The organism is Streptomyces sp. NPDC107538, assembly GCF_055657445.1.
The window spans coordinates 1,255,378-1,313,048 of sequence record NZ_JBVKAY010000001.1; the positions used below are offsets into that span (position 1 = coordinate 1,255,378).

Sequence of the window (57,671 nt, forward strand, 5' to 3'; positions counted from 1 at the left end):
GGACCAGGCCCCCACGACCGTCGACGCCGACGCACGCCGGATCGCCTTCCAGGGCGTCATGGGCAACGGCCTCAAGCACGCCTGCACCGTCCAAGTCGTCGACACCGACGGCGACTTCAGCCTCGACGGCGACGGCGACGGCGACGGCGACGGCGGTGGCGAGGGCAGCGGTGGCACGACGCTCCGGTTCCGCGACTGCACGACCCTCACCCTGCTCCTCGACGCCCGCACCGACTACAAGCTCGACGCCGCCGCCGGATGGCGCGGAGCCGACCCGGGACCGGTCATCGCCAGAACCCTCGCCAAGGCGGCCCGCCGCCCCTACGCCAAGCTCCGCGCCCAGCACACCGCCGAGACACGGGCCCTCATGAACCGGGTCTCCGTCACCTGGGGCACCTCCGACCCCGCCGTCGTCGCCCTGCCGACCGACGCCCGGCTGGCCCGCTACGCCGCCGGCGGCGAGGACCCCACCCTCGAACAGAGCATGTTCGACTACGGCCGCTACCTGCTGATCGGTTCCTCCCGCCCGAACGGCCTGCCCGCCAACCTCCAGGGCCTGTGGAACGACAGCAACCAGCCCGCCTGGGCATCCGACTACCACACCAACATCAATGTCCAGATGAACTACTGGGGCGCCGAGACGACGAACCTGCCGGAGTGCCACGAGGCGCTCGTCGGCTTCATCGAACAGGTCGCGGTGCCCAGCCGCGTGGCGACCCGCAACGCGTTCGGCGCCGACACCCGCGGCTGGACCGCCCGCACCAGCCAGAGCGTCTTCGGCGGCAACGCCTGGGAATGGAACACCGTCGCCAGCGCCTGGTACGCACAACACCTGTACGAACACTGGGCGTTCACCCAGGACCTGGAGTACCTCCGTACCCTTGCCCTCCCGATGATCAAGGAGATCTGCGAGTTCTGGGAGGACCATCTCAAGGAACGCGAGGACGGACTCCTCGTCGCCCCGAACGGCTGGTCACCCGAGCACGGGCCGCGCGAGGACGGCGTGATGTACGACCAGCAGATCATCTGGGACCTGTTCCAGAACTACCTCGACTGCGAGGCGGTGCTCGACGCGGACCCCGCCTACCGGGCCAAGGTCGCGGACATGCAGGCCCGCCTCGCTCCGAACAAGATCGGCAGCTGGGGCCAACTCCAGGAATGGCAGGAGGACATCGACAGCCCCACCGACATCCACCGCCACACCTCCCACCTCTTCGCGGTCTACCCGGGCCGCCAGATCACCCCGGGGACAGCCGAGTTCGCGGCCGCCGCCCTCGTCTCGCTCAAGGCGCGGTGCGGCGAGAAGGAGGGCGTCCCGTTCACCGCCGCGACGGTCTCGGGCGACAGCCGCCGCTCCTGGACCTGGCCCTGGCGAGCCGCGCTCTTCGCCCGCCTCGGTGACGGCCACCGCGCCCAGATCATGCTGCGCGGCCTCCTCACCTACAACACACTCCCCAACCTGTTCTGCAACCATCCGCCCTTCCAGATGGACGGCAACTTCGGCATCACGGGCGCGGTGGCGGAGATGCTCCTGCAGAGCCACGACGGTGTCATCCACCTGCTGCCCGCTCTCCCGGACGCCTGGAAGGCCAAGGGCTCCTTCACCGGCCTCCGCGCCCGCGGCGGCTACGAGGTCGGCTGCGAGTGGCGCGACGGCAAGGTCACGTCGTACGAGATCGTGGCCGACCGGGCCCGCCATCGGAAGCCCGTCACCGTACGGGTGAACGGCACCGACAAGAAGGTGAGGCCGACCGGGGTCTGACGGCGGCTCACGGCGTACGGAAGCCACGAAAGGTCACCTGGCTGCGGCTCTCGAAGCCGAGCCGTTCGTACAGGGCGATCGCGGCGGTGTTCGTCTCGGCGACGTGCAGGAAGGGGCGTTCGTCGCGGGCCAGGACGCGGGCGGTGACCGCGTTCACCAGGCGGACGGCGTGGCCCTGTCCGCGTGCCTCGGGTGCCGTGCAGACGGCGGACATCTCGCTCCATCCGGGAGGGCGCAGGCGCTCGCCCGCCATGGCGACGAGCCGGCCGTCTGCGCGGATGCCCAGGTAGGTGCCGAGTTCGTGGGTGCGCGGCCAGAACGGTCCCGGCCGGGTCCGCGCGACGAGGTCGAGCATCTCGGGCACATCGGCCGGGCCCAGTTCGACCACGTCGCCGGTGCCCGCCCGGGCCGGTCGGTCCCGGTCGCCGGTCCAGATCATCTGCCGGCCTTCGAGGACGAAGACCGGCTCCCACGTCGGCGGTGGGGTCGCCGGACAGCTGAACATGTCGGCGAAGGCGTCCCGGCCGAGCAGTCCGGCGAGATCGTCCCAGTCCGCCGGGTCCGCGGCCGGAGGCACTGCCGAGAAGGTCGCGACGTCCGGTACGTACGTGGCGGCCCGGCCCAGTCGACGGCCGAGGCCCGCGTGCCGCCCGCGCAGCGACTCACCCACCGGATCGTCGAGTACGGAGGTGTCCACGCTCGTCATGCCGCCGTGCCTTTCTCGGACCGTTCCGGTGCCGGAACGACGAAGTCATGAGCATGGTCCCAGACGGCCACGTAAGCGATCTCCACGGGGCCCCGGCCCCGACGAGGGAGCGGAAACCGCCGTGCTCCCGGGCTCGACCCTGCCGCCGCCGCGCCCTCCACCGGGCGCGAGTCCGAGCCCGTACCCGCCGGCCGGTGGCGTCAGGTGTCCCCGTGGGCCGGGACCCGCAGACTCACTCGAAGCGGGGCGGGTTCCCGCCGCGTGGGGGAGTCACCGTCGGGCCCCCCACCCGGCAGGGGGCGGACCCGCCGGGTGGCGGGGGAGGACCCGACGGTCGCCGGATACCGCGCGCCGGAGCCGCTCGCCAGCCTGGAGTCATGACCCAGCAGCACATAGCCGACACGGCGCTCACGGGGCAGGCCACCGCCGCACCCGGGGCCGTGCGGAACGAACCCCCGATGGCTCCCGAAGCCGGACGAGTCCCGGTGGGACGCCTCATCGGAGTGGACCTCGCCCGGGGACTGGCCGTCTTCGGCATGTTCGCGGCCCATGTCGGTCCCGACCCCTCCGTGGGCGGCACGACGGGCTTCCTGATGGAGCTGGCGCACGGGCGGGCGTCCGCGCTGTTCGCCTTCCTGGCCGGTTTCTCCATCATGCTGATCACCGGCCGGCGCACCCCCAGGACCGGCCGGGCGGGCCGGCAGGCGGTCGCCAAGGTGGTGATCCGCGCGGTGATCCTGCTGGCGCTGGGCACCGCGCTCACCCTGACCGGCACCTCGGTGGAGGTGATCCTCGCCTTCTACGGCCTGTACTTCCTCCTCGTCCTGCCGCTCCACCGGCTCGGCGCTCTGCCCCTGGCGATCATCTCCGTGACCGGTGCCCTGGTGCTGCCCCAGGTGCTGTACGGCGTCCAGCACCTGCTGCCCGAGGACGGCGTCACCGGCGTCTGGGCGTGGCCCGCCGACGCCGACGGCATCGTCTCCCTGCTCTTCACGGGCAGTTATCCGGCGCTGACCTGGATCCCGTTCGTCGTCGCCGGTATGGCGCTGGCCCGGCTGGACCTGGCCTCGGCCGTCATCCGGACCCGGCTGGCCGTCACGGGCGTCGGCCTCGCGATCCTCGGCTACGGCGGTTCCTGGCTCGCCCTGCACCTGACGCCCGGCGCGCTCTCCGCACTCACCGACAGCAGTTGGAGCGGCTCGGCCACGTCGGCCTGGTGGTCGGACACCTGGGGCTACCCGGACGGCAGCTCCCCGGCCGGGCTGCTGGTCGCCTCGCCGCACAGTGAGACGACCCTGTCGATCGTCGCCAACACCGGTGTCGCGATCGCCGTCCTGATCGGCTGTCTCGCCGCCGTCGACGCCTTCCCCCGCTTCCACCGTCTCGCCCGCCCGGTGATCGCGGTCGGTTCGATGTCCCTGACCGCGTACGTCCTCCACATCGTCGGTATCGGGTTCCTAGGCATCGACGAGCTGCCCAGCCCGGCCGTACACGTCCTGCTCGGCTTCATCGTCGCCGTCACCGTGTTCGCCGCGCTCTGGTCGCGCCACTTCCGGCGCGGACCCCTGGAATGGCTCCTCGGCAAGGCCACCAAGCCCGCCGAACTGATCCGCTGACCCCTCACCCGAAGCGAACCGACCACCCTGCCGTTCAACCCGCCGCCCCCGGCCGACCGGCACCGGAACCGGCGCCCCCTCCGCCTCTCCAGAACCCTGGCGGCCGTCTTCGTCTACTGGTCGTCGACTACAGCAAGTACCAGGGCGCCCGTATAGCCGACCAACTCGCCACGGACACCCTCGTCCTCGACGTCGTCCAGCGGCAGACCCACCAGGACTTCGAACGCTGGAAGCGGCGGTCTGGCAGTACGAGAACGCCGGCCTCGACGGATTCCCCGCCTTCATGCGGGACCGCGCCGCCGCCGAACGGCTCCGCCGGCGGATGACGCTGTTCCTCGGCGAGGTCAACGACGACGAACAGAAGATGCCGACCCGCGCACCGCTTGACCGTCCCCGGTGGCCGGATTAACGTAGCGAGCATTCCAATTGTAGTGATCGCTACATCAGTGAGCCGACGCAGGACAGTGAGGTGGCCCGGTGAGCCGGATCAGAGCCAGGGGCGGAGCCGGATCAGACCTCGGGGAGGGAGACGAGACCGACGCGTATGACGTGGCGGTGATCGGCTACGGGCCGACGGGGGTGACCGCGGCGAACCTGCTGGGCGCGCTGGGTCTCAGGGTCGTCGTGCTGGAGCGTGACGCCGAGGTCTTCTCCCGCGCCCGGGCCATCTCCACCGACGAGGAGGTGATGCGCGTCTGGCAACGCGTCGGTCTCGCCGACCGGCTGAAGCAGGACATGCTGGCCGAGCGCCGGCTCGACTTCGTCGACGCGAAGGGCCGGGCCTTCCTCAGCGCGCACCCCACCCCGCGCGGCCACGGCCATCCGCCGCAGATGTTCATCTACCAGCCGGCGCTCGAACAGGTCCTCCGCGACGGCGTCGACCGCTATCCGAACGTGGAGATCCTGCTTCACCACGAGTGCCTCAGGCTGCGCCAGGACGACGACGGTGTCGAGCTGACCGTGGTGGGCACCGCCGACGACTCCGTGCACCGGCTGCGCGCCAGATACGTGATCGCGGCCGACGGCGGCTCCAGCCTCACCCGGGGCCAGCTGAACATCGGCTACGAGGGCCGGACGTACGAGGACCGCTGGGTCGTCATCGACACCAGGATGCTCAAGCCGTGGCCGGACCACGACCGGCTGCGCTTCCGCTGCGACCCCGAGCGCCCGGCGGTCGACTGTCCGACCCCGCTCGACCACCACCGGTGGGAGTTCCCGATCCTGCCCGACGACGACGAGAAGCACCTGACCAGCCACGACGCGATCCACTCGATGGTGGCCAGGTACGGCATCGGCCGGGACCAGATCGAGATCCTGCGGGCCACCGTCTACAGCCACCACGTGCGCTTCGCGGCCCGCTTCCGTATGGGCAGGGTCTTCCTCGCCGGTGACGCCGCCCACGCCATGCCGCCGTGGATCGGCCAGGGCATGGCCGCCGGCGTGCGCGACGCGGCCAACCTGTGCTGGAAACTCGCGGCCGTGCTGCGGGGCGAACTGCCCGAGTCGGTCCTCGACTCCTACGAGACGGAACGCAAACCGCACGTCAAGGAGGTCACCAGGCGGGCCGTGTTCGTCGGGCGGATCATCACCGAACGCCGCAGGGCGATCACCCGGCCCCGCGACGCCCTGGCCCCGGTGCTGTCCCGCCTGCCGGGCTTCACCGACTGGCTGCAGGACTCCAACTGGATACCCGTCGCCCGCTACGCCGAAGGCTTCCAGGCCCGCCCCCGCCACAGGGCCACCGGCTCGCAGATCCCCCAGCCCTGGGTCACCGGCCCCGACGGCGAGCGCGTACGCCTCGACGATGTGCTCGCCGGCCGCTGGCTGCTGCTGCACACCGCCTCCGCCACGCCCCAGCCCGCCTGGGACCGCCTGGGCGTGCCCTCGCTCACCGTCACCCCCGCCGGGACCCGGCCCGCCGAGGACACGGTCGTCGACACCGACGGAGTACTGCGGTCCTGGCTGACCCGGCACCGCGCGGCGACCCTCGCCCTGCGCCCCGACGCGTACGTCTACGCCGCCGCCAACAAGGGCGGCCAACTCCCGCCGCCCCCAACCGGATTCGCCCCCACGGCCGTATCCATCGCCACCCCCGTCCAGTGAGGAACGCCATGCCCACGCACACCGAACTGCCCTCGATGCGGGAGCGCCTCGTCGACGTCGGCGGCCGGCAGATCTTCGTCGCGGAGGCGGGCGACCCCGACGCGGCGCCCGTCCTGCTGCTGCACGGCGGCGGCCCCGGCGCCTCCGGAGTCGCCAACTACGCCCGCAACATCGGGCAGTTGGCGAAGGAGTACCGCGTCGTCGTCCCCGACCTGCCCGGCTACGGCCGCAGCACCAAGGGCATCGACGCCTCCGACCCGTTCGGTCACCTCGCCGAAGACGTCCGCGGCCTGCTCGACGAACTCGGCCTGCCCAAGGCCCACTTCGTCGGCAACTCCTACGGCGGTGCCTGCGCCCTGCGGCTCGCCCTGGACACCCCCGACCGCGTCGACCGCATGGTCCTGATGGGCCCCGGCGGCATCGGCACCACCCGCGCCCTGCCCACACCGGGCCTCAACAGCCTGCTCAACTACTACTCCGGCGACGGCCCTTCCCGGCTGAAGCTGGAGAAGTTCATCCGCACCTACCTGGTCTTCAACGCCGCCGACGTGCCGGAGACGGTCATCGACGCCCGCTACCGGGACAGCATCGACCCCGAGGTCGTCGCGAGCCCGCCGCTGCGCCGCCCTTCCGGTCCGGGCGCGCTGAAGACCCTGTGGAGGATGGACTTCACCCGCGACGAGCGACTGTCCCGGCTGCCCGTGCCCACGCTGGTGCTGTGGGGCGCGGCGGACAAGGTCAACCGGCCCTCCGGCGGCCGGATGCTGGCCGAGCGGATGCCCAACTGCGATCTGTACCTGGTCGCCAACACCGGACACTGGGTGCAGTTCGAGCGCGCCGAGCTGTTCAACGCGCTGTGCGCCGACTTCCTGGCGGGCCGCCGATGAACGTCCACGTGCACGAGGCGCCCTCCGTCTTCGGTTCGGTCCACCTCGGTTACCTCGTCATCGAGACCAGCCGTTTCACCGACTGGCGGCGCTTCGGCGTCGAGGCCATCGGCCTGCACCACGACGCCCTGGACAAGAACCACATGCGGTTCCGTCTGGACGACCACGAGTGCCGCTTCCTGCTCCGGCGAGGCCCCGCCGAGGACGTCGTCGTCACCGGCTGGCACCTCGACGACCACACCACGTTCGAGCGGATCGAGGCCAGGGTGCGCGCCCACGGCGTCCCCGTCGTCCGGGGCACCGACGACGAGGCGGCCCTGCGCGGGGTCGAGCGGCTGCTGCGGTTCCCCGGCCCCAAGGGCATCACCCAGGAGATCTACACGACTCCGGTGAAGTCGGCGGAACCGCTGTCCATGCTCAACTCGGCGTTCGTCACCGGCGCCTCGGGCATGGGCCACGTGGCGATCACCTCGACCAAACCGGCCCAGCTGCGCGGCTACTTCAACACGGTCTTCGACGCCCGGCTCACGGACTACATCGACGAGACCATCAGCGGCGTGAAACTCAAGATCCGCTTCCTGCGGGTCAACGAACGCCACCACTCCCTCGCCATCGCCGCGGTCCGGGGCCTGCCGATCGACCCGGTCCGCACCCGCGTCCAGCACCTCAACACCGAGGTCGCCACCCTCGACGACCTCGCCCGCAGCTACGAACGCGTCCACGAACTCGGCTTCGACATGGCCCTGTCGGTAGGCCAGCACACCAACGACAAGGAACTCTCCTACTACGCCCGCACACCGTCGGGCTTCGAATGGGAGGTCGGCTGGAACCCGATCGTCATCGACGAGACCACCTGGGAACCCACCACCCACCAGGGCATCAGCGTCTGGGGACACCGGCCGGTCGGCCAGACCATCGTCGACAAGCTCGACCAGTTCCGGCTGGGGGCTCGCTCCCTGGCCCGACCCGAGGTCACCGTCCGCGCGCTGAGCGGCGCCGGAATCCCCGACGACTGACCGGCTCCCACCGGGGCCGGGTCAGTCGTCGGGTGACTCCGTCGTCCTGGCGCACGCTAGGCTGTATACAGCGTGGTGTGCGGCAGGGCGACAAGGAGTTCCATGGCCCGGGTGACTGGCAAGAGCGAAGCGGTCTACGAGCGGCTGAAGGGCGACATCGAGTCGTTGCGGCTGCGGCCGGGCGCCAAGCTGGGCGAGGTGCAGCTGGGCGAGGAGCTGGGGGCCTCGCGGACGCCGGTGCGGGAGGCCATCCGGCGGCTCGCGACGGAGGGCCTGGTCGACTTCGTGCCCGGTGAGGTGGCCCGGGTCGCCGCGATCTCGCTGGGCGGGGTCCGGGCGCTCTTCGAGTTCCGGATGCTGCTGGAGCCCCGGGCGGCGGCGTCGGTCGCGACAGCGGGGGCGGCCGACGAACGATCGCTGGGGCCGTTCCGTGAACTGCTGGCCCGCCTGGAGGAGTTCGACGAGTCCTTCCGCGCGCTGGACGCCACCGCGCAGGCCGGGTCGTACCACGACTTCTACGAGGTCACCGAGGGCTTCGACCAGGCGGTCATCGCCGGGTGCCCCAACCCCTACCTCGCCCGCACGATCCGTGATCTGCGCAGTCAGACCGTACGGCTGCGCCACATCTCGCACAGCGGGCCGCGCCGGATGCTGACCTCGCTGGAGGAGCATCGCGCGATGCTGAAGGCGATCACCAAGGGCGACGCACCCGCCGCGGAAGCGGCCTCCCGCCATCACCTCGCACAGACCCTGCAGGCCCTCATCGACGGCCTGACCAGCCAGGACCCGCACTTCGGAGCGGGTGTCCAGGTGGATATCACCGGCTGAGCACCGGCCACGGGATTCCGGAGGAGCCTCGATTTCACCTCGGCGCTGCTGTCGCCTGCTGCAATCTCATGCTGTATACAGAAGTGAATACATCATCAGTGAACATCATCGCTCGACCCGAGAGGCGACCCATGCCGCACACCGTCGGTGCCGCCGATCTGCTGGACTTCGCCGCCGCCGCCACCGAGGCGCGCGGCGTCCCTCCGCTGGACGCCAGGCTGCTCGCGGACACCCTGGTGACCGCCGAGCTGTGGGGGCACCCCTCGCACGGCATGCTGCGGCTGCCCTGGTACCTCGACCGGCTCGCGAGCGGGGCGACCACCGCCGTCGCCGCGCCGGAGATCGTGACCGACAACGGCGCCGTGCTGGTGGTCGACGGCCGCGACGGACTCGGTCAGGTGCTCACCGATCGTGCGGTGACCTGGGGCGTGGAGCGGGCGCGGGCGCACGGGATCAGCGCGGTGGCCGTGCGCAACTCCGGGCACTTCGGGACCGCCGCGTACTTCACGCGCCGGGCCGCCGAACAGGGCTGTGTCGCCCTGCTGGCCACCAACGCGAGCCCGGCGATGGCCCCTTGGGGCGGCCGGGAGAAGCGGATCGGCACCAACCCCTGGTCGATCGCCGCCCCCGGCGGCCGGCACGGCGTCGTCGTCATGGACATCGCCAACACGGCGGTCGCGCGGGGCAAGATCTACCACGCGAAGGAGCGGGGCGAGCCGATCCCCGAAGGCTGGGCGGCCGACGCGGACGGCGTGCCGACCACCGACCCCCGCCGGGCCGTGGAGGGTCTGATCCTGCCCATGGCCGGCCACAAGGGCTACGCCATCTCGTTCATGTTCGACGTCCTCGCGGGCGTCCTCACCGGCAGCGCCTTCGGCACGGGCGTGGTCGGCCCGTACGTCCCCGAGGGCCGCAGCGGCGTCGGCCATCTCCTCCTCTGTATCGACATCGCGGCCATGGCCGACCCGGCCGAGTTCGCACGGCGGACGGAGGCGTTGATCGAGGAGACGAAGTCGACGCCCGTCGCCTCCGGCACGGCGGAGATCTTCGTGCCCGGTGAGCCGGAGACCCGTACCGCCGAACGGCTGCGCACCGAGGGCGTCACGGTCGTCGACGACACCTGGGCCGCCCTCGCCCGGATCGCCGAGGCCACCAGCGTCCCCCTGCCCGTCCCCCTCTCTTCACAGGAGCTGCCCGCATGATCGCCCTGACCGTATCCCTCCAGGTCGTCCCCGGTTGCCGGGACGACTTCCTGAAGGCCATCGAGGAGAACGCCGAGCGGTCCTTCACGGACGAGCCCGGCTGCCGCTCCTTCGACGTCGTCTGCGACCTGGCCGACGACCACCACTTCGTCTTCCACGAGATCTACGACGACGAGGCGGCCGTCGACGCCCACCGCGCCGCACCGCACTTCAAGGTCTGGCGAGAGGCGGCGGCCAAGTACGTCGTCCCCGGCAGCCAGGTCAACACGCTCTCCCGCCGCCTGTTCCACCACTCCTGAACACCCGCAAGGAGCCTCACATGTGCACCAAACCCGCCGAGCCCAACCTGCTCATCCACCCCGACGAGGTCGAACGCTTCGACCGCGGCGGGGGAGTGGCCACGCTCCCCTACGTGGGCAAGTGGAACTCCGAGCAGGCTGTGATCACCACCGGCCAGACCGTGTTCCAGCCCGGTACCGGACTGCCCCTGCACAGCCACAACGTCGAGGAGTCCGTCCTGATCCTCGACGGCGAGGCGACGGCGGAGATAGACGGTGAATTCTTCGACCTGGAGCCCGGTCAGGCCACATGGGTCCCGGCGGGCGTCCCGCACCGGTTCTTCAACCGGGGCGAGGGCGTCATGCGGATCTACTGGGTCTACGGCGGCCGGGACGTCACCCGCACCATCACCGCCACCGGCGAGACCTTCGCGCACCTCTCCGAGCACGACAAGGGAGGAGCGGCCACCTCATGACCACCGGCATCGACACCCCCTCCACTCCTGCCACCTCCGCCACCCCCTCCCCGACCGTCGTGCGGACCCTCGACCCCGCCACCGGCCGGCCCCTGGCGGCCTACGACGCCTGGGACGCCGTACGCGTCGAGGCCGCCGTCGAGCGCGCCCATGCCGCCGCCCGCGCCTGGGCCCGGGTGCCGGTCGCCGAACGGGCCGCCCGCGGCGCGCGGCTGGCCCACGTCCTGCGCGAGCACAAGGACCACCTCGCCCGCCTGGCCACCACCGAGATGGGCAAGCCGATCGGGGAGGCGGCGGGCGAGGTGGAGAAGTCGGCGGTCACGGCCGAGTACTACGCCACGCACGGCCCCGGCATCCTGGCCGACGAACAGGTCGACGTGGGAGGCGACGCGCGGGCCTGGGTGGCGTACGAGCCCGTCGGGCTGGTCCTGGCCGTCATGCCGTGGAACTTCCCCGTCTGGCAGGTCATGCGCTGCGCGATCCCGTCCCTCGTGGCGGGCAACGGCGTTCTGCTCAAGCACGCCTCCAACGTCACCGGCGGCGCGCTCGCCCTCCAGGACCTCTTCGTCGAGGCGGGCTTCCCCGAGCACCTCGTGACCGCTCTGGTGATCGCCGACCCGGAGGTGCCCGAGGTGACCGCCCGGCTCGTCGAGGACGACCGGATCGCCGCCGTCACCCTCACCGGCAGCAACCGGGCGGGCGCGGCCGTCGGCGCGGCGGCCGGGCGCGCGGCGAAGAAGTCCGTGCTGGAGCTGGGCGGTTCGGACGCCTTCGTGGTCCTCGACGACGCCGATGTGGAGCGGGCGGCCGCGGCGGCGGTGAAGGCCCGCTTCACCAACTCCGGCCAGAGCTGTGTGTGCGCCAAGCGGTTCATCGTGGCCGAGGCGGTCGCGGACGCCTTCACGACGGCGTTCGTGGCCGGTGTCGAGGCATTGCGGATCGGTGACCCGGCCGACCGGTCCACCCAGGTGGGCCCGCTCGCCCGCGACGACCTGCGCACGGCGATCGCCCGCCAGGTGGAGGAGTCGGTCGCGGCGGGCGCGCGACTGCTCACCGGCGGCAAGCCGATCCCCGGAGACGGGTACTTCTTCCAGCCCACGGTTCTGGCGGACACCGGCCCCGGCATGCCCGCCTTCGACGAGGAGACCTTCGGCCCGCTGGCCGCCCTCACCGTCGCCCGCGACGACGACGATGCCGTACGGCTCGCCGACGCCACCGTCTACGGCCTGGGCCTGAGCGTCTGGACCGCCGACCCCGCACGGGGCGTCGCCCTGGCCCGCCGCGTCACCAGCGGCGCGGCCTTCGTCAACGCCGTCGTTGCCTCGGACCCCCGCCTGCCCTTCGGCGGCACCAAGCGAAGCGGCCACGGCCGCGAACTCGCCGCCGCCGGCCTCCGCGAGTTCACCAACACCCGCACGTACTGGGTCGCCGCCTGACGTGAGCGCGCGGCGCGCGGAAGCGCCCCGGGCCGGGGTCGGCCCGGGGCACTTCGGGATCGGGCGCCGGTGCCGTGAGTGCCTCGTCGCGTCCCTGTTTCGGGTGGGGGCCGAGGGGTAACCGGGGACCGGCGTCGGAAGCCGTCGGCGTGGGCTGGAGAGCGAACATGGACAGGACGCCCGAGCGGATCGTCCGGCCGTGGGGCAGCCGTACACCGTACGGCCGGCACGAGCGCTGGCCCGTGCGGGTCGACACCGAGCTGGAGACGGGCGTCGTACCGAGCCGTGTGCAGCGGTGGGTGCGGTCCGCGTCGCTGCTGCACTCCGACGGGGACGCCATGGACATCGCGGTCCTGGACGGCCGCATCGTCGGCGTGCGCGGGCGGGCCGACGACCGCGTCAACCATGGCCGGCTGGAACCCAAGGACCTCTTCGGCTGGCAGGCGAACCACTCGCCCGACCGGCTGACCCGCCCCCTGGTCCGCGAGCGCGGACGCCTGGTGGAGAGCGACTGGGACACCGCGATGGACCGGATCGCCGACCGCTCTAGGGCCCTGCTCGCCGAACGCGGTCCGGGAGCGATCGGCTTCTACACCAGCGGGCAGCTGTTCCTGGAGGAGTACTACACCCTCGCGGTGCTGGCGCGCGCCGGTGTCGGCACCCACCATCTCGACGGCAACACCCGCCTGTGCACGGCCACCGCGGCCGAGGCGCTGAAGGAGTCCTTCGGCTGCGACGGGCAGCCCGGCACCTACGACGACATCGACCACGCCGATGTGATCGCCCTGTTCGGGCACAACATGGCCGAGACGCAGCCCGTGCAGTGGATGCGCGTACTCGACCGGCTGGAGGGCGCCGACCCGCCCCGCGTGCTCTGCGTCGACCCCCGCCCCACGCGGGTGGCCCGCCGGGCGGCCGTACACCTCGCTCCACGCATCGGCACCAACGTGGCGCTGCTCGACGCGCTGCTGCACGAGATCATCCGTACCGACCGGGTCGACCACGACTACATCGCCGCGCACACGGTCGGCTTCGAGGAACTGACCGCCCAGGTGGCGGAGTGCACCCCGCGCTGGGCGGCCGGGATCTGCGACGTCCCGGCGGCACGGATCGGCGAGGCCGCCGAACTCCTCGGCACCGCCGACCGGTTGCTGTCCACGGTCCTGCAAGGCGTCTACCAGTCTCACCAGGCCACCGCCGCGGCCGTGCAGATCAACAACCTGCACCTGATCCGCGGCATGCTCGGACGGCCGGGCGCCGGGGTGCTCCAGATGAACGGTCAGCCCAGCGCCCAGAACACCCGTGAGTGCGGAGCCGACGGCGACCTGCCCGGCTTCCGCAACTGGCAGAACGACGGCCATGTCGCCGACCTCGCGAAGGTCTGGAACGTGGACCCGGCGGACATCCCGCACCACGCCCCGCCCACCCACGCGATGCAGATGTTCCGCTATGCCGAGCAGGGCTCGATCCGCATGTTGTGGATCAGCGGCACCAACCCGGCGGTGTCGCTGCCCGAACTCTCCCGCATCCGCGCGATTTTGGGGCAGGACCGCCTCTTCGTGGTCGTGCAGGATTTGTTCCTCACCGAGACCGCCCAGTTGGCCGATGTCGTCCTGCCCGCCGCGACCTGGGGCGAGAAGACCGGCACGCTCACCAACGCCGACCGCACGGTGCACCTGTCGGAGAAGGCCGTCGAACCGCCCGGCGAGGCCCGGCCCGACCTGCACATCTTCCTCGACTACGCGGACCGCATGGACTTCCGGGACAAGGACGGCGGCCCGCTGATCACCTGGCACGACCCGGAGGCCGCGTTCGAGGCGTGGAAACGGTGCAGTGCCGGCAGGCCCTGCGACTACACCGGCCTCACCTACGACCGGCTGCGCGGCGGGAGCGGCATCCAGTGGCCCTGCGACGACCGGGCCCCGGACGGCACCCAGCGCCTCTACACCGACGGGATCACCTGGGCCCGTCCCGACCTGTGCGAGAGCTACGGAAAGGATCTCGTGACCGGCGCCCCGGACGAGGAGGCCGAGTACAACTCCCTGAATCCGGACGGCAAGGCGGTCATCAAGGCGGCCGGCTACCTCCCGCCGCACGAGACGCCCGACGAGAAGTATCCGTTCCAGCTGACCACGGGCCGCACCCTGTACCACTTCCACACCCGGACCAAGACCGGACGGGCACGACAGCTGAACGCCGCCGCGCCGGAGGTGTGGGTGGAGGCGTCCGCCGGCGACGCGGCGGCCCTCGGCCTCGACGAGGGCGACCTCGTCGACGTCGTCACCCGCCGGGGCGCCCTGCGAGGGCGGCTCCGGGTGACCGGCATCCGCCCCGGACTGCTGTTCGTGCCCTTCCACTACGGCTACTGGGACACCGAGGGAGGCCACGCCCCGTACGGCGACGCGCCCGGCCGGGCCGCCAACGAGGCGACGGTCACCGACTGGGACCCCGTCTCCAAACAGCCCCTGTTCAAGACGGCCACCGCCGCACTGCGCGGCGCGGCTCACCCCGGCCCTGCCCCGGCGCCCGACGAGGAGACCGCCCGATGAACGGCGTCGAACTCGTCCTGGGCGCCCTCCACCGGGGCGAGAACACCCTCGCCGACCGGCTGACGACGGCCGCCGGACGCCACCGCGCCGAGCACGAGGTCCGTCACACGGCCATGGATCTCGCCACCTGGTCCCGGGAACACGCACGGCTCCTGACCGAGACCGCCCACGAGCGCGGCCTCGACCTCGACCAGGCTCCCGAGGCAGCCCCGGCGGTGGAGCCACTGAACCCTGACCCCGATCCCGCCCTGCGGCTCCTGTCCGATCTGAGCGCCCTGCACCTCACCGCCGCGGCGAACTCCTTGAACTGGGAGATGCTCGCCCAGGTCGCGCAGGCGACCAAGGACGAGGACCTGCTCGCCGTCGTCACCCGCTGCCATGCGCGGACCCTGCGACAGATGCGCTGGACCAACACCATGATCAAGAACCTCGCCCCACAGATCCTGACCAGCCGCTGACCAGCCGGGGACCGGTTGTCGGCGTACGGCTCAGTGCACGGTGCCGGTGGTGGCGGGCTGGTCCGATGTGGTGGGGGGCGAGGCGGGGGAGCGGCGCAGGGGGATCTTCCGGGCGAGTAGGTCGCCCTCTACGTCGAGGTCGGGCAGGACGCGGTCCAGCCAGGCGGGGAGCCACCAGGCCTTCTCGCCGGCGAGCGCCATGGCGGCCGGGACGAGGGTCATGCGGATGACGAAGGCGTCGATGAAGATGCCCGCGGCGAGTGCGAAGCCGGCCTGCTTGATCATGGGCTCGGCGTTGAAGACGAACCCGGCGAAGACGGAGACCATGATGCCCGCCGCGGCCACGACGACGGAACTCGCACGGGCGAACCCGGTGACGGTGGCGCTCACGGCGCCGGCCCCGTGGACGTGCGCTTCGCGCATGGAGGTCACCAGGAACATCTGGTAGTCCATGGCGAGTCCGTAGAGCACGCCGGTGATGATGATGGGCAGCAGGCTGACGACGGGCGCGGTGGCGTCCACGCCGATCAACTGCTGCAGCCAGCCCCACTGGAAGACGGCGGTGGTGATCCCGAACGCGGCGGAGACGCTCAACAGGAATCCGAGGGTGGCCATCACGGGGACCATGAGCGAGCGGAAGACGAGCAGCAGCACGATCAGCGACAGCGCGAGGACGGTGCCCACGTAGAGCGGCAGGACGTCCGCCAGCCGGTCGGAGACGTCGATCGCGAGCGCGGTGAACCCGGTGATCCCCACGGTCGCGCCATGGGCCCGGCCGATCCGTTCGCTCTGGTCCCGTACGGCGGTGACGAGTTCTTTGGTCGCGTCGTCGTTCGGGCCGCTGTCGGGGACGAGACTCAGGACGGCGGTGGTGCCGGTCCCGTTCATCCCGGCCAGGGCGACCGAGTCCGTGCCCTCGATGCCCCGTAGCTCCGAGGTCATGGCGGCGAGGGACTCGGGGGCGAGGGGCGCGGTGGTGGTGGAGCTGACGGCGATCAGGAGGGGGCCGTTGTGGCCGGGGCCGTAGGCGTCGCTGACCAGGTCGTAGTTACGGCGCTGTCCCGTGTCGGTGTTGTAGCCGGCGCCGGAAGGCAGCCCCAGCTTCATGTCGGCGGCGGGCAGGGCCAGGGTCAGCGGTATCAGTACGGCAGCCGCGAGGGCGGCGTACCTGTGGCGGACCAGGCCCGCTCCCCAGCGGTCGGCCCGGGTACGACCGGACCCGGTGTGCTCGCGCCGAGCCGTGGCCCGGTCGCGGGTCCGGGCCGGGCACACGCGCTCCCCGACCAGGCCGAGCAGCGCCGGCAGCAGGGTCAGGGCGAGCAGCACGGCGACGACGACGGTCGCCGCCGCGACCAGGGCCATGGTGGAGAGCAGGGTGATCCGGATGACCAGGAGCCCGGCGAGGGCGATGACGACGGTGCTGCCGGCGAAGAGGACCGCGCTCCCGGCGGTGCCGACGGCCCGGGCGGTCGCCTCGTGGGCGTCCAGGCCGTCGTCGAGGATCAGTCGGCGTTCACGGTTGACGATGAAGAGCGCGTAGTCGATGCCGACGGCCAGTCCCAGCATCAGGGCCAGGACCGCGGCGAGTGAGTGGATCTCGAACAGGGTGGACAGGGTGAAGGCGCCGCCGACCCCCACCGTGACGCCGACGAGGGCGATGACCAGGGGCAGCCCCGCGGCCACGACCGACCCGAGGGTGACCAGCAGGACCATGGCCGCGACGGCGACCCCGACGATCTCGCCGACCCCGATGATCTCGGGAATCTCCATCATCGCCGCGGACGGCAGGACGTCGAGACCACCTCGCGCGGCCTGGCGTGCGGCGGCGTCGACGGTGCTGTCGATCGTCCCCGAGGGCAGCTCGTAGGTCTGCTCGTCGAACTGGAACTGCAGCAGCGCGGACGAGCCGTCGGCGGAGACGACCACGCCCGGTACGGGGAGACCGTCCGCCGACAACGGGACGGGCGCCCCCTCGGAGGGTGGCCCGGCGGCCTCGGCCACCGCCCCCTGGGCCCGCAGCAGCGGGCTGTCCTCGCCCTTGGCGGCTTCCCGGGCCAGGAGCTCCCGGGGGTCGATGACGTGGTCGTGGCGATAGACGGCGTCCACCGCCGCCAGGAGCGCGGCCCGGCCCCGCTCGTCGTCGATCCGGGTGCCCTCCGCGGACTTGAAGAGCAGCATGCCCTGGCCTCCGGAGGCCTCCGGCAGGGACGTGGCCAGATCGTCGATGACCTGCTGGGCGGGGGTGCCGTCGATGCGTACCTCGTTGCTGAGCCGCACGGGACTGACCGCGAGGAGCGCCACGACGGACGCCACCACGGCCAGCCAGCCTCCGATGACGTACCAGGGTTTGCCGTAGGCGAACCGGCCCAGCCGGTACAGCAGAACGGACACAGAACTCTCCCTTGCCACTCACGACCTGACAGGCCAGGTCTCGCGATGAAGTGAGAGAGTACTATCAAAGTGATAGTCAACTATCAATGCGATAGGGTTCTCTCGGAAGGTGAGGGTTCGGGGCGGGCCCCGACGCGGAGCAGGGAAGAGTCACGGATGGCACCCACGAACGACCGAGCCCCCCGGCGCCGGGTCGACGCCCGCTCCAGCGTGGAACGCATCACCGCCGCGGGACGGACCGTGCTGGGCAAGGGCGACGGCTCGCTGGAACAGATCGCGGCGGAGGCCGGCGTGGGCATCGCCACGCTCTACCGGCACTTCCCCAACCGGGAGGCCGTCGTCCGGGCCGTCCTCGAGGACATCCTCGACACCGACCTGCTCCCGCTCATCGAGCGCGCCGAGGACGCCCCCGACGCCGACACACGTCAGGCGCTCCAGGACATCGCCACGCGCCTGCTCGACCTGATCACCGAGGAGCGCGGACTGGTCGCCTTCGCCGGCAACTTCGCCGACGTCGCCGTGGACGTCCTCCAGCGCTTCAGCAACTCACTCCACCCCCTCCTCGTCCGCGCGCAGCGGGCCGGCCGGATCCGCGCCGACCTCACCGCCGAGGACATCCCCCACTTCCTCGTCATGGCCGTCGCCGGCCTCGCCCTCCCCGGCACCGCCCCCTCGTTGCGCGCCCGCTTCGTCACCCTGCTCTTCGACTCGCTCAACCCCGCCAACGCCACCCCCCTGCCCGAGCTGCGTACCGGAGAGGACGACCTGCGCACCGCCGTCGGCCACGTCTCCCGCACCGCCCCCGCAAGCGACTCATGACGCCTGTGCGACGAAGGGAATGCCCGTTGTGACGCATGGTCACGAGGGCGACGTCCTGGCCCGGATCGCCGAGGGACTCGTCTACACGGAATCGGAAGCGGCCTTCCAGGCCCCCCGCCGCCGCACGGAGCAGATCTTCGAGTACAACCACACACCACCGGGCGACACGGACAGGCGCCGGTCGCTGCTCGTCGAGATCTTCGGCTCCCTCGGCGAACGCACCGTGCTGCTCCCGCCGTTCCACGCCGGCTTCGGCAGCAACGTCCACCTCGGTGACGACTTCTTCGGGAACGTGAACCTCACGTTCGTCGACGACGTGGACATCCGCATAGGCGACGGCGTCATGATCGCGCCCAGCGTCACCCTGACCACGACAGGACACCCGGTGCACCCCGCCCGACGCACCGACTTCGCGCGGTTCTCCGAGCCGATCGTGATCGAGGACAAGGTGTGGATCGGCAGCAACGCGGTGGTCCTGCCCGGCGTTCGGATCGGCTACGGATCGGTCATCGGCGCCGGCAGCGTCGTCAGCCGCGACATCCCCCCGATGACCGTCGCGCTAGGAACACCGTGCCGAGTGGTCCGCTCCATCACCGACGAGGACCTCACCACACGTACCGCCGGACCCTAGACACCACGCGTACCGCCGGACCCTTGACACCACATGTACCGCCGGGCCCTGGCGGGGCGTGGTGCCGGACATCGCGGGCGCGTGCTGGTCTCGCGTGCGATGCCCGGCCATAATCAACGAGGCGGCAGAGCAACGTAGTTCGAGGTCACTGCCGTCGACCGACGCCCGTACGCCGACGTCGAGCATCGCCCGTCCGGTCGTCGCCCCGAGCATGCCCTGAACCACGAAGCACTGATCACCCAACGGTTGGCGGTTCGCAGAGACAGGGAGTCGACCCCCATGCCCCACCAAGACGCGGCCTCCCCGGACGGCGGTGGGGAACGGCTGGTCGCCGGCCGGTACCGGCTCCTTTCCGTGCTCGGCGAGGGCGGTATGGGCACGGTGTGGCGCGCCTACGACGAGGTGCTGCGCCGGGAGGCGGCGGTCAAGGAGGTCCGGGCCGCCGCGCACCTGCCCGCGGAGCGCGGCGCGCAGTTGTACGCCCGGCTGGAGCGGGAGGCCTGGGCGGCGGCGCGGGTCAATGCCCGCGGGGTGGTGTCCGTCCACGACGTCGTCACCTTCGAAGGCCGGCCGTGGATCGTCATGGAGTTGGTCCGTGGCCGCTCGCTGGCCGACGTGATCAGCTCCGGGGGCGCCCTCCCGCCGAAGGAGGCCGCGCGGATCGGCGTCGAGGTACTCGCGGCACTGCGCGCGGCACACGGCGCCGGAGTACTGCACCGCGACGTGAAACCCGCCAACGTCCTCCTCGCCGACGAGGGCCGGGTCGTCCTGACCGACTTCGGGATCGCCACCGTGGAGGGCGACTCTCCGCTGACGATGACCGGCGAGGTCGTCGGCTCACCCGAATACGTCGCCCCCGAACGGGCGTTGGGCCGCACTCCGGGCACCGCGTCCGACCTGTGGTCGCTGGGCGCGCTGCTCTACATGGCCGTCCAGGGCCGCTCGCCGTTCCGCCGGACCACGGCCCTGGACACGCTGCGCGCCGTCGTCGACGACGAGCCGCCTCCGCCGCACCGGGCCGGGCCGCTCGCCCCGGTCATCGAAGAGCTGCTGCGCAAGGACCCCGAGCGGCGGATGACGGCGGAGCGGGCCGCGCGTGAACTGAGCCTGGCCGCGGGGGAGTCGGCGATCCCGCCGGGGGCGGACACCGCCGCCGGCGGCACGGCCGCCAGGACCGGGGCTGGGACCATGGACGCGATCACGGACATGGTGACCGTCGGCGTCCCCGCGGGGGAGGAGCTGCCCACCACCGCGTCCGCCCCCGGCTCGACCGCGCCGACGCCTCCGCCCGTACCCGCGCCGTTGGGGGTGTTCGGCCCTCCTCCCGGCGGCGCGGTATTCGGCCCCCACCCTCGCCCCGCCCCCACCCCCGGGCGGCGCGACCGCCGCCGTACCGCGTACCTGATGGGAGCCGCGGCGGCCATGCTGATCCTGCTCGGCGGCGGTCTGACCTACGCGCTCGTGGGCCGCGACGGAGACGAGCAACCCGTGTCGGTGACGGTCACCGGTGGCACGACCACCTACGACGGGAGCTGTCCGCCGGCGAACGGCCAGTCACCGTGGTTCACGGCGACGTTCACGACGTCCCAACGCCCCGTCCAGTTCTCCTACCGGTGGGTCTCGGAGAACGGATCGGTGGTGGACCGGGAGTGGCGGACCCTGGCGTTCCGGGAGGGCGACGAGACCACCAAGAAGGAGACGGTGCGGCTGACGACGTACGCCCGGGAGGGGACGCTGCGCAGCGGGATGGCGGTGGAGATCCGGTCGCCGTTCGACGCCAAGTCCAACTCGGTCGCGTTTTCGGTGACATGCCGTTCGAACGGCGAGTGACACAGAGACAGACCGCACATGATCGAACGATCGAACCAACCCGGCCCGACCCGACCTAAGGAGTTCCCGTGCTGTCGGTCATAGTGGGACGCAGCGGTCCCTTCGACGGTCAGAGTGTGGTCCTCGGCGACGCTCCACTGACGTTCGGACGCAAGAGCGACAACGACGTCATCATCGTCAGCGTCAGCGCCTCCCGGTTCCACGCCGAGATCGTCACGGAGAACGGCGCGTACGTACTCCGTGACCGCGACAGCAGGAACGGCACGTACGTCAACGAACTCCGCGTCACCCGGCACGAGTTGACGCCCGGAGACATCATCCGTATCGGCGACGAGACCTTCCTGTTCGAGACGCAGGAGGCCGTGGAGACGGTCATGGACCTCTCCCAGCTCGCCCTGCCCCGCGCCGACGCGGTCGCGAACCCGGGCGTGCTGCGGGTCACGGTCACCGGCGGCGGCCCGGTCGGACTCGCCTTCGCGCTGCTGCTGGAGGACGCCCTCCCGGGGCGGGTCTCGGTCACCGTCCACGACGGCCGGTGGGCCCGCAGCGGCACCACCGTGGTCTGGAAGGACGAGACCCAGGGCAACGTCCGCCGCCAGCAGGTCGTCACCGTCCAGAGCCGGCAGTACCTGGCCCTGACGGAAGAGATCCAGGCGACGCTGTTCGGGGACGGCCAGTTCTCCGAGATGTGGCCGCTGGGGCCCGACTCCGTGGACGGACGCCCGCCCCGCAACATCCGGATCGCCTACATCGAGGACCGGCTGCTGGAGCTGGCCAACAGCAAGCCCGCGATCCGGCTGGTGCCGAAGAGGTTCGACCCGGCGGAGCAGGGGCACCTCATCGCCCGCGACCATGTGCTGGTGATCTGCGAGGGCGGCCGGTCCCGCACCCGCGAGCACTTCGCCGACCGCTTCGGCGCGGCCGACGCCACCATCTACTCCCTCGACGGGGAACACCTCCAGGACGTGATCCTCGGCCTGCGGGTCAAGTCCCGGCTCTCGGACCCGATGAGCGTGCTCCTCACGGTGGCGCAGAACCGGTTCCTGCTCAACTCGCTGCGCGGCGAGGGCTTCCTGAACATGCGGCTGACCCGCGAAGAGGCCCGTAGCGTCATCGGTATCGACCCGGTGCGGCAGGTCTTCGAGGAGTGCATCGCCGCCCGGCCGTGCGTGATGAGCCGGCACGAGGACAACGAGTTCGTCTGCCCGACGCACGGCACGCTGTTCCTGCCGGCGCTGCTGCGGAGTTCGCCGCTGTGGAAGCGGATCCAGGAAGGGCTGCGGCTGTTCGGCGTCGACGAGGACGACCTCAGCGCGATCACGTCGTTCCGGCTCGACATGGTGCAGCGCCCCCGGTTCACCGCCCAGCTCACCCGCCCCACCGCCGACCGCCCCGGAACGTACGGCTTCCTGCTGGGCGACGCGGCCAACGCCATCCACTTCTGGCCCGGACGCGGGCTCAACAGCGGCCTCGCCTCGGCCGTCTCCCTGGCCCGCTCCCTCAGCCGCGTCTGGCGCGGCCGCCCGCTGCGGGACGCGGACTTCATCCGGCACGAGGCCGCGATGTCGATGCTGCAGTACCGCCACAAGAGCCGCGCGTGGAACGCGATGGTCACGACGGACGAGCGGGGCGTGACCCGGGCGATCAAGGACATCATCGACCGCAGCATGGAGGCCCCGGGCGGGCCGGCGGGCGGAGCCCCGAGGCCGGCTGCCGGGGGGCCCGCGTCCCCGGGGGTGAAGGAGTCCGACCTGGAGACCCTGCTGGACCGTATGCGATCCATCCGCGAGCGCCTCGCGGCTCGCCTGCCGGGTCTGCCCGACGACGAGCAACTGCGCTCCCATCTCGCCGCGTTGGCCCCCGCGACCCTGCGGACGCTTCAGGAGAGCGGCGCGTGGGACACCCTGATCGTCGGCGGCGAGGAGGCGGACATCGACATCTTCTACCAACAGGACGCCCCGGTCTTCGTCCCCGCCACCCCCCGCGCGACCGACCGACTCCCCGACCCCCGCATCTCACCGATCCTGGGCCCGACCTGAGCCGACGCCCTGCCGAGACCGGTAGCGGCCCCACCGTCAGCCGCCGCGAGCTGGAGGCCCGAAGCGGCCTCACGCGACGAAGACGGCGAGCACGAGGTGGACCGCGCTCAGAGGCACCGGCTTGGACTGGCCGAGGCGACCATGGGTGACCCTCGCCCCGACCATGAGAGCAGCGTCAGCCCCCGAAAGCGGACGCGTTGTCGCGCGCCCAGTCGGCGAAGGTGCGTGCCGGGCGGCCGAGCAGCTCCTGCACGGTACCGGTGGTGGGGCCGGGCCGGTGGGCGTAGTCGGCCAGGGAGCCGAGCAGGCGGTCGGGGACCTCCTCGGGCAGTCCCTGCGCGAGCATGCCCTGGCGTACGCGCTCCGGCGGGAGTTCCTGGAAGGCCAGCGCCCGGCCGAGGGCGGCGCCGATGAGCCGCACCTTCTCGACCTGGTCCAGCGACTCCGGCCCGGTCAGCGTGTGGACCGCGCCCGGGGGAACGTCGCCGAGGAGCGCGCGTACGGCGACCGCCGCGATGTCGGCCTCGTGGACGGGCGAGGTCGCAGCCCGGCCGTACGCGCCGCGCACCACGTCACCGGCCCTGATCTGCGGCGCCCAGGCCAGCGCGTTGGCCGCGAAGTCGGCCAGACGCAGCACCGTCCAGTCCAGGCCGGAGCCGCGGACGAGGTCCTCGGCGTGCCGGAACTGCGCGGCGAACCGGGCTTCCCCCGCCGGATGCTCCACGGTGGTGGCCGACAGCAGCACCACCCGCCGCACACCCTGCCGGACGGCGAGCCGCAGCAGTTCACCGAGTCCCGGCCCCGTGGCGCGCGGACTGATCTGCAGGGCCTTCACCCCCTCCAGCGCCGCCTCGATCCACTGGGGTTCGAACAGGTCGCCGCCGACAGCTCGGACGCCGTCCGGGAGCGGCGCCGAGCCGGCTCCGCGCGTGACGGCGGCGACGGCCGTGCCCTGCCGCAGCAGCAGACTCATCACCTGACGTCCGACGACGCCATTGGCTCCGGTGATCAGGATCATGACAGTTCTCCTTCGCTGGTTGCCGAGTGCCGGGGCGGTGAGCCCGCGAGCGGGGTGGAGTCGAGGTACCTGACCTCGTAGACGCGTTCGCTGAACTTCCAGCCGTCGGACGTGCGCCGATAACGGTCGTGGTAGAGGGCGTAGTTGAGGTGCGAGCCGCCGTCGCGCAGCCGCCCGAACTCATGGACGTACCCGCGCCCGACAGCGGTGTCGCCGTCCAGCCGGACGACGCCGGAATGGACGTTCTGCACGAAGAACTCCCACAGCCCCTGTCCCCACTCGACCCCCGCGCGGATCTCCTCGCGTCCGGCGAACTCCCTGCCGATGTGCGGCCACCGCATGACACCGTCGGAGGTGAACAGCGAGGCCACGCGGTCGAAGTCACGCATCATCACCGCGTCGGTGACCTCGGCACGCAACTCCGCGATCTCGAAGCGGTCGAGGACGGCGGCCTGCACGGCGCTCATAGGCTTCCCCTGCTTTGTCGATGTCGATCGATGTCGTTGCTGTTACTGCTGCTGTTGATGTCTCCAGCATCGATGCAGGTCAGCGGCGGAACAATGTAGAGTCCGTGGGGCTATCCATAACGTGGGGGTTATGTATGGAGCTGCGGGACATCGAGATCTTCCTGACCCTGGCCGAGGAACTGCACTTCGGCCGCACCGCCGAACGCCTTCACGTGTCCCAGGCCCGCGTCAGCCAGGCCATCCGCAGACAGGAACGCCGCCTGGGCGTGGCCCTGTTCGACCGCACCAGCCGACGCGTGGCCCTGACCCCCGTCGGCCGGCGTCTCCGCGAAGACCTCCAACAGGCCCTGGACCTCCTCCACGCGGGACTCGCCCGCGCCCAGGCGGCCGGTCCGGGCGCGGGCCGGACCCTCCGGCTGGGCGTCTTCGGCCACGCCGGACACGAACTCCGCCCCCTCGTCGACGCGTTCCGCACCCGCTACCCCGGCAGCGACATCCAGTTCGGAGAGATCAACGCCCACGACGCGTTCACCGCCCTGCGCTCCGGAGAGCACGACGCGCACGTGCTGTGGCTGCCCGTAGCCGAACCGGACCTCACCGTCGGCCCCACGGTCCTCACCGGAGGTCGCGTGCTGGCCGTGGCCGCGGACCATCCGCTCGTCCGCCGCGGCAGCGCGTCCCTGGAGGACCTCGCCGACAATCACGTCGTCGACCTCGGCCCCGAAGCCCCCGAGTACTGGGTCGCCTCCATGGTCCCCACCCGCACCCCGCTCGGCCGCCGTATCCCTCGCGGTCCCGCGGCACGGACGTTCCACGAGGTCCTCTCCCTGGTCGCCGCCGGCCGCTGCGTCCACCCCCTGGGCGAAGTCGCCGCCCGCTACAACAAGCCCCCCGGCATCGTCTTCCTGCCCCTCCAGGACGCCCCCGCCCTCGAATGGGCACTCACCTGGCGCACCACCACCGACAGCCCTACGATCCGCGCCCTGGCCCAGACCGCCGCGGCCCTCGGCCCCATCCCCCTGTGACACCGAAGACGGCCAGCGACCTGATCCTCCACATCCCGGTCGACCCACCGACCTTGATCGCTTCCGAATCCACTGACTAGCTTGGACGCCGTGACCGACCTCAGACCCCTCGTCTGGCCGCCCGCCCCGATCAGGACCGAGCGGCTCGTACTCCGCTCGTCCGAGGCCCGGGACCGCGCGACGGTCATCGAGCTCAACGCCTCGCCAGAGGTGGGCACTTACCTCAGCGGCCCCCGGCCGCGCTCCGAACTCGACCGCACCGTGCCCGAGATCCCCGGGCGACGCCCCGGCTTCTTCGCGGTCGAACGCGACGGAGCGACGATCGGCACGACCCAACTCGACCCGCACGCCCCCGAGCGTCCGGGCAACCGCCGCGCGGAGGCCGGGAAGACCGAACTCGGCTACCTCTTCCTACCCCACACATGGGGCCGCGGCTACGCCACCGAGGCCTGTACGGCGGCCCTCGCCTGGTTCGCGGGCGAACTCCCCGGTGAACCGGTGGTCCTCTACACCCAGACCGCCAACACCCGTTCGATGCGCCTCGCGGCAAAGCTCGGGTTCACCGAACTGGAACGCTTCGAGGCGTACGACGCCGAACAGTGGCTCGGCGCGTGGCCCTCACCGCCGCCGCCCGCACACTGACCCCACCGCAATCGGGATCCTCGGGCCGGTGCGCGCGGGGCGGTCGGACGGTGAACTCCGCTCCGCCGCCGGGGGCACTTCCGGCGGTGCGTCTGCTGCGGGATTTCTCGGCGCGCCAGAGTCGTCGGGTCGAGCGGGGTGCGGCGCGCCGAGTCTACGCAGTTCCGTATCTGCTGGTGGGTACGGCCGCCGCTGCCGAACTTGGTCAGGCACGCCACGCGCCGCTCCGCGACTTCGCGCACCTGCTCCACCTCGGCGCTGGCGAGCCGGTAGTCACACTGCCCCCCCGAGGGCCGATACCGGCGAGCGGCTCAGCCCCGCAGTCCTCCGCCCTCGGACATCCCGTGCACGGCCGGGATCGTGCCCAACCGCCCTCCTTTGAAGTCCTCGAACGCCTGCTGGAGCTCGTCGCGGGTGTTCATGACGAACGGGCCGTAGTGCGCCATCGGCTCACGGATCGGCCGGCCACCGAGCAGCACGACCTCCAGGTCCGGCGCCCGGGAGTCCTGTCTCTCGCCCGCTCGGACGGTCAGCGAGGAGCCGGCGCCGAACACCGCGGCCTGGCCCAGCCGGATCGGACGTCGCTCGGTGCCGACGGAGCCCTTGCCCGCCAGCACATACGCGATGCCGTTGAAGTCCTCGCGCCACGGCAGGGTGATCTCCGCACCCGGCGCCAGCGTCGCGTGCACCATCGTGATCGGCGTGTGCGTGATGCCGGGACCGGCATGGCCGTCCACCTCACCGGCGATGACGCGCAGCAGCGCGCCGCCGTCCGGAGAGGTCAGCAACTGGACCCGGGCGCCGCGGATGTCCTGGTAGCGAGGGGGCATCATCTTGCTCTTGGCCGGGAGGTTCACCCACAGCTGCAGGCCGTGGAAGAGACCGCCGGACATGACGAGGGACTCCGGCGGCGCCTCGATGTGCAACAGGCCCCTGCCCGCGGTCATCCACTGGGTGTCGCCGTTGGTGATGGTGCCGCCACCACCCTGGGAGTCCTGATGGTCGAAGATCCCGTCGATGATGTACGTGACCGTCTCGAAGCCCCGGTGGGGATGCCACGGTGTCCCTTTCGCCTCCCCGGGCTGATACTCCACCTCACCCATCTGATCCATCAGGATGAACGGGTCGAGGTGCCGGTGGTCGATCCCCGCGAAGGCGCGGCGCACCGGGAACCCCTCACCCTCGAACCCGCCCGGAGCCGTGGTGACAGCGAGCACGGGACGGGAGACGCCCTCGGCGGGCGCGGCGACCCGGGGCAGGGCCAGCGGATTCTCGACAGACACAGCAGGCATGGTCGGGACCTCCTCACGACGTCAGCACGAGTGCCGAGGTGGCGAACAGCGGGTCAGTGGGCTCGCGCCCGCTTTCACCCTTATGACAGCCAACCTGCCCACGGTGTGACACCCACCGAGGTACGCCGAGGCCGGTACCCGCACTCACGTCAGGGACTCGAAGTACGCCTTCTGCGCGGGGTAGTGGTCCTGGAAGTCGGGCTGTGGCGCGCCCGTGCGTGCGGCGGTTCGCACGCTTCGATCCGCAGAGGGCACCAGGGCGCCGAGTCCTCGAACAGCATCTGCACCTCGATGGTGCAGCCGGGTGCCGCCCGGCCGCGCCAGGGGCCGAACCAGCGGGCGGTGCGCTCGGGTTCGGTGATGCTGGCCCAGACGTCGTCGGCGCGGGCGCGGTAAGTGCGGGTGAGGATCAGGTCGTGCCCCGTCGGGGTGGGGACGAGTCGTCCGGTGGGCTCGGGGGTCATGCGGTGTCCTCCATGGCGTCCTTGGTGTCCTTGGCGCGCGTGGCGTCCGTGGCGTTGTGCGCGGTGTGCTGGGTGCGGGCGGATTCGGTCCGGCCGCGGTCCCGTCGGGTGCGGTGGACCTCGGTGTCCAGCGCCGCCAGCCGCTGGTTCCGGTCGGCGTGCCGGGTGTCGAGCAGGGTGAGCCAGTCGGTGAGGCCGTCCAGCCGGGAACGGACGAGCCGGTAGTGCCGGTGGCGGCCGGTCTGCTGGTCCCGGACCAGACCGCACTCGCGCAGCACGCGCAGGTGGCGGCTGACCGCGGGCCGGCTGATGGAGAACCGCGTGGCGATGCCCCCTGCCGTCAGCGGTGCGCCGCGCAGCATCATCAGGATCTCCCGGCGCACCGGGTCGGCGATGGCGTAGGCCACCTCGCTCAGTTCGTCCACACCAAGTGATCCGGCCCGGGCCGTGGCCCCAACCGCCACGGCGACGGGTGCCTGACCGTGCCGCTCGGGGCTCCATCGCGGTCCGCCCTGCCAGATCCCGGCGAGGCACCCTCGCACGTGCGGCGGGCGGGCGCTTCGGGAGGCCGGACCGGCGGAGATCGACGGCGGAGCAGCGCTCATCTGCAGGTGGTGGCGCGGGCCATGTCGAGGTCATCCTTTGCTTCTGCGTGAGTCTTGCTCCCGGGGCTGGGCTGTGTCTGACTGGCACCGGTGCCGAAGGCGGGCGGGGGAGTGGGCATGGGCAGTTGGGCGGTGATGGTGCGGTACTTCTGCGGCGAGGCGTACAGGACCGAGTTCGTCTGCCGTGGGCGGGAGGCGACGGGCGAGGCGTTGGAGGCGCTCCGTGCTGCGGTGCACACGTATGTCCCGGGCAGGAGCACCACCTACGCGCCGTAAAGCTGGCGGAGGACTCGGCGGATCCAGCCGTGGCCGAGGGGGCGCGGACGGGGCACGGCGCGGCGGTGGCCGCGGACGGGTCGCAGGACCGGAACCCCGGCAATGGAACGGCGTACCGCATTCCGGTCCGGTCAGCCGCTGCGCGGAAATCGTGCTCTGGCGTCCGGCAGAGCCAACGCGAAGCCCTCGACGGCCGGACCGGAAACTCGACGGCCACGTCCCCCGCCGTATCCGTCGGCCCTCGCCCCTCGCCCCTCGCCCCTCGCCTAGTCAACCTGGGCAGCGTGCCGCTGCCGGAGAGGACAGGACAGCATGAAGGTCATCGTCGTCGGCGCTGGTGTACTGGGTGTGAGTGTCGCGCGGCATCTCGCCGTCGCCGGCGAGGACGTACTCCTGCTGGACCGGCGGGGAGCCGGTACGGGGACTACGGCGACCACGTTCGCCTGGACCAACTCCAGCCGCAAGCCGGACCCCGACTACCACCGGCTGAACCTCGCGGGAATGCGGGAACATGCCAGGCTCGCCGCCGAGTTGCGTGGCGCACCCGCGTATTTCCCCAGCGGAGCGCTCCAGTGGGCGGACGCGGCGAGCGAGGAGCGCCTCGCGGGCAACGTGGCCCGGCTGCAGGGCCTCGGGTATCCCGCGCACTGGATCACGCCCGACACGGCGGCCCGTATCACGGGCGGCCTCGCCGTCCCGGCCTCCGTCACCTCCATCGCCCACTTCCCCGGCGAGGGTTACGTCCTGCCGGACCGGTTCGTGAACAACCTGCTGGCGGATGCGGTACGGCACGGCGCCACATACCTGACCGGCGAGGTCCAGGCCCTCGACGACCGGCCGGACGGAGTGGCCGTCACCCTGGCCGGAGACGGGTCCTGCACGGTCGGCCGAGTCCTCACGGCCGACCGGGTGGTCCTGGCGGCGGGCCGCTGGACACAACGGCTGGCCGCGCGGGCCGGGATCGACATCCCCATGGTGAGCGGCACCGGGCGCGGAGCGCAGAGCGTCGGCATGCTCGGGTACGTGAGGTCACCGGCGCTCGGCCTGCGCTGCGTGGTCCACAGCCCCGGCCTCAACCTCCGCCCCGCGGCCGACGGGCAGACCGTCGTGCAGGCCCTCGACCTGAACGCCGGCATCGACCCGGCAGACCCCCCGTCCTCCGACAGCACCGTCGCGGACACCCTGGCCGACCGCCTGCGCGCACTGCTGCCCGCCCCCAGCCCGACATCGCTGGCCGGTCTGCGCATCGACCTGCGCGTCGGCCTGCGGTCCCTGCCCGCGGACGGCCGCACCGTCGCCGGCTACGCCAGCCCGCGCTCCCGCATCTACTGCCTCGTCTCGCACAGCGGGATCACTCTGGCGCCGGTCCTGGGCCGTCTGGTGGCAGCGGAGATCTCCACCGGCCGGGACGAGGACCTGCTCGCCGCCTTCCGGCCCACCCGCTTCACCGGCGTACAACGCTCGGACATCGAGGCGGACCAGCACGCCACCGGCCTGGGCGACCAGTAGCCGCGCCGTCCTCCACCCGAAGGTCCCCGGGGCCGGGGAGTCGGCCGACCAGCCGCTCCCGCATCGGCCTGGACGGGCACCCGCCCTGGCCGTTGCGCAGGGCCGAGCAGTGGGCCCCCGTCCAGGACGAATTCCGAGCCCGTGGCGAAGGATGCGTCCTGGGAGGTGATGAAGAGCAACAGGCGGGTGATGTCAGAGGGTTCGGCGAGGCGGGGCATGGCGAAGGGTTCGGGGGAGTGGAAGTCGGCGATGGCAGGCTGGCCTGCGACGGTGGGTTCGTTGATCAGCGGTGTTGAGACGACGCCGGGGTGGATGGAGTTGACCCGGATGTTGTCCCGTCCCAGCTCCAACGCGGCCGTTTTGGTCAGCCCGCGCACGGCCCACTTGCTGGCGGTCCTCGCAGGCGACATCCAAGTGAACGGACAGAGCCCGCTGACCGAGCTGAGCAGCGAGATCGCGGCCGGCGATGACGACGTTCGCCCCCTCGGCGTGGTAGCCCCGCACATGACTGCTGCCCATACCCCCGTTGCCGCCGCTTGACCGGTAGCCGCCTGCATGAAGGAGAGGTAGACCGCGTAGCGGTACGGTGACCAATTCCTGTCCCGTCAGACCCAGTTGGCGATCGAGCCGTCGGGGTCGTGGCCGGTTTCTTGGCCGATAGCGTTGGCCAGGGACCGCAGGCGTCGGGCCAGAACCCGGTGGAGGACGAGCGGCTCGACTCCGGTTACGACGGCACCTCGCTGGCCGCGTCGCGGAGGCGGCCGGAGTGTCGAGGGCGACTCTGTTCAAGCAGTTCACCACCAAGGCGGCCCTGTTCGAGGCGATCGTCACCGAGTACTGGAAGGTCGACGACGGGGAGGTACCCCTCCCCGAGCCAGGGAACCTGGCAGCGGAGAACCCCGCTGGTACAGCCCGGCGCGACGATGCGGAGATGGCGGCGACCCAATTCCTCGGGATGATCTCCAACTACGTGTTCTGGCCACGGATCCTGCTCGCACACTGGGAGCCCGACGACACCGCCCTCACCAACACGGTCGACCAAGCGGTGCTGACCATGCTCGCCCGAAACGGCGCACCGGGGACCCACGGTGCCGGAGCTCCTCTGCCGACAGTCACGAAGAATCTTGCAGTTCTTCCTCCGGCCGAAGACATGCTCTACCCGGGACCGGACCTTGCCGGGGGCCGCGTTGTCGTCCTCCTCGCCCGGTCATCCGGTCCGCCCCTGCTCATGAGTCCACGGTAGGTTCCAGTTCTCAGATATCCGTAGGAGCCCGGTCCCCAGCGGCGCTCTAAGCCTGGCCTCAGGTTGATCGGGGACAATGAGCGGCAAAAACATCGACGGGAAGGGGGCGGGCCTGCGTGCGGATCATGATCGCGGATGATGACGCGGCCATCCGTGGGTCGCTGGAGCGGGTGCTCCAGGTCGAGGGTTACGAAACCAGCACCGTCGCCAACGGTTTCGCCGTGCTCGACGGGGTCGGTGGGGCCGGCGGTGACACGCTGGATCTGCTGCTCCTCGACGTGATGATGCCCCGCCTCGGCGGGTTGGAGACCTGCCGGCGGTTGCGGGCCGCGGGTCGGGATCTGCCGGTGCTGATGCTGACCGCCCGTGACCAGGTCTCCGACCGGGTCGCGGGGCTGGACGCGGGCGCCGACGACTACCTGCCCAAGCCGTTCGCCACCGAGGAGTTACTGGCCCGGGTGCGGGCCCTGCTGCGCCGGCGCACGCCGACCGACGAGGAGTCGCAGATCCTGTCGTTCGCCGACGTCCGGCTCGATCCCGACAGGTTCGAGGCCTGGCGTGGCGGGCGGCCGCTGCGCCTGACCCGGACCGAGTTCTCCCTCCTGCAGGTCCTCATGTGCAACGCGACCCGGGTCGTGACCCGCGACGCGCTGTTCGAGGCGATCTGGGGCTTCGGCATGAGCTCCACCGCCAACAACCTCCAGGTATACGTGAGTTACCTGCGCCGCAAGATGGAGGCCGAGGGTGAGCCGCGATTGATCTACACGCTGCGAGGCCTGGGATACACGTTGCGGGAGACCCCTCCGTGAGCGGGCCCGCCGGCCGGGGACCGCGCCGGCTGACCCGATGGTGGCGCCGGCGGTCGCTGCGGACCAGGCTGACGGTGATCGCGGCGACGGCGATCGCGGTCAGTGTGTTCGTGGCCTTCCAGGTGGCCAGCGAGCTACTGGACTGGGAGCTGCGGGACACCGCCGAGAATCAGCTGCGCGCCGACTCCCGCGTCCTGGCGACGAACGCGGAGCGCGCCGGTCCGGCGCAGGTCCAGCTGCCGCCGTATCCCGGATCCGGTCGGCTGGTGCGGGTCATCCTGCCCGACGGCTCGACCCGGACGCCGGCCGGCCAACCCGCGCTGCCCCCCGTCAGCGAGCACGCCGAGCGCGTGGCGCGGGGCGCGTCGACCGACTTGATGGAGTCCAACGACAGCGACGAGGACGGCTACCTCGTCTACACGCTGCGGGCGGGCGACGGCGCGGTCCAGGTGGCCCAGGTCGCCGACGACAGCCCGATCAACCAGTTCGGGTTCGGCATGCTGCTGATCGGGCTGCTCTGCGTGGTCGGTGGCGCCCTCGTCGGGCGGACCGTGGCGCGGACCGGGCTGGCGCCGATCGACCGGCTGACCGCCGCCGCGGTACGTGTCGCGCACACCCGGGATCTCGACGCCGGCATCCCGGACGAGGGCGGTGGGGAGATCCGGCGGCTGATCCAGTCGATCAACGACATGCTTGCCGCGCTCCAGGACTCCCGGCGGGCCCAGCGGCTGCTCGCCGAGGACGCCGCGCACGAGCTCAAGACCCCGCTCACCAGCCTGCGCCTCAACGTCGAGCTGCTGATCCGGCTCGATCGGCGCGGCACCCTGGACAGCGCACTGCCGGCGGAGAGCCGGACCCGGCTGCTCAACGATCTCGGCGCCCAGGTGGCCGAGTTGAGCACCCTCGCCGCCGAGCTGACCGACCTGGCGCGCGGTGACGTCAGCGACGAGAGCACCGAGGTGCTCGACCTCGCCGACGTGGTGATGGCCGCCGCGGCCCGGGCGCGTTCCCGCGTGCCCGACATCGACGTCGCGCTCGACGTGACCTCCGTGTGGGTGAGTGGGCGTCCCGCCGCGCTCGAGCGGGCGGTGCTCAACCTCATCGACAACGCCGGCAAGTGGTCCCCCGAGGACCAGCCGATCCAGGTCCGGCTCCAGGCCGAGGGTGCGTCGGCGGTGCTTGAGGTCGACGACGCCGGGCCGGGCATCGACGCCGCCGACGTACCGCGGGTGTTCGACCGGTTCTACCGTGCCGACAGCGCCCGGGGGTTGCCGGGATCGGGTCTGGGGCTGTCGATCGTGCAGCGGGTCGTCGACGCCCACGGCGGCCGGGCCACCGTCGCCCGCTCCACACGCGGTGGCGCCCTGCTTCGGGTCGACCTTCCAGCCGCGGCCCCGCCCGCCCCGATCACGCGGCTCACCCCCGGCGATGACACCGCGGCGTACTGACCCGCCCCGGCGGCGCGGCGCAGGACTAGGCACGGCGGCCCTCGGGCATAGCCGCGCGCGACTCACCGTCGGGGCAGGGCACCGCCGCGTGCTGGCCCGTCCCGGCGGTGTGGCGCAGGACGAGGGACGGTGGCGCTCGGGTATGGCCGCGCGCGGCTCACCACCGGGGATGACACCGCGGCGTACTGACCCGCCCCGGCGGCGCGGCGCAGGACTAGGCACGGCGCGGCGCTCGGGCATGGCCCCGCGGGGCTCACCGTCGGGGCAGGGCACCGCGATGCGCCCGACCCCCGCCCCGGCGCGTGGCGCGGAACCAGAGGGCGGCGACCGTCGGGCCCATGAAAAATCCGGGACGGGCCTGGGCCCCGTCCCGGATCTCGTCCGTGCCGCCGCGCTCACCGTTGCAGCGCGGCCTCCTCCTCCACCTCGTCGGCGGCGAGCGGCTGTTGACTGTCCGGCAGTTCCGCCGTCGGCCGGGACAGCCGGCTCGGCCACCAGATCCGCCGGCCGATCAGCAAGGTGAGGGCGGGCACCAGGACCGACCGCACCAGCAGGGCGTCGAGCAGTACGCCGAAGGCGACCAGGAATCCGACCTCGATCAGCATGACCAGCGGAAGGGTGGCGAGGACCGCGAACGTGGCCGCCAGGACCAGGCCCGCCGAGGTGATGACGCCACCGGTGGCCGAGAGAGCTTTGAGCATGCCGTCTCTGGTGCCGAGACGCACGGTCTCCTCCCGGGCCCGGCTGGCCAGGAAGATGTTGTAGTCGACGCCGAGCGCCACCAGGAAAAGGAAGGCCAGCAGCGGCACCGAATAGTCGACACCCTTGAACCCGAGGATCGTGTCGAAGACGAACACGCTGCCGCCGAAGGCCGCGGCGAACGAGACGATCACGGTGGCCATCAGGACCAGCGGGGCCAGGATCGCGCGCAGCAGCAGCCCGAGGACGATCAGGACGACGACGAGCACCAGCGGGATCACCAGCTTCTCGTCGCGGCTGGTGGTCACCTCGGTATCGAGGTTCTCCGCACTCGGCCCGCCGACGATCGCCTCCGCCCCACTCACCGCGTGCACGGCGGTACGCACCCGCTTGATCGTGTCGTACTCCGCGACGGTGTCCGGCGCGTCCTTCGGGAACACGGAGATGTTGGCCCAGCCACCGCTGGTCTGCTCCGGGACGGCCAGGGCCACACCGCGCGTGTCCTTGACGATGTCGAGCACCCGCTCCTGGTGCGCCGGTCGCGTGAAGACCGTCATCGGCTGGCCGCCGAGCTCCGGGAAGTGCTGGCGCAGAACGGTGAAGCCGGTGACCGACTCCGGCGCGGACAGGAACTGGTCCTGCTCCCGCAGGGCGCCGGTGTTGCCCGCCAGCCCGAGGGCGAGCACACCGAGGACTCCGAGCGAACCGAGCGTCGCCACCCACCGGCGGCGGCTGATGGCGGTGCCGAGCCGTCCCCACAGCCCCGGCTTCTCCTCCACGGCCGTGCTGAACCGCGGGATGGCCGGCCAGAAGATCCGCCTGCCGAGCACCACGAGCACCGCCGGGAACAGCGTCAGCATGGCCACCAGCGCGCACAGGATGCCGGCCGCACCGATCGGGCCCAACCCGCTGGTGCTGTTCAGGTCCGCGACGAGCAGGCAGAGCAGGCCGGCGACCACGGTGGCCGCGGACGCGACGATGGCCGGCGCCGCGCCGCGTAGCGCGTGGACCATCGCGACCCGGACGTTCTCATGGTGGTGCAGTGCCTCCCGGTATCGGGCGATGAGCAATAGCGCGTAGTCCGTGCCGACGCCGAACACCAGGATCGTCAGCAGCGCCGAATTCTGGTCGTTGACCACGATGCCGAACCCTTTGACGAGCAGGTAGACGGTCCCCATCGAGGTGAGTGCGGCCGCGCCCACGGCCACCAGCGGGATGATCCACAACACCGGGCTGCGGTAGGTGAGGATGAGCAGGAGCGTGACGACGACGATGGTGGTGAGGAGAACCTGCACGTCGATGCCGTCGAAGACGGCATCCATGTCGCCGTCGATCGCGCCCGGTCCGGTCACTTCGAGTTCCAGGCCGGACGGGCGGTCCTTCGCGGCGTCACGCAACGGGCCGACGATGTCCTCCGGTGCGCCGTAGGCCGTGCTCACCTCAAGGGTGAACATCATCGCCTTGCGGTCGGTGGAGGGGCTCGTCGGTGAGCCCTCGTCGTCCTCGCCGGCCGCCGCCGTCGCCTTCGGCGGGTACCGCTCGGCAAGGGTGTCGTAGTGGCGCTCGACCGTCGCGCGGTCGGCGTCGGTCATGCCGTCGGCACGGTGGTAGACGAAGACGAACGTGTTGTCGTCACCGCCGGGGAGACTGTCGTCCAGCACCGCCACCTTGGTGGACTCGGCACCGGCCGGCAGGGTGTCCACGGCGCTGTCGGTGGTGACCGAGCTCAACTTTCCGCTCAGCGGCACCATGCCCACCGCCAGCACCAGCCATAAGCCGATCACCAACCATGGCACCCACCGCCCTGCCAACCGACCGGCCGGCGCTTCCCCGGACGGCGCTGAGTTGCCTGCCATCACTAGCCTCCTACATACGGGTTGCATCGCTCTGCTCTGGATGCCTACTTCCTACTGAGCGAACCTGAGACGACTGTTAATGCGGTGCTCAGGCCGGTTGGCCGAACCATGTGCCGGCGCACGCACCGGCGTGGTGGCATCGAGGTCCCGCCCGGTGGGCAAGGCCCGGGCGACACAGCCGTCGGGCCGGATGAGTAACGCGTGCGGCCTCGGGCCGTCCGGTCGCACACGTCGCCCCGGATCTGGGCATCCACAAGAAAGCCCTGCAGCAATGAGTCCGCCAGGCCGAGTCCGACCAGGGCGACCGGCCTGACCCGCTCAGCACGGCCGAGAAGAGTGAACTCGCCCAGTTCCGGAAGGAAAACGCGGAGTTGACAAGGGCGAACGAGATCCTGGAAACCGCCTCGGTGTTTCTCGCGAAGGAACTCGACCAGCCCCGCACGAAGCCGACGCGGTGATCAACCATCTCCGCGTCGAGCAACTGCCAGCCAAGATCCGTGCACCTCACGCCACGTCCGGCGAGACCTATGGCGCCCGCAGGATCCACCGCCGGCTGCGGCGCGCAGGAGTCACCGCGGCCCGCTGCACCATCGAACGCCTCATGCGCGAGGACGGCCTGGAGGGCGTCATCCGCGGCCGGCGACGTCGGACCACGGCGCCCGAGCCGACTGCCCCGAGCCGACCGCCCCGCGCCCGCCAGACCTGGTCAACCGGCTCTTCACCGCGACCCGGCCGAACCAGCTCTGGATAGGCGACCTGACCTATGTCCGGACCTGGTCCGGCCGGGTCTATGTCGCGGTCGTCCTGGACGTGTACGCACGCACGATCGTGGGATGGCAGCTCGCGACCCACATGCGCACCGACCTCCCGCTGGACGCCCTGGAGATGGAGCCGTGGCGCCAGGGCATCAAGAAGGGATCGGGCCTGATTCACCACAGTGATCGCGGCAGCCAACACGTTTCGATCCGCCACAGAGAACGGCTGCTGGACGTCGGCGCGGCCGCGTCGGTGGGCTCCGTCGCGGACTTGTACGACAACGCGATGGCCGAGGCACACTCAACGGCACCTTCAAGGCCGAACTGATCGAACCCCAAGGCCCCTGGCGGGACACTGACCAGGCGGCCCACTACCGTTCTTCGGTCACTCCGAAAGCCGCCTGGAACACACAAGATCGGCCGCTACGAAACTCGGTGCCACTGGGTCGAGCGCATTCAGGGATTCGCGCACCGATACACAACATGGATCCACGGGGCGACGAGAGCCATATGCGACAGCGTCGGCCGTCGACCATCCGTCCGGCCTCTGCACCGCGACGGTTCAAGGACGGGCTCTAACAGTCGTCTCAGGTTCGCTCGGTAGGAAGCAGGCATCCAGACAAGCGATGCAATCCGTATGTAGGAGGCTAGTGATGGCAGTCAACGCAGCACCGTCAGGGAAAGCGCCGCCCGGGCGGTTGAGGTTAGGGGCGGCCACCATGGTGCTGGCGGCGGCGTTCGCTGTCGTCGCCTGCGGGTCGGACGCCGACAACAGTGCGGCGCCCGCCGCGACCGGATCGCACGGCGCGCACGCGAGCGGGTCGTCGGCTCCACCGCAGCCGCTGCGCGCCGGCGAGCGGTTCGTCGACCTGAAGATGGCCGAGGCATACACGCCCGCGCCGCCGGAGGGCGGCACGGACGAGTACCGGTGCCAGATGATCGATCCGGGCCTGACCGAGGCGGCGTTCCTGACCGGGACCCAGTTCACGCCGGAGAACGTCGCCGTCGCACACCACGCCATCGTGTACGCGGTGCCGCCGGGCGGCGCTGCCGCGGTGCGCGAGAAGGACGCGAAGACCCCCGGCCTCGGCTGGCAGTGTTTCGGCGGGACCGGCGTGGACGGCGCCGAGGTGGAAGAGGGGGAAGCGGCGTGGGTGGACACCTGGGCGCCGGGCGCCAAGGAGACGCTGCTCGACCAGGACGCCGGCTACAAGCTGGAGCCGGGCGGCCTGCTCGTCCTCCAGATCCACTACAACCTGCTCGCGACCGACGGCAAGTCGGCCGGGTCGGACCGCTCGGCGGTGCGGTTGCGGCTGACGGACGGCACGCCGCAGACCCGGGAACTCGAGACGTGGTCGCTCGACGCGCCGACCGACCTGCCCTGCGCCGCCGACGAGTCGGGTCCGCTCTGTGACCGGGCGGCCTCGATCGCGGACGTGACGAAGCGGTTCGGGCCGGATGTCGGCGAGATGGCGGACCGTCAGGTGGAGGAGTGCAACCAGGGCGGCGCGCCGAAGCCCGGTGCCACCCAGACCTGCGACCACGAGGTGGAGGCGCCGATGACGCTGTTCGCCGGTTTCGGCCACATGCACATGCTCGGGCGGGCCATAAAGGTCGAACTCAACCCGGGCACGCCGAAGGCCAAGGTCGTGCTGGACGTGCCGCAGTTCGACTTCGACAACCAGCGGCTGATGAAGCTGCCGTCGCCGGTGGAGATCGGCCCGGGAGACACCCTGCGGGTGACGTGCACGCACGACGCGGGGCTGCGCAAACGCCTGCCGCAGCTGAGCAAGCTGCCGCCGCGCTACGTGGTGTGGGGCGACGGCACCAGCGACGAGATGTGCATTGGCATCATGGCGGTCTCCCCCCGCAAGTCCTGACGAGGCGTCGAACGTGTGTGAGCTCACTGAGGTCGACAAGCCGAAAAACAGCTCTGAGCTCACACACGTCCGCACTGAACTCACACCCGTGCGGCGTCGTGGCGGTCGGACGGGCGGTGACCTGGGCGGCTGACCCGGCAGCGGAGCGGTCGATCACCTGCTCGGACGCTCCATGAAGGTCGAGGTCAACCCCGGCTCCACCGATGCCCACACCATTCTCGACGTGCCGTCGTTCAACTTCGGCGCCCAGAAATACGAGCAGTTGGGCACTCCCTTCGCCGGGCTGCGCAAACTCCTGCCGCAGCTGAAAACAACTCCCGCTGCGATACGTCGTGTGTGTGTGTGTGGGGGGGGGGTGACGGCACCAACGACGAAATGTGCACCGGGATTCTCGTCGCCACACCTGCGACATGAAAGGCGACTTCTCTTGTCCCCCACGCCCTCCCCCGGCGAAACAACGCCACGGGCCGATGCGCCACTACGGACACCGATCTGGGCACTCCTGCCGCTACGCGTCTTCCTCGGCGGCACATTCCTCTATGCAGGCATCTCCAAAATCCTCGACCCCCACTACCTGGACCACACCTCACCCCTCGGCGTCCACGCTCAGATGCTGCACGCCGCGACGACCTCCCCGATCGGCCCGCTGGTGTCATTCGCGGCCGAACACCCGACCGGCACCGGCCTGGTTATCGCCTTCGGCGAGGTCGCTGTCGGGCTGGGTACTCTGCTCGGGCTGTTCACCCGTATCGCCGCACTCGGCGGGTTTCTCCTCGCACTGAGCTTCTTCCTCACCGTGAGCTGGACGACCCGCCCGTACTACTTCGGCGCCGACATCGTCTTCGCAGCCGCCTGGACCCCGCTGCTGGTCGCCGGCGACGCGGGCCTGTTCTCCACGACAGCTCGCCTGCGCGCCGCGATACACCGTCGTCGCCAGCCGAACTCCACCCCAGATAACGTCAAGCGACGCATTGTGCTCTGGGGCGGCCTGATCACCGCGACGACCGCTGCCCTCGGCGGCGGCGTCATCGCCCTAACCCGTCGCACCACCACCAACCCGAAACCAAGCCGGCCAACAGCCCCAGGAACGAACTCCCCGACAGTGATCGCTGCGGTCTCTGCCGTCGCCGTCGGTTCGTCGACACGCTTCACCGCACCGAACGGTTCCGCCGCATACCTGTTACGCCCCTCGACCGACACCTTCATGGCATTCCTCGCCACCTGCACACACCAGGGCTGCCCCATCACGCGCACAGGCTCCGGCTTCCGCTGCCCATGCCACGGCTCCACTTTCGACGGCAACGGCCAAGTCACCGGCGGGCCGGCAACAAAACCCCTGAGCAACGTGCCAGTGCAAGTCGTCGACGGGCAGGTCACCACCGCGTAACCGAACCCAAGCCCGGTGCCAAGCGTCCCAAAGGGATGGCGCCGGAAATACCGTCGAAGTTGAGCGATGGCCGCGGCGGCGAGACCGACAAGTCCGGAGTCAGGCGGCGCCTCACACGCGTTCAAGCCCTACCTGGCACAACGCCGGGCGGAGAACGACGGGAAGGTGACCGTCCTCGACCTCTGTCGCGAGATCACGGCCCGCGGCTTCCGCGGCCACCACTCCACCGTCCGCGACTGGGCCCGACGCGACCTGCCCCGGCCGGAAGGCTTCGCACCACCCGCTCCGCCGCCACCGCTGCCCAGAGCTGGCCTCCGCAGCCGAGCTGACGAATTCGTTCGCGGAGGTGCTCACCAAACGGCAGCTGTTCGGACGCGCAGGGTTCGCGCTCCTACGGAAACGCGTCCTGCTCTCCTGACCTGGTGTCGGCGGTCGATGAATGACGAGGCCGCCGACTTCGCCTACACCTTGGACGAGACAGCCCCGGACAAACGAGAGGGGCTTGTGAGGGCAACCCTCAACCGTGCCGTCCAAGTCCCGGACTACCTCGAAAGCCATCGCGGCCAAGAAGCCGTCGGAGCCGCCGCCCTCATCGCAGTGCAGTGCCCAGGCGGTGAACAAATTCCGGCCTCCACCTGCGCGCCTCGATGATCTGGATCAAAGACCTCACCCGGACCACCTAATGATCACGAGTCGATACGCGTCCTAGTTCAGGACGGTGGCGGCATCTACGCCCCTCTGGCAGCGGCCCCGGCGTGGCGACCAGAGCGGTGGCATCAACATTTCCCGATGCGCTCACCGGCCGCGCTATCGAGGTGCTCGATCTCCAGGCACACCGGCCTGAGGAGATCCTTGAGTCGCGGGACTTCTGCTCCTTCACCTGCCGGGCCCGGCTGACGGTGACCATCCGCACTGTCCCGGCCGGTGCGCCCGGCGGCGGCTCTACAACACCCAGCCTCGCCCGCCCCGACCACGTCTGCGCCCCGCTCTGATCCGCCATGGTCAGGCTGTCAGCTGAGAGCCAACTGTCCGGTCGCAGAGTTCACCGGGCATGCCCGCCATACAGCCTGCGGTGCCGGACTTCCGTGAGACTTTCGGCCGTCCGGCGTCTCGGTGAAGCCTGGACACTCGAGAGCCAGCCACGAAGTCGATGTGACCAGGTGCCGTAGCTCGATGCCGCGAATCAGAGGCGGTACTGGTGGCTCTTCCTCGCCAGCGCCCACACGTAGTACCACTTGTCCTGGCGAAGAGAGTGCCGGCCGTTCTCGGCCGCCGCCTGGATGATCCCCCAGACGCCACCAGCTCCCGCGGCCCCCAGAACTGCCAACGCCGATTGAAACGCCGGGCCGTACACCGCGACCAGCGCGGCACCCACCGTGCCGACTCCCGCTCCGGTCACGGCGACGGCCCGCTTCCTGCGCGCCAAACTCAACTGAGTCTGGATCCCCCGGATCTCGTCCTCGATCCGAAGCCCGATCATGGTCAGCTCCCGTTCGGACTGCACGGCGTTGAGCGCGTCATCCAGCTCCAGGAACGTCTGGCGCAGGAAACCCCGGAACCCCGCGTACGAGGCGAATTCGTGGACCGTCAGCTGACTGAAGTCCCGAAGGCTCACACCATCGACGAACGGCAGGTCGAACCGCAGCACCGGCCGCACGACCTGGCTCTTCACCGGCCCAGCGTCGTATTCCTCGATGACTTTTCCACTGCGGATGAGAAAGTCGAGTGCACTCGGAACGAGCCGCTCATTGTCCTCGCCCCCGGAAGCGCCGGCGTCGTTCAGGAGAGTCCAGCTCTCTTGCCTGTCGACCGAATAGGTCGGCAGATACCAGGCGAGACCAGCCTTGAGCAGCGGTTCGATGTCGAGGATCCAGCGCCCCAGACTCTCCAGATCCGGGCAGTGCATGGCGAGGTTTTCCGAGGTGTTGGTGACCATGGTCCCCATCTCCGCTGCGAAAGGGTCGGCCATGGGGCCACTTCCCGGATCCTGACCCTCTCTCCTCCTGGTCAGTCCTGCAACGGTATGCCGCGGGAAGTCCTGGCCGTGCGCCAGCAGGAGGGAGTCGGCAACCAGAACGCCGCGTTTGGTGAGACGGGTGAGATCTCCGTCGCCGACGCCTAGACCGATGTGGAAGGCCGAACTGGAGAACCTCTTCTCGTCCACCAGCTTCCGCTTGCGGCTGTCGAAGAGGAACGCGCCGTAGGCCTGGCCCACCAACCGGGAAGACTTACGGTCCTCCGCCGTCAACTCGCTGAAGAAAGCGGTCATATGTTTCGCGACCGTCGCATTCTGAACGGTCTTCTTGCGCCCGAGCACGCCGAAAAGCTACCGGCTGCCCGACCTCGACGGGCGCTACTGGGTCGGATGTGACACATGCGATACCCAAGCACACACCGGCAAGGCGGCAGCGCGGCGCGAGGAAGTCCCGGCCGACGTACACCAGTCGACGCTTGCCGTGGAGATGAGAGACCTTCACTGTGGAGGGCGACGGTGACAACTACCGTGCCTCGGCTGAATGTTGCTGAGCGCACGCCGGCTTCCTCCGCCAGGATCCCGGCGCTGTGACCGCCGGGCTGACTCCACTCTGGAGCTCCGGGGGCGTCGAAGGGCACGTGAACCGGGTGAAAACGCTCAAGAGGGCTATGTAGGGTCACGCTCGCCTCATGCGACGAGTCTGGTGGCAAAGGCCGCTATCAGGGTGTCCGCCCTCAGCAGCAGCGCAGGGTTGGAAGTTCCCGCCACGCGGACAGAAACCTCATCGCCACCCACGGCCTTGGCAAGGTGCACTTGAAGGTGATGGTCCGATCCGACGAGTGGATAGCTGTACCAGCGATCCGGGTGCCTGTCATCGGTGGCCTCAAGGCCGAGTTCGACCGCCTGCCAGTCGGCGCCATCGAAGTCATAGCCGGCGTAACGCGCCAAGAGAGCCAAGAAGGGCTGGACGTTCTCGTTCCAGATCCAGCCGTCTACCGTGCGTTCTCGGTCGCTCTCCGGCATCCGGCCAGAGTGCCACATGCGGCACGTTCGCTCCCTGCCATCTGTTCGTTCACGGAATTGCGGACAGAGCCGCTTTTTCAGAGAGCGTCATCAACAGGTGGCCGGTGTGCGCTCCTGTCGGCCTGCCTGAGCGTTCGGGTTTTCGTCCTGAGTGTCGTCTCGGAGCCCGATAGCCAGGAAGGTGACAGCGAGTAGTCCGGTGGCGGTGGCCATGAGCATCATGGCGGTGAGAGTGCCAGTGACAGGGATGGCCTGGGCCGGGTCCAGCAGGACGTCGGTCAGTGCCGAGCCATGGTCACCGGAACCCGCGTTTCAGCATCAATGTCAGTGCCGCCTGGCATGGTTCGGATCATGTTCGAGGGACTTGATGACATCGACTGGGCTTCGATGGAGCACGCGTACGGTACCGCCGAGGAGGTACCGGCACTGCTGCGGGCGCTGCGCTCCCCGCACACCGGGGAGCGCCGCACGGCTCTCGACCGCTTCTACGGCGCGGTCCATCATCAGGGCAGCGTCTACCCCTCGACCGCGGCCAGTGTGCCCTTCCTGTTCGAGCTGGCCGCTGATGACACCACGCCGGAGCGGGCCGCTGTCGTCGCGCTGCTGGTCAGCATTGGCCGGGAGTCCCTGGAGCGGGGTTTTGAGGACGACGGCACCGAGATCGAGTACTACCCGCCGATGGGCTGCGGGCAGGCCGTCTCCTTCCTGCGGATGCGGGGTGCGCAGTTCGCCGAACTCGCCCGCGACCCCCACCCGGACGTGCGCCTGGCCGCGATCGGCGGGCTCGGACTGTTCCTCGACGACGCCGGCCGGGCCGCCGCCGTGCTGCGTGAACGGCTGGCCGCCGAGCAGGGCGTCGCGGCGCGGCTGCGCATCGTTGAGGCGGCCGCCACCCTGGCACTGCGTCGGCCGGCGGCCTCGCACCAGGTGAGGGGCTGGCTCTCCGAGCTCGCCGCCGACCCGGCCCAGGGCCCGGTGACCCGGCTCGCGGCCGTGGTCCAGCGGGCCCGCTGCGCCCCGGACGAGATCGGTGAGGACACTGTGCCGGTCGCCGTCGGCCTGCTGCGCGAGACCGCCCACGCCGTACCCGTGCGGCCGATCGCACCGGCTGCGAGCCCTCCGGCGGCGCCCACGGGCGCAGTTGCGCCCCAGATCGTCGCCGCCTTCGAGGATCTCGACCGGCGCACGCGCGTGTACGCACCGACCACCGCCCTGCTGCGTACGTTCCACGAAGCCCTGGGAGCCCGGGTCCCCGAGCGCACCGCGGTGCTGGCCGAGCAGCTGAGCAGCTCCGACCCCGGCACGTGCCTGGACGCGGTCCGGATGAGCGGCGAGCTGATGCGCACCTGGTTGCGCGGGGACCACACCCGGCTCCTGCTGCTGGTCGCCGGCAGGCTCACCTCGGCCGACCTGGAGATCGCCGCCGAAGCTGCGGCCGTCCTGGCCTCCTGCCATCCGATCGGCGCCCCGTCCCGGGAGGCACTCGCCGCGCACATCGAGGCCCAAGACGCGGCGCACGGCCCGCACGTATGGGCGGCCCCTCATGTGTCGCTGCGCAGAAGCCACCAGGAGGCTGTCCTGGCCCTGGCGCGCCTGGGCGACGAACGCGCGCTGCCGAGTCTGCTGGCCGCGCTGGACAGTGACGTCGATGCCTGGCGTGCGATCCAGGTCGCAGGGCATCTGCCGCAGGCGGCGGACCAGTTGGCGCCCCGGCTCCGCGGCCACCTGCACCGGCTCGACCTCTCCCAGCAGTGCAACTCGATGAGCGCCGACGCGATCCTGACCGCCCTGGCCGCCCTCGGTGATCCGGCCTCGGTTCCTGCGCTTGTGGACACGCTCGGCACTGCGGTGCGCCATGGGCAGCACGGCGTCACGCGATCAGCCCTGAAGGCCCTGGAGGCGTTCGGCCCGGCGGCAGCCGGCGCGCGCGAGACGATCCGGTCGCTGACCTGCGCCACCGACGCGCATGTACGGCCCGCCGCCGTCGCCGCGCTGTGGGCCACCGGCGCTGACCTGGCCGAGGTCATGCCGCTCCTGCTGAGCCTCCTCGACGACCCGATCACCTTCCGGATCACTGAGGCCGCTGATCTGCTCGGCGAGATCGGCCCGCCCGCCTCCGTCGCACGGCCGCGCCTGCGAAGCCTGCTGACGCACGACTACGCATGGGTCCGGGTGCATTGCGCGGCCGCGCTCTGGGAGATCGCCGGCGAGGCTGAGGCACCGCCCGTCGTGGACGCCCTGCTGCAGGCCATGGCCCAGAATCCCGCCACGGCCAACCACGTCGTGAACTGCCTGGACCGCATGGGACCCCTCGCGGCACCGGCCCTGCCCCTCCTCCGCGAGCAGATGGCTCAGCCCCGGCGCGGCGGCAGGTTCCAGAGCATCGACCACGACGAGGAACTCCAGCGGGTCAGCCGTACCCTCATCGCCCGCCTCGATCCCCAGACGCCGGCCGGCCCGCCCACCTCGCCCTCGACGACGCGCCCTGGCAGCCCCTGACCCGGGCCGGCGCCGAGCACACCCCCACGCGCCCCGGGCACAGCAGAAACCGTCCAGCCGGGTGGGCGGCTGAGGGCCTGGCGGCGTGGATGGCGTGGACGGCGGCCCAGGAGTGCCCGAAGCGCAGCAGTTCGGTCGCGGTGACCGCGGCGTCGGTGTCGAAGGCCTCGATCCGGATGAACCGTAGCCCCTTGATGCAGCCGAGCAGGCCGGGCCGCCGCTCCGCGTCACCGGCCGTCAGCGACAGCACCGGCGCGTACAGCTCGCCGAGCCCGCCGGAGGCCTGGACGTAGAGCGCGGCGACCGCCTCGTTGAACGGGTCCTTCGGGTCGTACAGTGCCCCGGCGGCGGTGTGGTCCCAAACGACCGCGATCGCCGCCACTTACGCGGCAGCCCGCGGCCCGTGCGAGGCAGCACCTTGGAATCTCGTAGGAATTGCCGTAATCGGTCCCGCAATTCAGTGGGTGTCGTGCCGTGGGTCCGAGAGGGCCTTGCGCAGCACCGCGTACGGCGGGTCGGCGATGAGGTAGAAGTGATCGCCCAAGACACCCACCTCCCGGACGGGCGAGGTGCTCAACGCACTCCACGGACGACGGTCCGCGTCGTCGTCCCGGTCGCCGACGATCGTGGTGACCGGACAGGTGAGCAACGGCTCGGGAAGCATGACGTAGTCGTGGAACATCCGGCCGTCGGCGATCAGATAGGGCAGGACCACCTCCCGGAAGATCGGGTCGGCCGCCATCTCCGCGTCGGTGCCGCCCATCCTGACCAGATCGTCGAGCAGCCGGTCGGGGTCCTCCTCGGCGACGAGTCCGGTGGGCAGCGGAGCGTCACGCGAGCCCGAGGCGAAGAGGTGCTCGATGTGGATGTTCCGGCGTTGCAGCGCGCGGGCCGTCTCCAGGGCGATGGGCGCGCCCAGGCTGTGCCCGAAGAAGGCGAGCGGGCGATCCGCGAGCGGTTCGAGGGCGTCGGCGATGTCACCGGCGAGCCGGACGAGGTCGTGCGCAGGCTCCTCGTCGAACCGGTTGGCGCGCCCCGGGTACTGCACGGCGTGCACTTCCGCCTCGGTCAGCGCACCGCCCCAGCCGCGGTAGAACGAGGCCGACCCGCCGGCGTGCGGGAAGCACACCAGACGGATCCGCGCTTCCGGCCGCGCGGTGTCGCACATCAGCGGGCGTGAGAGGTCGGCGGTCACGGGCGGACCCCCTTGCGGGCGCGCTGCTGGCGAAGCCTGGCCGTACGGGCCCGGCGGGCGGCCTCGGCGGAGGACCCGGCCGCCGCGTCCTCCCCCTGTTCGCGGCCGGCGCGGATGAGCGCGGCCTGTGCTGTCACGGTGGTCTCCTGGAAGAGGTCGACGATCGACGGCCGCAGGCCGCAGTGCTGCTCCAGTGCGTCCTGCAGCTTGAACATGGCCAGCGAATGACCGCCGAGATCGAAGAAGTTGACGTCCGGCGGCACGGTGGGGGTGCCGAGGACCTCCGCCCAAGCGGCGGTCACCTGGGCGGTGAGCGGATCGCCGGAGACGGGCGCGGCCGGGGCCCGGTCGGTGGGTGACTCGGCGGCGAGCGGCTCTGCGGCGAGTGTCCGCAGCAGCGCGCGGTCGAGTTTGCCGTTGAGGTTGCGCGGCAGCTCCGGCAGTACCCGCAGTTCGCGGGGGACCATCACGGCGGGCAACTCGTGTGTGAGGGCGCGCCGCAGCGCGACCGGGTCCGCGCCCTGCAGCGAGGCGACGAAGCCGATGAGGCCCGTACCTCGTGCGTCGGGCAGTACGACCGCCTCCTGGACGCCGTCCAGGAGGCGGAGCGCCGACTCGACCGCACCGGGCTCCACCCGGTGGCCCCGGACCTTGATCTGGTCGTCCACGCGGCCGACGAAGTCCAGCCCGTGTGCGGCGTTCCCGCGCACGAGGTCACCGGTGCGGTACATGCGCGCGCCCGGCTCGTCGGCGAACGGGTCGTCGAGGAAGACCGCCGCCGTGGCCTCGGGCCGGCCGAAGTAGCCACGGGCCACCCCGGACCCGCCGATGAACAACTCCCCTTCCGCACCCGGGGGTACGGGCCGGAGTGCGTCGTCGAGGACATACAGCCGGGCCCCGGGGATCGGCCCGCCGATGCCGACCGGTGCGACACCGGTGAAGCGGCGGAAGGTGGCCCACACGGTCGTCTCGGTCGGGCCGTACTCGTTGACGAGGTCCACCCCGGGGGAGTGGACCGCGAAGTGCCTCTCGACCAGGGACTGCGGCAGGGCCTCTCCCGCCACGATCACCTGCCGAAGGCAGGCCAGGCCACCGGCTCCGGTACGTTCGGCGGCGTCGAGCAGCAGCCCGTACAGCGCGGGCACGCACAGGACGCGGTCCACCCGGTGGCGGCGGACGAGGGAGACCAGCCGCTCGGGGTCGCGCACCTCGTCCTCGGCCGCGACGACCAGGTAGCCGCCCGCCTGCAGCGTCCCCCATATCCCGGCGACCGACGAGTCGAAGGCCAGCGGTGACACCAGGAGAGAGGTCGGACTTCCCGGATAGGTCATGAGCCGCGCCCGGGTCGAGGCGGCGAGGTTCCGGTGCTCCACGACGACGCCCTTGGGCTCACCGGTGCTGCCCGAGGTGTAGATGAGGTAGGCCGGGTCCGTCGGACCGACCCCGGCGGCGAAGGATCCGGGGGCGCCTTCGGCGGCAAAGGATCCGGGGAGCCCTCCGGGTTCCTCGTCGGGGACGTCCGCGACCGTGACGACGGGCACCCGGGAGACGGCGGTCGTCCGCCGCCCCGTACGTGCCGTCGCCACGACGGCCTTCACCCGGGCGTCGTGCAGGATCGCGGCGAGACGGGTGTCCGGCTGGGCCGGGTCGACGGGCACATAGGCGGCGCCCGCGCCGAGGATGCCCAGCACGGACGCGATCATCGTGACCGAGGGTTCGGCGACGAGCGCGACCCGGTCACCGGCACCCGCCCCGGCGGCGGCCAGTCGGTGGGACAACCGCCGGGACCAGCCGATCAGTTCGCCGTAGGTGACCTCGGTGTCACCGCACCGCACGGCGGCCTGCGCCGGCCGGTCGGCGGCCACGCGGGCCACCGCTTCGTGCGCGGGAACGAACGGGACATTCGGCAGTGGTTCGCCGATCGCATTCATGTGGTGCGCTACAGACAACAGAGAAACTCCCCCGTGCAATAAGCGGAATTGGGTGATCCGTGTTGTGGGGGGCGGTCGAATTGTGTTCGCCCCGCCCCTGGCCGGGAAGGTGATCGGGAAGGTGCTTAGGGAAGGTGATTAGCGGTCGGATTCGTCCTGGATTCGGTGAACCACCGCGATATGGCCGTTCAGTGTCCGCCGGGCCAGCATCTCGCGCACGGGGACACGGATCTCGAACTCGTTGTTCACCCTGCGGATGAGCCGGGTGATCAGCAGGGAGTCACCGCCTTCGGCGAAGAAGTCGGCGTCCGCCGGGAAAACGTCCCGGCCGAGCAGCTCCGCCCAGATCCGGGTCACTCCTTCCGCCGCGCCGACGGGCGCCGGGGGTCCGGGTTCCGGCGCCTCCATCGGTTGTCCCGGTGCTCCGGTCGGCGGCTGCGGTGGCTGCTGAGGCGCGGTGGCCGGGGTGTCCTCGGCCGGGGCGAGCGCTTCCGGGGCCACCGAACGCGGCCCCGAGAAGGGATAGCCGGGCAGCCGTGCCCTGCGGCCCCCGCCGGTCAGCCCGACCGCCGCGATCGGCTCACCCAGGGCCCACAGCGCGCCCACCCCGGCGAGCGCCGTCGACGCCGGTGTGTCCCTGGCCCGGTCCAGGGCGACCACGGGGAATCCGGCGGCCTCGGCCGACGGAGACAGGGGGCGCCCCGGACCGATCTCCACGGCCAGGGCACCGGGGAGGTGTTCGATCAGTGAGTCGAGGGCGGCGCCGAACAGCACGGACCGTCTGACCTGCGTGACGAACGTGTCGGGCGGGAGGACCGTACCCGCCGCGACGACCCGGCCCGACTCGTTGAGCGCGATCGGAAGGGCCGACGGCCGCAGTCCGATCCCCGACATCGCCCGGGTGAGCGCGGGCAGCGCGGGTTCGATCAGCCGGGAGTGTCCGGCGTGGGAGTAGCGCAGACGCCGTACGAAGCAGGTGTCGCCGACGCGCCGCAGGTACGCGTCGACCTGTTCGGCGGGCCCTCCCAGCACACAGGAGTCCGGTCCGTTGACCGCGGCCACGTCGAGGTCGAGCCCCCACTCCTCGGCGAGTGCGAGCGCCTGTTTCACGTCCGTCCCGAGGGCCAGCATCGCGCCTTCCGGGCAGTCCTGCATGGCCCGGCCGCGCGCGGTGATGAACGCCGCCGCGTCCTCCAGACCGAAGACGCCGGCGACCGTGGCGGCGGTGATCTCACCGGAACTGTGTCCGCAGACCGCGGCGGGCCGCACCCCCAGCTCCATCAGCGCCCTCGCCGCCGCGTGGCCGACGGCGAAGAGCGCCGGCTGGGCCAGGGCGGGCCGGTTCAGCTCGTCGGCGGGGAAGCCCGGGTCGTACACGGCCTGCCTGATCCGCGCGGACAACGGGGCGGCGAAGGCCGCGAGGCACCGGTCGAGTGCCGCGCGGAACCCGGGGAGGCCGGTGAAGGGCTCGGCCATTCCGGGGCGTTGGGCGCCGCCGCCGGGGAAGAGGAGGACCACCGGGGCGGGGCCCGTCACCGGCACACTGCCCCGGGAGGTCCCGGACCGGGTGGCGAGGCGATCGGCGACCTCGGCGCTCGTGCGACCTGTGACGGCCAGACGTTCGCCCAGGGCCGGGCGCCCGTTGACCAGCGTGCCGCAGATCTCGCCGAGATCCGGATCCCGCTCCGCGAGATGACCGGCCAGTTCGTCCACCAGGCGTTCGAGTGCCGCAGGATCGGCCGCCGACAACAGCACGAGCCGCTCACACGGTTCGTGCGCCGTTCCGGCCTCGGCACGGCCCCTGCCGTGAGGTGTCACGACCCCGGCACCGGCCGACCCACGCGGGTCCGTCGCCTCCCCGGGGGCGCCCGGCACCCGCACCGGCACCGGCACCGGCACCCGCCCGGCCTCGCCAGCGGCCGATCCGCGCGGGCGCACCACCCCTGGCGCGGTCGGCGTGCGCGGCGGCGGCTGCTCGATCACGACGTGGGCGTTGGTGCCGCCGATACCGAACGCGCTCACCCCGGCGCGACGCGGGCCCTCGCCGGTCCACGGCACGGCCTCGGTGGGTATGTACAGCGGGCAGTCCCCCATCTCCAACAGGGGGTTGGGCTCGGTGAACCCCGCGACGGGCGGGATCACACCGCTGCGCACCACGAGCAGGGCCCTGATCAGCGCGGCGACTCCCGCGGCGGCGTCGAGGTGGCCGACGCTTGCCTTCAGCGCGCCCACCGCCACACTGCCCGGCCGGGCTCCGCCCGCGCGCAGCGCGGCCCCGGCCGCCGTCCACTCGATCGGGTCCCCGATCCGGGTGCCCGTGCCGTGGGCCTCCAGAAAGCCGAGGGAGTCGCCGTCGACCTCGGCCGCGTCCAGTGCCGCGCCGATGACCCGCTGCTGTCCCGCCGAGGAGGGCGCGTAGTAACCGGCCTTCGCGTGCCCGTCGTTGTTGATCGCGCTGCCCAGGATCACACCGTACGGCTCGGGATCGTCGTCGGTGACGTCCGACAGCCGCCGCAGCACCACGGCACCCGCGCCCGACCCGGCGATCACCCCGTCCGCGTGCCGGTCGAAGGGACGGCAGGCCCCCGTCGCGGACAGCACGCCTCCCGGCTGGTGCAGATGGCCCGCCTGGGGGTAGCCGAAGCCGGCTCCCACCACCAGGGCCTGGTCGCAGTCACCGCCGAGCAGCGCCTGCACCGCCAGGTGCACGGCCACGAGGGAGGAGGAGCAGGCCGTCTGCACGGCGAAGGCGGGCCCGGTCAGGCCGAGTCTGTAGGCCACGCGGCTCGCCATGAAGTCCGGCTCGGTCCCGTGGATCACGTCGTCCAGCAGGCCGGGATCGAGATTGCCGCCACGGACCATCGCGCGCATGTAGCCGCTGCCCGTCATCGACGCGTAGACGCTGGTCACCAGCGTGTCGTCCCGGGGCGGAATCCCCGCGTCCGCGAGGGCGTTGTGGGCCACCTCCAGCATCCAGCGATGCTGCGGGTCCATCAGTTCCGCCTCGCGACCGCGGATCTGGAAGAAGTCGTGGTCGAAGCGGTCCCAGTCGTCGAGATGACCGCGTACGGGCACGTAGTCCGGGTCGGAGGCCAACGCGACGGGCACACCGGCCGCGAGCAACTCCTCTCGCGTGTATCTCCGGCTGTGCACACTGCCCCGGAGTTGCGAGTCCCACCACTCGTCGATTTTCCGGGGGCCCGGTAACCGTGCCGCCATACCGGTGACCGCGATGTCCAGGGAACGATCCCGACTCGTCACAACGTCCCCCATCATGCCGTTGGAAATCGGATATTCCATCAGATGCTGCGCCGGTGCCGTGTCGCCCCGTGATCATATTCATGATGCAGACAGTCTCAACCCTTTTTTGGGAAAAGGAGGTTGGCAGGAAACGATCAGACATGACAACGTCGTACGCTCCTGATTGCGAAGGGAGCCGACGAGTTGCAGTCGATGGAATCACCGGGGGAAGGACTGCACGATGTCTTCGCCGCACAGGCGGCCGCCGCGCCGCATCGCATAGCCCTCATTGCTGGAAACAGCCGGCTCTCCTACGGTGAATTGGACGCCCGCGCCGAGCGATGGGCCGACCGGCTCGCCGCCGCCGGTGTCGGTGTCGGTGTCGGGCAGGGTCATCTCGTGCCGATCCTGATGCCACGCTCCGTGGACCTGGTCGTCGCCCTGCTCGCCGTTCTCAAATGCGGAGCCGCCTACGCGTTGCTCGATCCCGAGTGGCCGCCCACCCGTCTCGACACCGTGGTCGCACAGCTCCGCCCGCCTCTCGTGGTCGCCCGACCGGGCACGGAGGCACGGCTGTCCGCACCGCTGTGGGACCCGTCCGACCACAGCCCGCAGCAGAGCCCCGCGCCACGCGCCGCCGTGACGGTACGCGACTCCGACGCGTGCTGTGTGTTCTTCACGTCCGGCACCACGGGACGGCCCAAGGCAGTGGTGACCCCGCACCGGGCCACGGCCCGGCTCTTCCGGCCCGGCACCTTCGCACGCTTCGACCGCGACACGGTCGTCCCGCTCGCGGCGGCGCTGCCGTGGGACGCGTTCTCCCTCGAACTGTGGGCCGCGCTCCACAACGGCGGAACCTGTGTCCTGATCGACGAGCCTTTCCTGACGGCCGAGTCCCTGCGCGCGTCGGTCACCGACCACGGAGTGAACACGGTGTGGCTGACCAGCAGCCTGTTCAACCTGATCGTCGACGAGGACCTGTCCGCGCTGAGCGGTCTGTCGCAGCTGATGATCGGCGGCGAACGCCTCTCCGCCCGCCACGTCGGCCGCTTCCTCGACCGCTTCCCCGGCACGGCCCTCATCAACGGCTACGGTCCGGTCGAGAGCACGGTGTTCACCACCACCCACCGCGTCACCGTCACGGACTGCGCCCGCCCGAACGGCATCCCGCTCGGGCGCGCGGTGCCGGGCACCTCCGTCTTCGTCCTCGACGGCGACCGCCCCTGCGCTGATGGGGAGCCGGGGGAGATCTGCGTCGCGGGCGACGGCCTGGCCCACGGCTACCACGGTGAACCGGCCCTCACGGCCGAGAAGTTCACGGACGTCGACATCGTCGGAGAGCGGGTCCGGCTGTACCGCACCGGAGACCTGGGAGTCCGCGACGAGAACGGGATCATCGAGTTCCTCGGCCGTCTCGACCGGCAGGTCAAGGTCCGCGGCAACCGGGTCGAACCGGCCGAGGTGGAACGGCAGATCGTCCGCCTGGTCCCCACCGTCACCGACTGCCGGGTGGTTGCACGCTGGAACGAACTCGGCGGCGCCTTCGAACTGGTCGCCTTCTGCGTACCGCACCGGATCACCGGAGCACAGCCGGTGCAGCATGTTCTCGCGGACGTGTCGGCGATGGTCGCCCGCCACCTGCCATCGCACCAACGTCCCGTCACCGTCGCCGTCGTGGACGCCTTCCCCCTGACCGGCACCGGCAAGCTGGACGACCGGGCCCTGCTGGCGAGCCTGCCCCAGGCACCGGACGAAACTCACCGGGGCGGGGACCCCGCCGACGACCCCGCCGACGACCCCGCCGACGGGACCGTCGACGACCCGCACATCCGCCTGGTGTCCGAGACGTTCGCCGCAGTCCTGGGCAGACACTCCGTGCCCCCGCTCGCCTCGCTCTTCGAGCTGGGCGGTTCCTCGCTCCAGGCCGCCCGCGTCTGCACCCGGATCGGGAAACGCACGGGACGGCCCGTTCCCCTGCCGGTCCTGTACGAGCACCCCTCGGCCGAACGCCTCGCCACCTGGCTGCGGTCGACGCCGGCCGCCGACGCCACCACGCCACCACCCAGCGGTGACATCCCCCGCATCCCCCTGACCCCCATGGAACTGGTCTTCCTCACCCGCCATCTGACGACGCCGCAGGACCTGTCCCAGTACTGCCTGATGACCTGGCACCTGGACGACGGGCTCGACCCGGACACCCTGGAGGCGGCCGTCGCCACCGTCCATGAGCGGCACGAGGCCTTGCGCACCGCCTTCCGCGTGGAGCCCCGGCCACATGCCGAGGTCACCGACATCTCCGCCCCGCCCCTGGAGCGGCTCGACGCCGCGGCGACCGTGGACGAGGCGGTCGCCGCGCTGCGGGCGCTCTTCGCGGAACCCCTCGAACCGCAGGACGCCGACCTGTGGCGCACCGCGCTGGTGCCGGTGACCGACCGGGGCGGCTGGCTCTTCGGACTCCTCGTCCACCACATCGTCTTCGACGGACGGTCCGAATCCGTCCTGGCACGCGACCTGTCGGACGCCTACGCCGGACGCGATCCGGGCCCCGTCCCGCCGACCCTGGCCGAACGGACGGCGCTGACGGCACGGACGGCGGCGGCCACCGCCGTGACGGACCCGGCGGCACGAACGGCGCGGGCACGGCAGGAGTTCCAGGACGTACCCGAGCTCCGCTGGCCCGAACCGGCCGGCCCCGGCGGGAGCGGCACACGACACCTCACCCGGTCCGTACCCGCCACCCTCACGGCGAGGCTCGACGCGTGGGGCGCGGCCCTCGGGGCGAGCCGGTTCGTGGTGCTCCTGTCGGCCTGGGCCGACACGCTGGCCGAGATCTGCGGGCAGCGGGACTTCGCCGTGGGCGTCCCCGTCGCCGAGCGCACCCTCCCGGAGCTCGACCATGCTGTCGGCTGCCTGATCGACATGGTGCCGGTGCGCCTGCGCGGCGCGGCCGTGGCCGGCGGCGCGGACGGCATCCGGGAGACCGCCAGACTGGTCCACCAGGCCTTCGGCCGGGGCGCCGTCCCCTTCACGGCCGTCGCCGAGGGCGCCGCGACGACGCCGGGCCGACCGCCGGTGTTCCAGACCCTCTTCGCCCTCCAGGACAACCCTCCACCCCGGCTCGACCTCCCCGGCGTCCTCTCCACACATCTGCGCCGGCCGTACCCGGCCCTGCCGTTGGAACTGCACCTGGAGGTGTGGCCGGACCAGGACGGCACCCTCGACGTGGTGCTGTCCCACCGACGGGAGGCCGTCGCCGAGACCACCGCCAGGAAACTGCTCGACGGCTTCCACGGCCGTCTCGCCCCGCTCGCGACGGGAGCCCCCTCATGACCGTGGTGACCACCGACCCCGCCGGTGTCCTCGACCCGGAACTGCACGCGACCGGCGAGGTGCACGAGCTGTGGCGCTGGATGAGACGGCACACACCGGTCCACTGGCACGAACCGGGCGACCTGCCGGGCTTCTGGTCGCTCACCCGGTACGAGGACATCCGGGACGTGTACCAGAACCCGGCCCTCTTCAGCTCCGAGCAGGGCGTCCTGCTCCGTGCGACGGAACTGGGGGAGGACCCCGGCAGCGGCCTCACCATGGCCCTCACCGACCCGCCCCGGCACCGCGCCCTGCGCGGTCAGCTCGCCGACCGGTTCACCGAGCGCTGCGCCCGCTCCCTGGCGGGCGAACTGCGCGCCGAGATCCGCTCGGTGGTGACGCGCGCCGTTGCGTCGGGCACCTGCGACGTCGTCCACGACATCGGCGCCCGGCTCTCCAGCCACAACATCGGCAGACTGCTGGGTGTGCCGCCACGGGACCGGGAACAGCTGCTGACCTGGACCACGGAGGCGTTCGCCGCCGGCAAGCCGCTCACCAGCCACCTCCCGCTGATGCGGTACTTCATCGAGCTGATGTACGCGCGGATGGAGGAGCCCGCCGACGACGCGATGGGCATGTTCGTCAACAACGAGGTCCAGGGCGAGCTGTTGACCGAGACCGAGATCCTGCTGGGCGTGGAGAACCTCGTCGGAGCGTCGGAGAACGCCGGCCTGTCGATGGCCGCCGGGATCCTCGCCCTCGCCGCGCATCCACGGCAGTGGGAGCGACTGGTCCCCGAGCGCGAGCGGGAGCGGGAGCGGGAACGGCGGGACCGGGACGGCGGGTTCGTCAGGACCGCCGTGGAGGAGGTGCTGCGCTGGACGAGCAGTGCCACCCACAGCATGCGAACGGCCGTCGCGGACACGGAACTCGGGGGCCGGCGGATCGCCGCCGGCGACCGTGTCGTGCTGTGGATCCCCTCGGCCAACCGGGACGAGTCGGTGTTCGCGGACCCGGACCGGTTCGACCTCGGCCGGCAGCCCAACCGCCATCTCGCCCTGGGCGCGGGCGAACACGTCTGCATCGGCAGCACCATGGCCCGCCACCAGACCCGCATGCTCCTGGAGACCCTCACGGAACAGGTCACCGTCATCGAGCCGGCCGGAGACACGGAACCGCTGCGTTCGATCACGGTCAACGGCCCGGCCCACGCCACCGTGCGCCTGACCGCCCGCTGAGGTCACACAGACCCCGCGGCCGACGCGCTCTCCGCCGGGCCGGACTCCGTCGGGCGAGCACACCGCCGCCGCTCCGCCCAGCGCACGGCGGACGGCGCGGCCAGCCCCGTCAGGGCGAACAGACCCCCGACGACGTACCAGCCGGGGCGGCCCCAGCTGATGCAGAGCGAGATGATCACGGCCGGCCCGAGGGCGTCGGCCAGCCCCGCGCCCAGGCCGAACACGCCCAGGTACTCGCCGGTGGCGTGCTGCGGGGAGAGAGCGAAGGACACCTCGAAGCCCGCGGCGGAGTACCACAGTTCACCGATCGTGTGGATCACCGCCGCCGTGACGAGCAGGGCCCCGGCGGCCCACGCCGGAATACCCGCCGCCAGCGAGATCAGCGAACAGGAGACGAGAAAGGCCACGCCCGCCCGGCGGTAGGCCTCACCGCCGGCCGCCGGGGAGACGATGCTGCGGCTCGCCCGCACCTGGAACACGATGACGATGACCGTGCTGGTGAGGATGGTGCCCGAGATGAGCCAGTGCGGGGCCGCGGTGGCACCGACGAGCCAGAGCGGGATACCCACGGTGAGCACCTTGAACTGCACGGCCATGACACCGTCCAGGGCGGTGAGCAGCAGATAGGGCCGGTCCCGCAGGGCCCCCCAACGGGGACCGCCGACAGCGGGGAGCGGCGCGACCGGGGGGAGGAGCACCAGGACCACCGCGGAGAACACGAACGCGACCGCGTTGCCGACGACCATCAACTGGTACGCGGTCAGCGTACCCACCTGCACCACCCAGCCCGCCAGCACGGCACCGAGCGAGATACCGAGATTGGTCACCGCCCGCAGATAGGCGCGGAACTCCTGCGGCC

At 71.2% G+C, this 57,671-nt stretch carries 46 protein-coding genes and 3 pseudogenes (2 of these 49 only partly in view); 32 read left to right on the top strand and 17 right to left on the bottom strand.

Annotated features, from left to right (window positions below; genetic code table 11):
- Positions 1-1,762, top strand: partial view of a glycosyl hydrolase family 95 catalytic domain-containing protein gene (locus ACZ7MG_RS05475; RefSeq protein WP_471394086.1) — the 3' portion only. 1,529 nt of this gene lie to the left of the window's left edge; the window shows 1,762 of its 3,291 coding nt (coding positions 1,530-3,291); its start codon lies off the left edge, out of view; it ends in the stop codon at positions 1,760-1,762.
- Positions 1,763-1,769: 7 nt separating this feature from the next.
- Here ACZ7MG_RS05475 and ACZ7MG_RS05480 read toward each other — a convergent pair whose 3' ends face one another.
- Entirely contained in the window at positions 1,770-2,468 is a 699-nt protein-coding gene (locus ACZ7MG_RS05480; RefSeq protein ID WP_471394083.1) for a GNAT family N-acetyltransferase, read from the bottom strand.
- 377 nt (positions 2,469-2,845) lie between these two features.
- On the opposite strand from ACZ7MG_RS05480, the gene ACZ7MG_RS05485 reads away from it, so the two are divergent.
- The 11 genes from ACZ7MG_RS05485 to ACZ7MG_RS05535 all read left to right on the top strand — a co-directional run bounded on the left by ACZ7MG_RS05485 (position 2,846) and on the right by ACZ7MG_RS05535 (position 15,317).
- Positions 2,846-4,084 carry a DUF418 domain-containing protein gene (locus ACZ7MG_RS05485; protein ID WP_471394080.1) on the top strand — a complete coding sequence of 413 codons (1,239 nt, stop codon included), beginning with the start codon at positions 2,846-2,848 and terminating at the stop codon, positions 4,082-4,084.
- A 486-nt stretch (positions 4,085-4,570) separates the two neighbouring features.
- Positions 4,571-6,187: a bifunctional 3-(3-hydroxy-phenyl)propionate/3-hydroxycinnamic acid hydroxylase gene (locus tag ACZ7MG_RS05490; RefSeq protein WP_471394307.1), complete on the top strand. Its 1,617-nt coding sequence runs from the start codon at positions 4,571-4,573 to the stop codon at positions 6,185-6,187.
- 8 nt (positions 6,188-6,195) lie between these two features.
- A complete protein-coding gene (locus tag ACZ7MG_RS05495) occupies positions 6,196-7,074 on the top strand; it encodes an alpha/beta fold hydrolase (RefSeq protein WP_471394078.1) in 879 nt (292 codons plus the stop codon).
- Complete coding sequence (locus tag ACZ7MG_RS05500; RefSeq protein ID WP_471394075.1) at positions 7,071-8,090, top strand: VOC family protein; 1,020 nt, start codon at positions 7,071-7,073, stop codon at positions 8,088-8,090. Before ACZ7MG_RS05495 ends, ACZ7MG_RS05500 begins: the two co-directional genes overlap by 4 nt.
- 102 nt (positions 8,091-8,192) lie before the next feature.
- A complete protein-coding gene (locus ACZ7MG_RS05505) occupies positions 8,193-8,918 on the top strand; it encodes a GntR family transcriptional regulator (protein ID WP_471394072.1) in 726 nt (241 codons plus the stop codon).
- A gap of 131 nt (positions 8,919-9,049) precedes the next feature.
- The gene (locus ACZ7MG_RS05510) at positions 9,050-10,120 is read left to right on the top strand and encodes an Ldh family oxidoreductase (protein WP_471394069.1); all 1,071 of its coding nucleotides are present in this window, start codon (positions 9,050-9,052) and stop codon (positions 10,118-10,120) included.
- Complete coding sequence (locus tag ACZ7MG_RS05515; protein ID WP_471394066.1) at positions 10,117-10,419, top strand: putative quinol monooxygenase; 303 nt, start codon at positions 10,117-10,119, stop codon at positions 10,417-10,419. The genes ACZ7MG_RS05510 and ACZ7MG_RS05515 overlap by 4 nt, the downstream gene beginning before the upstream one ends.
- 20 nt (positions 10,420-10,439) lie before the next feature.
- Positions 10,440-10,874, top strand: a complete 435-nt coding sequence (locus ACZ7MG_RS05520) for a cupin domain-containing protein (protein WP_471394064.1) — start codon at positions 10,440-10,442, stop codon at positions 10,872-10,874.
- The gene (locus tag ACZ7MG_RS05525) at positions 10,871-12,310 is read left to right on the top strand and encodes an aldehyde dehydrogenase family protein (protein WP_471394061.1); all 1,440 of its coding nucleotides are present in this window, start codon (positions 10,871-10,873) and stop codon (positions 12,308-12,310) included. The genes ACZ7MG_RS05520 and ACZ7MG_RS05525 overlap by 4 nt, the downstream gene beginning before the upstream one ends.
- 167 nt (positions 12,311-12,477) lie before the next feature.
- Positions 12,478-14,859 (top strand): molybdopterin oxidoreductase family protein, encoded by a 2,382-nt coding sequence (locus ACZ7MG_RS05530; protein ID WP_471394058.1) that lies wholly within the window; start codon positions 12,478-12,480, stop codon positions 14,857-14,859.
- Positions 14,856-15,317, top strand: a complete 462-nt coding sequence (locus ACZ7MG_RS05535; RefSeq protein ID WP_471394055.1) for a hypothetical protein — start codon at positions 14,856-14,858, stop codon at positions 15,315-15,317. Before ACZ7MG_RS05530 ends, ACZ7MG_RS05535 begins: the two co-directional genes overlap by 4 nt.
- Positions 15,318-15,347: 30 nt before the next feature.
- Here ACZ7MG_RS05535 and ACZ7MG_RS05540 read toward each other — a convergent pair whose 3' ends face one another.
- The gene (locus ACZ7MG_RS05540; protein ID WP_471394052.1) at positions 15,348-17,708 is read right to left on the bottom strand and encodes an MMPL family transporter; all 2,361 of its coding nucleotides are present in this window, start codon (positions 17,706-17,708) and stop codon (positions 15,348-15,350) included.
- Between the two features lie 156 nt (positions 17,709-17,864).
- Here ACZ7MG_RS05540 and ACZ7MG_RS05545 point away from each other — a divergent pair, with 156 nt between their 5' ends.
- From ACZ7MG_RS05545 to ACZ7MG_RS05560, 4 genes are all read left to right on the top strand, one after another.
- Positions 17,865-18,527 carry a TetR/AcrR family transcriptional regulator gene (locus ACZ7MG_RS05545; RefSeq protein WP_471394050.1) on the top strand — a complete coding sequence of 221 codons (663 nt, stop codon included), beginning with the start codon at positions 17,865-17,867 and terminating at the stop codon, positions 18,525-18,527.
- A gap of 28 nt (positions 18,528-18,555) precedes the next feature.
- On the top strand, positions 18,556-19,158 hold the full coding sequence (locus ACZ7MG_RS05550; RefSeq protein WP_471394048.1) for a sugar O-acetyltransferase: 603 nt from the start codon (positions 18,556-18,558) through the stop codon (positions 19,156-19,158).
- Between the two features lie 279 nt (positions 19,159-19,437).
- Positions 19,438-20,988: a serine/threonine-protein kinase gene (locus tag ACZ7MG_RS05555; protein ID WP_471394046.1), complete on the top strand. Its 1,551-nt coding sequence runs from the start codon at positions 19,438-19,440 to the stop codon at positions 20,986-20,988.
- A 68-nt stretch (positions 20,989-21,056) separates the two neighbouring features.
- On the top strand, positions 21,057-23,027 hold the full coding sequence (locus ACZ7MG_RS05560; protein ID WP_471394043.1) for an FHA domain-containing protein: 1,971 nt from the start codon (positions 21,057-21,059) through the stop codon (positions 23,025-23,027).
- A gap of 175 nt (positions 23,028-23,202) precedes the next feature.
- Here ACZ7MG_RS05560 and ACZ7MG_RS05565 read toward each other — a convergent pair whose 3' ends face one another.
- Together ACZ7MG_RS05565 and ACZ7MG_RS05570 are read right to left on the bottom strand one after the other, a co-directional pair.
- A complete protein-coding gene (locus ACZ7MG_RS05565) occupies positions 23,203-24,045 on the bottom strand; it encodes an NAD(P)H-binding protein (RefSeq protein WP_471394040.1) in 843 nt (280 codons plus the stop codon).
- Positions 24,042-24,512: a nuclear transport factor 2 family protein gene (locus ACZ7MG_RS05570; RefSeq protein ID WP_471394037.1), complete on the bottom strand. Its 471-nt coding sequence runs from the start codon at positions 24,510-24,512 to the stop codon at positions 24,042-24,044. Before ACZ7MG_RS05570 ends, ACZ7MG_RS05565 begins: the two co-directional genes overlap by 4 nt.
- 134 nt (positions 24,513-24,646) lie before the next feature.
- On the opposite strand from ACZ7MG_RS05570, the gene ACZ7MG_RS05575 reads away from it, so the two are divergent.
- Complete coding sequence (locus tag ACZ7MG_RS05575; RefSeq protein ID WP_471394034.1) at positions 24,647-25,537, top strand: LysR family transcriptional regulator; 891 nt, start codon at positions 24,647-24,649, stop codon at positions 25,535-25,537.
- 90 nt (positions 25,538-25,627) lie between these two features.
- Positions 25,628-26,179, top strand: coding sequence for a GNAT family N-acetyltransferase (locus ACZ7MG_RS05580; protein ID WP_471394031.1), 552 nt, complete (start codon positions 25,628-25,630; stop codon positions 26,177-26,179).
- 311 nt (positions 26,180-26,490) lie between these two features.
- Here ACZ7MG_RS05580 and ACZ7MG_RS05585 read toward each other — a convergent pair whose 3' ends face one another.
- The 3 genes from ACZ7MG_RS05585 to ACZ7MG_RS05595 all read right to left on the bottom strand — a co-directional run bounded on the left by ACZ7MG_RS05585 (position 26,491) and on the right by ACZ7MG_RS05595 (position 28,360).
- Positions 26,491-27,471, bottom strand: a complete 981-nt coding sequence (locus ACZ7MG_RS05585; RefSeq protein WP_471394029.1) for a pirin family protein — start codon at positions 27,469-27,471, stop codon at positions 26,491-26,493.
- A 149-nt stretch (positions 27,472-27,620) separates the two neighbouring features.
- Positions 27,621-27,935 carry an SRPBCC family protein gene (locus ACZ7MG_RS05590; protein ID WP_471394026.1) on the bottom strand — a complete coding sequence of 105 codons (315 nt, stop codon included), beginning with the start codon at positions 27,933-27,935 and terminating at the stop codon, positions 27,621-27,623.
- Positions 27,932-28,360: a metalloregulator ArsR/SmtB family transcription factor gene (locus ACZ7MG_RS05595; protein ID WP_471394023.1), complete on the bottom strand. Its 429-nt coding sequence runs from the start codon at positions 28,358-28,360 to the stop codon at positions 27,932-27,934. The genes ACZ7MG_RS05590 and ACZ7MG_RS05595 overlap by 4 nt, the downstream gene beginning before the upstream one ends.
- Positions 28,361-28,657: 297 nt before the next feature.
- Between ACZ7MG_RS05595 and ACZ7MG_RS05600 the strand changes: the two genes are divergently transcribed.
- Positions 28,658-28,816, top strand: a complete 159-nt coding sequence (locus ACZ7MG_RS05600) for a hypothetical protein (protein WP_471394021.1) — start codon at positions 28,658-28,660, stop codon at positions 28,814-28,816.
- A gap of 312 nt (positions 28,817-29,128) precedes the next feature.
- Positions 29,129-30,325 carry an NAD(P)/FAD-dependent oxidoreductase gene (locus ACZ7MG_RS05605; protein WP_471394019.1) on the top strand — a complete coding sequence of 399 codons (1,197 nt, stop codon included), beginning with the start codon at positions 29,129-29,131 and terminating at the stop codon, positions 30,323-30,325.
- Between the two features lie 173 nt (positions 30,326-30,498).
- Here the strand turns inward: ACZ7MG_RS05605 and ACZ7MG_RS05610 are convergent.
- Positions 30,499-30,882: pseudogene (locus tag ACZ7MG_RS05610) on the bottom strand (SDR family oxidoreductase); the annotation flags it as partial.
- 141 nt (positions 30,883-31,023) lie between these two features.
- On the opposite strand from ACZ7MG_RS05610, the pseudogene ACZ7MG_RS05615 reads away from it, so the two are divergent.
- Positions 31,024-31,415 (top strand): annotated as a pseudogene (locus ACZ7MG_RS05615) (TetR/AcrR family transcriptional regulator); the annotation flags it as partial.
- Here ACZ7MG_RS05615 and ACZ7MG_RS05620 read toward each other — a convergent pair.
- Positions 31,416-31,532: pseudogene (locus tag ACZ7MG_RS05620) on the bottom strand (IS5/IS1182 family transposase); the annotation flags it as partial.
- A gap of 152 nt (positions 31,533-31,684) precedes the next feature.
- Between ACZ7MG_RS05620 and ACZ7MG_RS05625 the strand changes: the two are divergent.
- Entirely contained in the window at positions 31,685-32,377 is a 693-nt protein-coding gene (locus tag ACZ7MG_RS05625; RefSeq protein ID WP_471394016.1) for a response regulator transcription factor, read from the top strand.
- Positions 32,374-33,825: a HAMP domain-containing sensor histidine kinase gene (locus ACZ7MG_RS05630; protein WP_471394013.1), complete on the top strand. Its 1,452-nt coding sequence runs from the start codon at positions 32,374-32,376 to the stop codon at positions 33,823-33,825. Before ACZ7MG_RS05625 ends, ACZ7MG_RS05630 begins: the two co-directional genes overlap by 4 nt.
- A 395-nt stretch (positions 33,826-34,220) precedes the next feature.
- Here the strand turns inward: ACZ7MG_RS05630 and ACZ7MG_RS05635 are convergent, their stop codons facing one another.
- The gene (locus ACZ7MG_RS05635; protein WP_471394010.1) at positions 34,221-36,380 is read right to left on the bottom strand and encodes an MMPL family transporter; all 2,160 of its coding nucleotides are present in this window, start codon (positions 36,378-36,380) and stop codon (positions 34,221-34,223) included.
- Between the two features lie 454 nt (positions 36,381-36,834).
- Between ACZ7MG_RS05635 and ACZ7MG_RS05640 the strand changes: the two genes are divergently transcribed.
- The 6 genes from ACZ7MG_RS05640 (at position 36,835) to ACZ7MG_RS05665 (ending at position 41,394) form a co-directional block, all read left to right on the top strand.
- Positions 36,835-37,131 carry an IS3 family transposase gene (locus tag ACZ7MG_RS05640; protein ID WP_471394007.1) on the top strand — a complete coding sequence of 99 codons (297 nt, stop codon included), beginning with the start codon at positions 36,835-36,837 and terminating at the stop codon, positions 37,129-37,131.
- Positions 37,083-37,463, top strand: coding sequence for a DDE-type integrase/transposase/recombinase (locus ACZ7MG_RS05645; protein WP_471394304.1), 381 nt, complete (start codon positions 37,083-37,085; stop codon positions 37,461-37,463). Before ACZ7MG_RS05640 ends, ACZ7MG_RS05645 begins: the two co-directional genes overlap by 49 nt.
- A 325-nt stretch (positions 37,464-37,788) precedes the next feature.
- Positions 37,789-39,015 (top strand): monooxygenase, encoded by a 1,227-nt coding sequence (locus tag ACZ7MG_RS05650; protein WP_471394004.1) that lies wholly within the window; start codon positions 37,789-37,791, stop codon positions 39,013-39,015.
- Between the two features lie 172 nt (positions 39,016-39,187).
- Positions 39,188-40,402, top strand: coding sequence for a Rieske 2Fe-2S domain-containing protein (locus ACZ7MG_RS05655; protein WP_471394002.1), 1,215 nt, complete (start codon positions 39,188-39,190; stop codon positions 40,400-40,402).
- 435 nt (positions 40,403-40,837) lie between these two features.
- Positions 40,838-41,053: a DUF4259 domain-containing protein gene (locus ACZ7MG_RS05660; protein ID WP_471946109.1), complete on the top strand. Its 216-nt coding sequence runs from the start codon at positions 40,838-40,840 to the stop codon at positions 41,051-41,053.
- A 104-nt stretch (positions 41,054-41,157) separates the two neighbouring features.
- Positions 41,158-41,394, top strand: coding sequence for a hypothetical protein (locus tag ACZ7MG_RS05665; RefSeq protein WP_471393997.1), 237 nt, complete (start codon positions 41,158-41,160; stop codon positions 41,392-41,394).
- 191 nt (positions 41,395-41,585) lie between these two features.
- Here the strand turns inward: ACZ7MG_RS05665 and ACZ7MG_RS05670 are convergent, their stop codons facing one another.
- On the bottom strand, positions 41,586-42,719 hold the full coding sequence (locus ACZ7MG_RS05670) for a hypothetical protein (protein WP_471393996.1): 1,134 nt from the start codon (positions 42,717-42,719) through the stop codon (positions 41,586-41,588).
- 345 nt (positions 42,720-43,064) lie between these two features.
- Entirely contained in the window at positions 43,065-43,400 is a 336-nt protein-coding gene (locus tag ACZ7MG_RS05675; RefSeq protein ID WP_471393993.1) for a hypothetical protein, read from the bottom strand.
- A gap of 351 nt (positions 43,401-43,751) precedes the next feature.
- On the opposite strand from ACZ7MG_RS05675, the gene ACZ7MG_RS05680 reads away from it, so the two are divergent.
- Positions 43,752-45,899 carry a HEAT repeat domain-containing protein gene (locus tag ACZ7MG_RS05680; RefSeq protein ID WP_471393991.1) on the top strand — a complete coding sequence of 716 codons (2,148 nt, stop codon included), beginning with the start codon at positions 43,752-43,754 and terminating at the stop codon, positions 45,897-45,899.
- On the opposite strand, the gene ACZ7MG_RS05685 is transcribed toward ACZ7MG_RS05680, so the two are convergent.
- The 4 genes from ACZ7MG_RS05685 to ACZ7MG_RS05700 all read right to left on the bottom strand — a co-directional run bounded on the left by ACZ7MG_RS05685 (position 45,823) and on the right by ACZ7MG_RS05700 (position 52,286).
- Entirely contained in the window at positions 45,823-46,281 is a 459-nt protein-coding gene (locus tag ACZ7MG_RS05685) for a PIN domain-containing protein (RefSeq protein WP_471393988.1), read from the bottom strand. The genes ACZ7MG_RS05680 and ACZ7MG_RS05685 overlap by 77 nt on opposite strands.
- Positions 46,282-46,356: 75 nt before the next feature.
- Positions 46,357-47,094: a thioesterase II family protein gene (locus ACZ7MG_RS05690; RefSeq protein ID WP_471393986.1), complete on the bottom strand. Its 738-nt coding sequence runs from the start codon at positions 47,092-47,094 to the stop codon at positions 46,357-46,359.
- On the bottom strand, positions 47,091-48,959 hold the full coding sequence (locus ACZ7MG_RS05695) for a non-ribosomal peptide synthetase (protein ID WP_471393983.1): 1,869 nt from the start codon (positions 48,957-48,959) through the stop codon (positions 47,091-47,093). Before ACZ7MG_RS05695 ends, ACZ7MG_RS05690 begins: the two co-directional genes overlap by 4 nt.
- Before the next feature lie 204 nt (positions 48,960-49,163).
- Positions 49,164-52,286: a type I polyketide synthase gene (locus ACZ7MG_RS05700; protein ID WP_471393981.1), complete on the bottom strand. Its 3,123-nt coding sequence runs from the start codon at positions 52,284-52,286 to the stop codon at positions 49,164-49,166.
- Between the two features lie 192 nt (positions 52,287-52,478).
- Between ACZ7MG_RS05700 and ACZ7MG_RS05705 the strand changes: the two genes are divergently transcribed.
- Positions 52,479-55,595, top strand: a complete 3,117-nt coding sequence (locus ACZ7MG_RS05705; protein WP_471394301.1) for an amino acid adenylation domain-containing protein — start codon at positions 52,479-52,481, stop codon at positions 55,593-55,595.
- The gene (locus ACZ7MG_RS05710) at positions 55,592-56,812 is read left to right on the top strand and encodes a cytochrome P450 (RefSeq protein ID WP_471393979.1); all 1,221 of its coding nucleotides are present in this window, start codon (positions 55,592-55,594) and stop codon (positions 56,810-56,812) included. The genes ACZ7MG_RS05705 and ACZ7MG_RS05710 overlap by 4 nt, the downstream gene beginning before the upstream one ends.
- A 2-nt stretch (positions 56,813-56,814) precedes the next feature.
- Here the strand turns inward: ACZ7MG_RS05710 and ACZ7MG_RS05715 are convergent, their stop codons facing one another.
- Positions 56,815-57,671: the 3' portion of an MFS transporter gene (locus tag ACZ7MG_RS05715; protein WP_471393977.1), read on the bottom strand. 388 nt of this gene lie beyond the right edge of the window; only the last 857 of its 1,245 coding nucleotides appear in the window; the start codon falls outside the window, past its right edge; its stop codon occupies positions 56,815-56,817.

Excerpts from the sequence above, each read along its gene's own strand:
- ACZ7MG_RS05480 (WP_471394083.1), bottom strand. The coding sequence starts at position 2,468 with ATGACGAGCGTGGACACCTCCGTACTCGACGATCCGGTGGGTGAGTCG.
- ACZ7MG_RS05485 (WP_471394080.1), top strand. The coding sequence starts at position 2,846 with ATGACCCAGCAGCACATAGCCGACACGGCGCTCACGGGGCAGGCCACC.
- ACZ7MG_RS05495 (WP_471394078.1), top strand. The coding sequence starts at position 6,196 with ATGCCCACGCACACCGAACTGCCCTCGATGCGGGAGCGCCTCGTCGAC.
- ACZ7MG_RS05500 (WP_471394075.1), top strand. The coding sequence starts at position 7,071 with ATGAACGTCCACGTGCACGAGGCGCCCTCCGTCTTCGGTTCGGTCCAC.
- ACZ7MG_RS05505 (WP_471394072.1), top strand. The coding sequence starts at position 8,193 with ATGGCCCGGGTGACTGGCAAGAGCGAAGCGGTCTACGAGCGGCTGAAG.
- ACZ7MG_RS05510 (WP_471394069.1), top strand. The coding sequence starts at position 9,050 with ATGCCGCACACCGTCGGTGCCGCCGATCTGCTGGACTTCGCCGCCGCC.
- ACZ7MG_RS05515 (WP_471394066.1), top strand. The coding sequence starts at position 10,117 with ATGATCGCCCTGACCGTATCCCTCCAGGTCGTCCCCGGTTGCCGGGAC.
- ACZ7MG_RS05520 (WP_471394064.1), top strand. The coding sequence starts at position 10,440 with ATGTGCACCAAACCCGCCGAGCCCAACCTGCTCATCCACCCCGACGAG.
- ACZ7MG_RS05525 (WP_471394061.1), top strand. The coding sequence starts at position 10,871 with ATGACCACCGGCATCGACACCCCCTCCACTCCTGCCACCTCCGCCACC.
- ACZ7MG_RS05530 (WP_471394058.1), top strand. The coding sequence starts at position 12,478 with ATGGACAGGACGCCCGAGCGGATCGTCCGGCCGTGGGGCAGCCGTACA.
- ACZ7MG_RS05535 (WP_471394055.1), top strand. The coding sequence starts at position 14,856 with ATGAACGGCGTCGAACTCGTCCTGGGCGCCCTCCACCGGGGCGAGAAC.
- ACZ7MG_RS05545 (WP_471394050.1), top strand. The coding sequence starts at position 17,865 with ATGGCACCCACGAACGACCGAGCCCCCCGGCGCCGGGTCGACGCCCGC.
- ACZ7MG_RS05555 (WP_471394046.1), top strand. The coding sequence starts at position 19,438 with ATGCCCCACCAAGACGCGGCCTCCCCGGACGGCGGTGGGGAACGGCTG.
- ACZ7MG_RS05565 (WP_471394040.1), bottom strand. The coding sequence starts at position 24,045 with ATGATCCTGATCACCGGAGCCAATGGCGTCGTCGGACGTCAGGTGATG.
- ACZ7MG_RS05570 (WP_471394037.1), bottom strand. The coding sequence starts at position 24,512 with ATGAGCGCCGTGCAGGCCGCCGTCCTCGACCGCTTCGAGATCGCGGAG.
- ACZ7MG_RS05575 (WP_471394034.1), top strand. The coding sequence starts at position 24,647 with ATGGAGCTGCGGGACATCGAGATCTTCCTGACCCTGGCCGAGGAACTG.
- ACZ7MG_RS05585 (WP_471394029.1), bottom strand. The coding sequence starts at position 27,471 with ATGCCTGCTGTGTCTGTCGAGAATCCGCTGGCCCTGCCCCGGGTCGCC.
- ACZ7MG_RS05590 (WP_471394026.1), bottom strand. The coding sequence starts at position 27,935 with ATGACCCCCGAGCCCACCGGACGACTCGTCCCCACCCCGACGGGGCAC.
- ACZ7MG_RS05600 (WP_471394021.1), top strand. The coding sequence starts at position 28,658 with ATGGGCAGTTGGGCGGTGATGGTGCGGTACTTCTGCGGCGAGGCGTAC.
- ACZ7MG_RS05605 (WP_471394019.1), top strand. The coding sequence starts at position 29,129 with ATGAAGGTCATCGTCGTCGGCGCTGGTGTACTGGGTGTGAGTGTCGCG.
- ACZ7MG_RS05635 (WP_471394010.1), bottom strand. The coding sequence starts at position 36,380 with ATGGCAGGCAACTCAGCGCCGTCCGGGGAAGCGCCGGCCGGTCGGTTG.
- ACZ7MG_RS05650 (WP_471394004.1), top strand. The coding sequence starts at position 37,789 with ATGGCAGTCAACGCAGCACCGTCAGGGAAAGCGCCGCCCGGGCGGTTG.
- ACZ7MG_RS05655 (WP_471394002.1), top strand. The coding sequence starts at position 39,188 with ATGAAGGTCGAGGTCAACCCCGGCTCCACCGATGCCCACACCATTCTC.
- ACZ7MG_RS05660 (WP_471946109.1), top strand. The coding sequence starts at position 40,838 with ATGAATGACGAGGCCGCCGACTTCGCCTACACCTTGGACGAGACAGCC.
- ACZ7MG_RS05675 (WP_471393993.1), bottom strand. The coding sequence starts at position 43,400 with ATGCCGGAGAGCGACCGAGAACGCACGGTAGACGGCTGGATCTGGAAC.
- ACZ7MG_RS05680 (WP_471393991.1), top strand. The coding sequence starts at position 43,752 with ATGTTCGAGGGACTTGATGACATCGACTGGGCTTCGATGGAGCACGCG.
- ACZ7MG_RS05705 (WP_471394301.1), top strand. The coding sequence starts at position 52,479 with ATGGAATCACCGGGGGAAGGACTGCACGATGTCTTCGCCGCACAGGCG.
- ACZ7MG_RS05710 (WP_471393979.1), top strand. The coding sequence starts at position 55,592 with ATGACCGTGGTGACCACCGACCCCGCCGGTGTCCTCGACCCGGAACTG.